Source organism: Micromonospora fulviviridis (genome assembly GCF_014648395.1).
Classification (GTDB): domain Bacteria; phylum Actinomycetota; class Actinomycetes; order Mycobacteriales; family Micromonosporaceae; genus Micromonospora; species Micromonospora fulviviridis.
The window spans coordinates 115014-170445 of the sequence record NZ_BMRA01000013.1 but is presented as its reverse complement, the minus strand read 5'-3'; the positions used below and the strand labels follow the sequence as shown (position 1 = coordinate 170445).

The 55432-nt window shown below is 73.3% G+C and carries 45 protein-coding genes and 1 pseudogene (1 of these 46 running past the window's edge); 27 read left to right on the top strand and 19 right to left on the bottom strand.

The genetic code is table 11. The features are described 5' to 3' along the window. On the top strand, window positions 1-382 hold a 382-nt coding region (locus IEY96_RS28640; RefSeq protein WP_189197910.1), incomplete at its 5' end, for a hypothetical protein. 51 nt (window positions 383-433) lie between these two features. Here IEY96_RS28640 and IEY96_RS28635 read toward each other — a convergent pair. Next, entirely contained in the window at window positions 434-1051 is a 618-nt protein-coding gene (locus IEY96_RS28635) for a DUF4126 domain-containing protein (protein WP_189197909.1), read from the bottom strand. A 71-nt stretch (window positions 1052-1122) separates the two neighbouring features. Here IEY96_RS28635 and nucS point away from each other — a divergent pair, with 71 nt between their 5' ends. Beyond that, on the top strand, window positions 1123-1782 hold the full coding sequence (gene nucS / locus IEY96_RS28630) for an endonuclease NucS (protein WP_189197908.1): 660 nt from the start codon (window positions 1123-1125) through the stop codon (window positions 1780-1782). An 18-nt stretch (window positions 1783-1800) separates the two neighbouring features. Here nucS and IEY96_RS28625 read toward each other — a convergent pair whose 3' ends face one another. Beyond that, window positions 1801-3303, bottom strand: a complete 1503-nt coding sequence (locus IEY96_RS28625; RefSeq protein WP_189197907.1) for an aldehyde dehydrogenase family protein — start codon at window positions 3301-3303, stop codon at window positions 1801-1803. 251 nt (window positions 3304-3554) lie between these two features. On the opposite strand from IEY96_RS28625, the gene IEY96_RS28620 reads away from it, so the two are divergent. The 7 genes from IEY96_RS28620 to IEY96_RS28590 all read left to right on the top strand — a co-directional run bounded on the left by IEY96_RS28620 (window position 3555) and on the right by IEY96_RS28590 (window position 9926). Continuing rightward, window positions 3555-4013, top strand: a complete 459-nt coding sequence (locus IEY96_RS28620; RefSeq protein ID WP_189197906.1) for an FHA domain-containing protein — start codon at window positions 3555-3557, stop codon at window positions 4011-4013. 86 nt (window positions 4014-4099) lie between these two features. Further along, complete coding sequence (locus IEY96_RS28615; protein WP_189197905.1) at window positions 4100-5164, top strand: alpha/beta hydrolase; 1065 nt, start codon at window positions 4100-4102, stop codon at window positions 5162-5164. A 120-nt stretch (window positions 5165-5284) separates the two neighbouring features. Further along, window positions 5285-7075, top strand: coding sequence for a 3-hydroxyacyl-CoA dehydrogenase family protein (locus IEY96_RS28610; RefSeq protein ID WP_189197904.1), 1791 nt, complete (start codon window positions 5285-5287; stop codon window positions 7073-7075). A 41-nt stretch (window positions 7076-7116) separates the two neighbouring features. Continuing rightward, on the top strand, window positions 7117-7611 hold the full coding sequence (locus tag IEY96_RS28605) for a SigE family RNA polymerase sigma factor (RefSeq protein ID WP_189197903.1): 495 nt from the start codon (window positions 7117-7119) through the stop codon (window positions 7609-7611). Continuing rightward, the gene (locus IEY96_RS28600) at window positions 7608-8657 is read left to right on the top strand and encodes a hypothetical protein (protein ID WP_189197902.1); all 1050 of its coding nucleotides are present in this window, start codon (window positions 7608-7610) and stop codon (window positions 8655-8657) included. Before IEY96_RS28605 ends, IEY96_RS28600 begins: the two co-directional genes overlap by 4 nt. Before the next feature lie 66 nt (window positions 8658-8723). Beyond that, window positions 8724-9050: an Rv1322 family protein gene (locus tag IEY96_RS28595; RefSeq protein WP_505838040.1), complete on the top strand. Its 327-nt coding sequence runs from the start codon at window positions 8724-8726 to the stop codon at window positions 9048-9050. A 66-nt stretch (window positions 9051-9116) separates the two neighbouring features. Continuing rightward, entirely contained in the window at window positions 9117-9926 is an 810-nt protein-coding gene (locus tag IEY96_RS28590; protein WP_189197901.1) for an alpha/beta hydrolase, read from the top strand. A 3-nt stretch (window positions 9927-9929) separates the two neighbouring features. Here IEY96_RS28590 and IEY96_RS28585 read toward each other — a convergent pair whose 3' ends face one another. The 5 genes from IEY96_RS28585 to mce all read right to left on the bottom strand — a co-directional run bounded on the left by IEY96_RS28585 (window position 9930) and on the right by mce (window position 17277). After that, a complete protein-coding gene (locus IEY96_RS28585; RefSeq protein ID WP_373293664.1) occupies window positions 9930-11261 on the bottom strand; it encodes an AI-2E family transporter in 1332 nt (443 codons plus the stop codon). Between the two features lie 232 nt (window positions 11262-11493). Next, on the bottom strand, window positions 11494-13482 hold the full coding sequence (locus IEY96_RS28580; RefSeq protein ID WP_189197900.1) for a coiled-coil domain-containing protein: 1989 nt from the start codon (window positions 13480-13482) through the stop codon (window positions 11494-11496). Window positions 13483-13654: 172 nt separating this feature from the next. Next, window positions 13655-14911, bottom strand: coding sequence for a DivIVA domain-containing protein (locus IEY96_RS28575; RefSeq protein WP_189197899.1), 1257 nt, complete (start codon window positions 14909-14911; stop codon window positions 13655-13657). A gap of 243 nt (window positions 14912-15154) precedes the next feature. Next, entirely contained in the window at window positions 15155-16510 is a 1356-nt protein-coding gene (gene ccrA / locus IEY96_RS28570; protein ID WP_189197898.1) for a crotonyl-CoA carboxylase/reductase, read from the bottom strand. A 290-nt stretch (window positions 16511-16800) separates the two neighbouring features. Beyond that, a complete protein-coding gene (mce, locus tag IEY96_RS28565) occupies window positions 16801-17277 on the bottom strand; it encodes a methylmalonyl-CoA epimerase (RefSeq protein ID WP_189197897.1) in 477 nt (158 codons plus the stop codon). Window positions 17278-17669: 392 nt separating this feature from the next. On the opposite strand from mce, the gene IEY96_RS28560 reads away from it, so the two are divergent. From IEY96_RS28560 to meaB, 4 genes are all read left to right on the top strand, one after another. Continuing rightward, window positions 17670-17990 (top strand): hypothetical protein, encoded by a 321-nt coding sequence (locus IEY96_RS28560; RefSeq protein ID WP_189197896.1) that lies wholly within the window; start codon window positions 17670-17672, stop codon window positions 17988-17990. A gap of 81 nt (window positions 17991-18071) precedes the next feature. Next, a complete protein-coding gene (locus IEY96_RS28555; RefSeq protein WP_189197895.1) occupies window positions 18072-18398 on the top strand; it encodes a hypothetical protein in 327 nt (108 codons plus the stop codon). 210 nt (window positions 18399-18608) lie between these two features. Further along, a complete protein-coding gene (locus IEY96_RS28550) occupies window positions 18609-19802 on the top strand; it encodes an acetyl-CoA C-acetyltransferase (protein WP_189197894.1) in 1194 nt (397 codons plus the stop codon). Window positions 19803-19804: 2 nt separating this feature from the next. Beyond that, the gene (meaB, locus tag IEY96_RS28545) at window positions 19805-20809 is read left to right on the top strand and encodes a methylmalonyl Co-A mutase-associated GTPase MeaB (RefSeq protein ID WP_189197893.1); all 1005 of its coding nucleotides are present in this window, start codon (window positions 19805-19807) and stop codon (window positions 20807-20809) included. Between the two features lie 67 nt (window positions 20810-20876). Here meaB and IEY96_RS28540 read toward each other — a convergent pair whose 3' ends face one another. After that, window positions 20877-21584: an SDR family NAD(P)-dependent oxidoreductase gene (locus IEY96_RS28540; protein ID WP_189197892.1), complete on the bottom strand. Its 708-nt coding sequence runs from the start codon at window positions 21582-21584 to the stop codon at window positions 20877-20879. 160 nt (window positions 21585-21744) lie between these two features. Here IEY96_RS28540 and IEY96_RS28535 point away from each other — a divergent pair, with 160 nt between their 5' ends. The 4 genes and pseudogenes from IEY96_RS28535 to IEY96_RS28520 form a co-directional block, all read left to right on the top strand. Continuing rightward, complete coding sequence (locus IEY96_RS28535) at window positions 21745-22155, top strand: Asp23/Gls24 family envelope stress response protein (RefSeq protein ID WP_189197891.1); 411 nt, start codon at window positions 21745-21747, stop codon at window positions 22153-22155. Between the two features lie 95 nt (window positions 22156-22250). After that, window positions 22251-23939 carry a coenzyme B12-dependent isobutyryl-CoA mutase large subunit gene (gene icmA, locus IEY96_RS28530; RefSeq protein WP_189197890.1) on the top strand — a complete coding sequence of 563 codons (1689 nt, stop codon included), beginning with the start codon at window positions 22251-22253 and terminating at the stop codon, window positions 23937-23939. Window positions 23940-24054: 115 nt separating this feature from the next. Next, window positions 24055-24975, top strand: a complete 921-nt coding sequence (locus IEY96_RS28525; RefSeq protein WP_189197889.1) for a tetratricopeptide repeat protein — start codon at window positions 24055-24057, stop codon at window positions 24973-24975. Between the two features lie 66 nt (window positions 24976-25041). Beyond that, window positions 25042-25986, top strand: a pseudogene (locus IEY96_RS28520) (arginase family protein); the annotation flags it as partial. 376 nt (window positions 25987-26362) lie between these two features. On the opposite strand, the gene IEY96_RS28515 reads toward IEY96_RS28520, so the two are convergent. Then, window positions 26363-28330 carry a penicillin-binding transpeptidase domain-containing protein gene (locus tag IEY96_RS28515; protein ID WP_189197888.1) on the bottom strand — a complete coding sequence of 656 codons (1968 nt, stop codon included), beginning with the start codon at window positions 28328-28330 and terminating at the stop codon, window positions 26363-26365. A 288-nt stretch (window positions 28331-28618) separates the two neighbouring features. Between IEY96_RS28515 and IEY96_RS28510 the strand changes: the two genes are divergently transcribed. Then, window positions 28619-33685 carry an NAD-glutamate dehydrogenase gene (locus tag IEY96_RS28510; protein WP_189197887.1) on the top strand — a complete coding sequence of 1689 codons (5067 nt, stop codon included), beginning with the start codon at window positions 28619-28621 and terminating at the stop codon, window positions 33683-33685. 99 nt (window positions 33686-33784) lie between these two features. Here the strand turns inward: IEY96_RS28510 and IEY96_RS28505 are convergent, their stop codons facing one another. Beyond that, window positions 33785-34546: a class F sortase gene (locus IEY96_RS28505; RefSeq protein WP_189197886.1), complete on the bottom strand. Its 762-nt coding sequence runs from the start codon at window positions 34544-34546 to the stop codon at window positions 33785-33787. Further along, the gene (locus IEY96_RS28500) at window positions 34533-35432 is read right to left on the bottom strand and encodes a hypothetical protein (protein ID WP_189197885.1); all 900 of its coding nucleotides are present in this window, start codon (window positions 35430-35432) and stop codon (window positions 34533-34535) included. The genes IEY96_RS28505 and IEY96_RS28500 overlap by 14 nt, the downstream gene beginning before the upstream one ends. A gap of 529 nt (window positions 35433-35961) precedes the next feature. On the opposite strand from IEY96_RS28500, the gene IEY96_RS28495 reads away from it, so the two are divergent. Continuing rightward, complete coding sequence (locus IEY96_RS28495) at window positions 35962-37740, top strand: glycoside hydrolase family 6 protein (protein ID WP_189197884.1); 1779 nt, start codon at window positions 35962-35964, stop codon at window positions 37738-37740. Between the two features lie 100 nt (window positions 37741-37840). Here IEY96_RS28495 and IEY96_RS28490 read toward each other — a convergent pair whose 3' ends face one another. From IEY96_RS28490 to IEY96_RS28470, 5 genes are all read right to left on the bottom strand, one after another. Then, the gene (locus tag IEY96_RS28490; RefSeq protein WP_189197883.1) at window positions 37841-38224 is read right to left on the bottom strand and encodes a hypothetical protein; all 384 of its coding nucleotides are present in this window, start codon (window positions 38222-38224) and stop codon (window positions 37841-37843) included. Between the two features lie 91 nt (window positions 38225-38315). After that, entirely contained in the window at window positions 38316-38639 is a 324-nt protein-coding gene (locus tag IEY96_RS28485) for a hypothetical protein (RefSeq protein WP_189197882.1), read from the bottom strand. 16 nt (window positions 38640-38655) lie between these two features. Then, window positions 38656-40311: a sodium:solute symporter family protein gene (locus IEY96_RS28480; RefSeq protein ID WP_189197881.1), complete on the bottom strand. Its 1656-nt coding sequence runs from the start codon at window positions 40309-40311 to the stop codon at window positions 38656-38658. A 126-nt stretch (window positions 40312-40437) separates the two neighbouring features. Further along, complete coding sequence (locus IEY96_RS28475; protein WP_189197880.1) at window positions 40438-41394, bottom strand: hypothetical protein; 957 nt, start codon at window positions 41392-41394, stop codon at window positions 40438-40440. A 13-nt stretch (window positions 41395-41407) separates the two neighbouring features. Then, window positions 41408-42001 (bottom strand): hypothetical protein, encoded by a 594-nt coding sequence (locus tag IEY96_RS28470; protein WP_189197879.1) that lies wholly within the window; start codon window positions 41999-42001, stop codon window positions 41408-41410. 486 nt (window positions 42002-42487) lie between these two features. Between IEY96_RS28470 and IEY96_RS28465 the strand changes: the two genes are divergently transcribed. The 7 genes from IEY96_RS28465 (at window position 42488) to IEY96_RS28435 (ending at window position 50975) form a co-directional block, all read left to right on the top strand. Beyond that, on the top strand, window positions 42488-44782 hold the full coding sequence (locus tag IEY96_RS28465) for a sensor histidine kinase (RefSeq protein ID WP_189197878.1): 2295 nt from the start codon (window positions 42488-42490) through the stop codon (window positions 44780-44782). Continuing rightward, a complete protein-coding gene (locus tag IEY96_RS28460; RefSeq protein WP_189197877.1) occupies window positions 44782-45198 on the top strand; it encodes a roadblock/LC7 domain-containing protein in 417 nt (138 codons plus the stop codon). Before IEY96_RS28465 ends, IEY96_RS28460 begins: the two co-directional genes overlap by 1 nt. After that, entirely contained in the window at window positions 45188-45577 is a 390-nt protein-coding gene (locus IEY96_RS28455; RefSeq protein ID WP_189197876.1) for a DUF742 domain-containing protein, read from the top strand. The genes IEY96_RS28460 and IEY96_RS28455 overlap by 11 nt, the downstream gene beginning before the upstream one ends. Beyond that, window positions 45558-46160 carry a GTP-binding protein gene (locus tag IEY96_RS28450; RefSeq protein WP_189197875.1) on the top strand — a complete coding sequence of 201 codons (603 nt, stop codon included), beginning with the start codon at window positions 45558-45560 and terminating at the stop codon, window positions 46158-46160. The genes IEY96_RS28455 and IEY96_RS28450 overlap by 20 nt, the downstream gene beginning before the upstream one ends. Window positions 46161-46310: 150 nt before the next feature. Beyond that, entirely contained in the window at window positions 46311-47345 is a 1035-nt protein-coding gene (locus IEY96_RS28445) for a lactonase family protein (protein ID WP_189197874.1), read from the top strand. A gap of 177 nt (window positions 47346-47522) precedes the next feature. Continuing rightward, entirely contained in the window at window positions 47523-49277 is a 1755-nt protein-coding gene (locus IEY96_RS28440) for a VWA domain-containing protein (protein WP_189197873.1), read from the top strand. Window positions 49278-49490: 213 nt separating this feature from the next. After that, window positions 49491-50975 (top strand): sugar transferase, encoded by a 1485-nt coding sequence (locus IEY96_RS28435; RefSeq protein WP_189197872.1) that lies wholly within the window; start codon window positions 49491-49493, stop codon window positions 50973-50975. A gap of 22 nt (window positions 50976-50997) precedes the next feature. Here the strand turns inward: IEY96_RS28435 and IEY96_RS28430 are convergent, their stop codons facing one another. Continuing rightward, a complete protein-coding gene (locus IEY96_RS28430) occupies window positions 50998-52128 on the bottom strand; it encodes a PP2C family protein-serine/threonine phosphatase (RefSeq protein WP_189197871.1) in 1131 nt (376 codons plus the stop codon). 95 nt (window positions 52129-52223) lie between these two features. Between IEY96_RS28430 and IEY96_RS28425 the strand changes: the two genes are divergently transcribed. Next, window positions 52224-52748 (top strand): MarR family winged helix-turn-helix transcriptional regulator, encoded by a 525-nt coding sequence (locus IEY96_RS28425; RefSeq protein WP_189197870.1) that lies wholly within the window; start codon window positions 52224-52226, stop codon window positions 52746-52748. 10 nt (window positions 52749-52758) lie between these two features. Here IEY96_RS28425 and IEY96_RS28420 read toward each other — a convergent pair whose 3' ends face one another. Next, window positions 52759-54408, bottom strand: a complete 1650-nt coding sequence (locus tag IEY96_RS28420) for a PP2C family protein-serine/threonine phosphatase (RefSeq protein ID WP_189197869.1) — start codon at window positions 54406-54408, stop codon at window positions 52759-52761. 131 nt (window positions 54409-54539) lie between these two features. Next, window positions 54540-55432, bottom strand: the 3' portion of a protein-coding gene (locus IEY96_RS28415; RefSeq protein ID WP_189197868.1) for an ROK family transcriptional regulator. 367 nt of this gene lie beyond the right edge of the window; 893 of the gene's 1260 nt are visible here — the last part of the coding sequence; the start codon falls outside the window, past its right edge — the gene reads right to left on this strand; the stop codon is at window positions 54540-54542.

Sequence of the window (55432 nt, the reverse complement as noted above, 5' to 3'; positions counted from 1 at the left end):
CGAGCAGACCGCCAACGCGAAGGCGATCATCGCCGCGACGAAGAAGGCGGGTCTGCCGGAGCGGGCGGCGGTCATCTCGATCGCCACGTCGCTGCAGGAGTCGAAGCTGGAGAACCTGGGCCACCTCGGCGACAAGAATGACCACGACAGCCTGGGTCTGTTCCAGCAGCGCCCGTCCTCGGGTTGGGGCACGCCGGAGCAGATCACCGACCCTGAGTACTCGACCCTGGCGTTCCTGAAGGGTCTGAAGCAGGTTGATGGTTGGCAGGACATGCCGCTGACCGAGGCCGCCCAGACCGTGCAGGTGTCGGCCTACCCGGATGCGTACGCGCAGTGGGAGCAGCAGGCCGCCGACATCGTCGCCCACCACTGGAACAGCTGACCCGAACGCTGGCCGGCACCCCGAACCACGGGGCGCCGGCCAGCGGCGTCTCTAGACCCGGAACCCCGCAGCCCGAGCCGCCTGACGTTCGCGGCGCCGCTCACGACGCCGCCGCAGGAACCAGAAGAGGAACGCCACCAACCCGAGCAGGAACACCAGCACCAGCACCGGCAGCAGGATCGCCACCACCGACATGACCGCGCTGGTCGCGTCCTCGGCGGTGCTGGCCACCGGGGCGCCGAACCCCGCGGTGGTCGCGTTGATGACCGGCCGCGCCGCCGACTTGAGCAGGTGCACGCCGAGCGCGATGAGCACGCCGACCACGACGGGCACCCACTGGTGCGAGGAGAAGAAGGTGTCCGGGTCGCTGACCGTGACCGTCTCCGCGCTGGAGCCGGCACCGAAGGCCAGCCCGCCGGCGGTGGGCCGGACCACGGTCTGCACCACGTCGTTGACGTGGTCGACCACCGGCACCTTGTCGGCCACCACCTCGACGGCGAGCAGCACGGCGAGGATCAGCAGGACCCAGCCGTTGCCCAGCCACTGCCAGCCGCTCGGCAGCTCCATGAGGTCGGTGTAGCGCGCGAGCAGACCCATCAGCAGGAGAGGGATGTAGGCGTTCAGGCCCGCCGAGGCGGCGAGGCCGGAACCGGTGAGGACTTCGAGCACGATCTCAATATCGCACCGGTACGCCAGTGGCGCTCGTCGGCGACGGCCCGGTGCTCCGCTACCCTCGTCGGGTGCGGTTGGTGATTGCGAAGTGCTCGGTGGACTACGTCGGACGGCTCTCGGCACACCTGCCGCCGGCCACGCGGCTGCTCATGGTGAAGGCGGACGGGTCGGTGTCGATCCATGCCGACGACCGGGCGTACAAGCCGTTGAACTGGATGAGCCCGCCGTGCCGGCTGGAGGAGGCCCCCGGCGTGTGGCGGGTGGTCAACAAGGCCGGCGAGGAGCTGCGCATCACCCTGGAGGAGATCTTCCAGGACACCTCGTACGAGCTGGGCGTCGACCCGGGCCTGCGCAAGGACGGCGTCGAGGCGCACCTGCAGGAGCTGCTGGCCGCGAACCCGGAGACCCTCGGCGAGGGCTTCACGCTGGTGCGGCGGGAGTACATGACGGCGATCGGCCCGGTCGATCTGCTCTGCCGGGACGCCGACCAGGGCGCCGTGGCGGTCGAGGTGAAGCGGCGCGGCGAGATCGACGGCGTCGAGCAGCTCACCCGCTACCTGGAACTGATGAACCGCGATCCGCTGCTCGCCCCGGTCACCGGGGTGTTCGTCGCGCAGGAGATCAAGCCGCAGGCCCGGGTGCTCGCCACGGACCGTGGCATCCGCTGCGTGGTGGTCGACTACGACCGGCTGCGCGGCATCGAGCGCGACGAGCTGACCCTGTTCTGAGCCGGCGGGCCGGGGTCGTCAGCGGCCCCGGCCGTACATGAGCTTGGCGGCCTTGACGAGGCGGGCGACGTCGGCCGGGGTGCGCTCGAAGGTCATCGAGGGCAGCAGCGACCGGGCCCGGCGGCGGGTGATCGACTTGGCCCGGCCGAACTCGCGCAGCCCGTCCTCGCCGTGGATGCGGCCGAAGCCGGAGTCGCCGACCCCGCCGAACGGCAGCGTGGACATGCCGGCGAAGGTCAGCGCCGAGTTGACCGAGGCCATCCCGGAGCGCAGCCGCCGCGCGACCGCCACGGCCCGCTTGCGGCCGAAGACCGAACCCCCGAGACCGTACGACAGGGCGTTGGCCCGCTCGACGGCCTCGTCGACGTCGCGGACCCGGTTGACGGTCAGCGTCGGCCCGAAGGTCTCCTCGCGCACGGCGGTCGAGTCCTCCGGCACGTCGACCAGCACGGTCGGGTGCACGTACGGCGGCTGGACCGCCTCGGGGCCGCCGAGCACCGGCCGGCCGCCGCGCGCCACCGCGTCGTCGATGTGCCGGCGGATGACGTCGACCTGGGACGGCATGGTGATCGGGCCGATGTCGGCGCCGTCGGGGCCGACGGTGAGCCGGCCGGCCTTCGCCACCACCTTGTCGACGAAGGCGTCGAAGACCTGGTCGACGGCGTAGACCCGCTCGATGCCGATGCAGGTCTGGCCGGCGTTGGTCAGCGCGCCCCAGACGCACGCCTCGGCGGCGGCGTCCAGGTCGGCGTCGCTGTCCACGATCATGGCGTCCTTGCCGCCCGCCTCCAGCAGCACCGGGGTGAGCGTCTCGGCGCAGGCGGCCATCACCTTCTTGGCGGTGGCGGTCGAGCCGGTGAAGGCCAGCTTCGCCACCCCGGAGCGGCACAGCGCCGCACCCACGTCGCCGAGCCCGTGCACCGCCTGGAAGACGGGCTGCTCCGGCACCACCTCGGCGAACCGGTCCACCAGCCACTGCCCGACGGCCGGGGTGTACTCGCTGGGCTTGAACACCACCGCGTTCCCGGCGGCCAGGGCGTACGCGGCGGAGCCGATCGGGGTGAAGACGGGGTAGTTCCAGGGGCCGATCACACCGACCACCCCGTACGGCTGGTATTCCAGGTGGCCGGTGAACTCGGCGAGGATCAGCCGGGAGCGGACCCGGCGCGGCCCGAGCACCCGGCGGGCGTTGCGGGCGGCCCAGTCGATGTGCTCCAGCGCGGTGAGGATCTCCACCACGGCGTCGCCGACCGGCTTGCCGCCCTCGGTGTGCACCAGGTCGGCCAGCTCCTCCATCCGGCGGGCGAGCACGCCGCGCCAGCGCAGCAGCCGGTCCCGCCGGCCGGCGAAGCCCAGCCCGGCCCACCAGTCGCCGGCGGCGCGGGCCCGCTCCACCGCGGCCCGTACGTCCGCCTCGGTCGCCACCGGGAGCCGCCCGGCCTCCGCGCCGGTCGCAGGGCTCGTCGACACCAGTCGACCGTCCTCGATGAGCGGGGTTCCCGGGACATGCACAGCCGTCATGGCCGAAGTCTAGACCCGAGCGTTACTCACCGGTAGGTCCCGCGCGGCCCGTACTCTGCCCAGGTCGGCCGTCTCGCGGGCCCGGCGGGATCGACGGGCGTGCCGCGGATTGAACCGGCGACGCCCGCCGAAACGGCGAACAACAGATGGCCGGCCGGGGTCACGGGGGTGACCGCGCGGTGGTGGGAGCGATTACCGTGAGGTGGCAGGCTGACGCCGCGGAGCGACGGTGGGGTGGAGGTCGACTGTCCATGGAGGAGCATCCGGAACTGATGCCGCTTTTGACGGTGTCGGGCGGGGCGATGCGGGGGCTGAGCTTCCGGGTCGGTCGGGATCCACAGCTGGTCGGCCGGGCGCCGAGCGCCGACATCGTGCTGGCCGACCCGCACCTGAGCCGTCGGCACGCCACGGTCCAGGCCACCCCCGACGGCGTGGTGCTCACCGATCTCGGCTCGACCAACGGCACCTGGCTCAACGACCAGCGGATCGTCGGCAGCGTGTCGCTCGCCGACGGCGACGTCATCCGGCTCGGCCGCACCGACCTGCGCTTCTTCGACCCGGGCGTGGCCCGGACCGATCCGGTCGGGATGAGCTTCGGGCAGCCGCGCCGCGACCAGCGGCCCACCCTGCCTCTGCCGGTCCCGCCGGCGCCGCGCCCGCCGGTCGAGGCGCGTGGCACGCTGCCCCTGGCGGTCGAGGCGCACCGCTGACCCGGAGTTCCGCCACACCCTCCCGCGACGCCGGATGGCGGCCGCCCACATGGACCGGCCGCGGACGGCCGTGCCAGCATGCGCGGATGCGGAGCGAGCGACACACCGTCCATGCCAACAGCATCACCCAGGCGGTCCGGGTGGCCGGCCCGCCGGACGGCGTGCCGGTGCTGCTGGTGCACGGCAACGTGTCGTCCGCCGCGTTCTGGGAGCCACTGCTGCCCCGGCTGCCGGAGACGCTCCGGGTGGTCGCCCCCGACCTGCGCGGATACGGCGAGACCGACACCGCCCCGGTCGACGCCACCCGGGGTCTCGGCGACTTCGCCGACGACGTGGCCGCGCTGCTCGACGCCCCCGGACTGTTCGCCCCCGGCGCCCGGCCGGTGGTCGTGGGGCACTCGCTCGGCGGCGGGGTGGCGATGCGGCTGCTGGTCGACCACCCGGACCGGGTGGCCGGGCTGCTGCTGGAGGCGCCGGTCTCCCCGTACGGCTTCGGCGGGACGCGGGACCTCGACGGCACCCCCACCACGCCCGACTTCGCCGGCACCGGCGCGGGCACCGCGAACCCCGACTTCGTGGCCCGGCTGGCCGCGCGGGACCGGGGCGCCGACGGCCCGACCAGCCCGCGCAACGTGCTGCGCTCGGCGTACGTGGCCGACCCGGCGTCGCTGGGCGCGGACGAGGAGCTGCTGCTGGAGAGCATGCTGACCACCGCCACGGGGGACGACAACTACCCCGGCACGGCGGTCGCCTCGGCGCACTGGCCGGGCACCGCGGCGGGGGAGCGCGGCGTGCTCAACGCTCTGGCGCCGGCCCACTTCCGGCTCGCCGACGAGCTGATCGCCGTCGCGGCCAAGCCGCCGGTGACCTGGGTACGCGGTGACGCCGACGTGATCGTCTCGGACACCTCGCTGTTCGACCTGGCGTACCTGGGGTCGCTCGGTGTGGTGCCCGGCTGGCCCGGGGCGGAGGACTGCCCGCCGCAGCCGATGGTCGGCCAGACCCGGGCGGTCCTCGACGGGTACGCGGCGGCCGGCGGGACGTACCGGGAGGTGGTGCTGCCCGGCTGCGGGCACAGCCCCCACCTGGAGCGGCCGGCCGAGTTCGTCGCCGAGCTGCTGGCGCTCGCGGGGGTGCCGACGGGGGTCTGACCGGCGCGGTGCGTGAAATATCCCACGGCGTCTCGACAACTCAGCGTCACGTGGCAGACTCCGGCGCATAACCTTAGCCGCCGTTCAATGCCGGCGGAGTCGACCAAGGGGAGGCCGGTCGTGGCGCGCGAGTTCACCAGTGTGGGCGTGGTGGGGCTGGGCACCATGGGTGCCGGCATCGTCGAGGTGTTCGCCCGCAACGGCATCGACGTGGTGGCCGTCGAGATCTCCGCGAACGCCCTGGAGCGCGGCCGGACCACCCTCACCGGCTCGACCGACCGGGCGGTGGCCAAGGGCAAGCTCGCCGAGGCCGACCGGGACGCGCTGCTGGCCCGGGTGGACTGGCAGGTCGGGCTGGACGCCCTGCACTCGGTGGACCTGGTGATCGAGGCGGTGCCCGAGCACCTGGACCTGAAGCAGCGGATCTTCGCCGAGCTGGACCGGGTCTGCAAGCCCGAGGCGATCCTGGCCACCAACACCTCCTCGCTGAGCGTCACCGAGATCTCCGTCGCCACCACCCGGCCGAACCAGGTCATCGGCATCCACTTCTTCAACCCGGCGCCGGTCATGAAGCTCGTCGAGGTGGTCCGCACCGTGGTCACCTCCGCCGACGTGGTGGCCGACGTGGAGGCGCTCTGCGAGCGGCTCGGCAAGGTCGACGTCACCATCAGCGACCGGGCCGGCTTCATCGCCAACGCCCTGCTCTTCGGCTACCTGAACCACGCGGTCAGCATGTTCGAGTCCCGGTACGCCACCCGCGAGGACATCGACGCCGCCATGAAGCTCGGCTGCGGCCTGCCGATGGGCCCGCTCGCGCTGATGGACCTGATCGGCCTCGACACCGCGTACGAGATCCTGGACACCATGTACCGGCGCGGCGGCCGCGACCGCCGGCACGCCCCGGTGCCGCTGATCAAGCAGATGGTCACGGCCGGCCTGCTCGGCCGGAAGTCCGGCCGCGGCTTCTACACCTACGAGCGGCCGGGCTCCCCGGTGGTCGTACCCGACGAGCACACCCCGGTGAGCACGGGCGCGGCGCTGGCCGACGGTGCCCGGGCGATCGCCAAGGTCGGCATCGTCGGCTCCGGGACCATGGCCACCGGCATCATCGAGGTCTTCGCCAAGGCCGGCTACGAGGTCATCTCGGTGACCCGGGGCGCGGAGAAGTCCGCCAAGGTCTGCGAGGCGGTCAAGACCTCGCTGAACAAGGGCGTGGTGCGGGGCAAGCTCAGCGAGACCGACCGGGACGCCGCGCTCGGCCGGGTCACCTGGTCGGCCACCCTGGACCACCTGGCCGACGTCGACCTGGTGGTCGAGGCGGTGGTCGAGGAGCTGAGCGTCAAGAAGGCCCTCTTCGCTAGCCTCGACGAGATCTGCAAGCCGGGCGTCGTGCTGGCCACCACCACCTCGTCGCTGCCGGTGATCGACGTGGCGATGGCCACCCAGCGGCCGGCCGACGTGATCGGCCTGCACTTCTTCAACCCGGCGCCGATCATGCCGCTGGTGGAGATCGTGCAGACCATCCGCACCTCGGCGGAGACCAGCGCCACCGCCCGGGCGGTCTGCGCGGCGCTGGGCAAGACCGGCGTGGTCTGCGGCGACCGGTCCGGCTTCATCGTCAACGCGCTGCTCTTCCCGTACCTGAACGACGCGGTGAAGATGCTGGAGGCCAGCTACTCGACGGCCGACGACATCGACTACGCCATGAAGCTCGGCTGCGGTTACCCGATGGGCCCGTTCGAGCTGCTCGACGTGGTCGGCCTGGACGTCTCGCTGGCCATCCAGCGGGAGCTCTACCTGGAGCTGCGCGAGCCGGGCTTCGCCCCCGCGCCGCTGCTGGAGCACCTGGTCACCGCCGGCTACCTGGGCCGCAAGAGCGGCCGCGGTTTCCGCGACCACACGAAGCGCTGATCCGGGTCAACAACGGGCGCCGGTGACGGCGTCTTCAGGGCGTGACCTTCGAGGAGTACGTCGGCAGCCGCGGCCCGGCCCTGTTGCGCCTGGCCCGGCTGCTGACCGGCGACGCGCACCGCGCCGAGGACCTGACCCAGGACGTCCTGGCCCGCGCGTACGTGCACTGGCGGAAGATCGCCCGGGCCGACCGGCCCGACGTGTACGTGCGGCGGATGCTGGTCAACGCGAACACGTCGTGGTGGCGCCGGCGGTCCAGCCGGGAGCTGGCCGTCGACACCATCGCCGAGCGACCCCAGCGCGGTGACCTCGGCGGCGAGGCGGCCGACCGGGACGAGATGTGGCGGCTGATCCGCGCCCTCCCCGACCGCCAGCGCGCCGTGGTGGTGCTGCGCTACTACGAGGACCTGGACGACGCGACCATCGCCCAGATCCTCGACTGCTCGCCGGTCACCGTCCGCACCCACGCGATGCGGGCGCTCGCCCAGCTCCGGGAACGCTGCGGCGTCCCGACGACGAAGGGGAGCCGGCCGTGACCGACCTCGACCAGCGAATCACCTCGGTGCTGCGGGAGCACGCCGAGGGGGAGACCGACACCCACCGCCTGCTCCGGGAGTCCCGCGCCCGGGGCCGCCGCCGACAGCTCCGTCGCCGGACCGCCACCGGTACGACGCTGGCCCTGGTCGGGGTGCTCGGCTTCGTCGGGGTGAGCGGCGCGGACCTGGGCGGGCTGTCCGGGCGCCTGCCCTGGGCCGCGGCCACGCCGACCGTCGCCCCGCCGGTGCCGCCCCGCGCCGACGGGGTGCCCGGCGCGGTCGCCGCCCCGGCGCGCGTGGCCACCGACGCGCAGGTGCTGCACTTCGGTGTCGACCCCGCTCGCGCCCGCTACCTCGGCTGGGGGGTCCGGCAGAACGAGGTCGAATCCGTCCGGTTCGCCGTCGGCGACGGGCGACCCGTCCTCGTCGAGGTGAGCCGCTCCGTCGAGTTACTGAGTCGGGGGGGCGTGGAGGGGTTCACCTTCGACGCCGTGGCGGAGCCGCTGCCGTTCGACGGCACCGTCCGGGAGGTGCCCGGCCAGACGGGTGGAGTGATCCTTTCGTGGCGTCCGGTGAACGGCCTGTACGCCCGAGCGAGCACCGCCGGCAGGGACCAGACGGCGCTCCGGCGGGCGGTCGACGCGCTGCGGTGGAACCAGGCGAGTCGGTGCGCCGGCCCGTTGCGGCTCACTACGCTGCCGCCCGGGGCGACGGTGGTGAACTGCGACGTGGACGTCTCGGCCTTCCCGGGCGGGCTGAACGCGCGGTTCGTCCTCGGGCGCGGGGAAGACGCGACGATGCGGGTGAGCTTCGATCACGCCAGCCAGCTCGTGGGCGTCCGGACCGAGGGCAACCGGACCGTCGGCGGCCGGTCGGCCTACCTCTACCCCGATGGCACCAGGCTGGAGTTGCTCGGGATCCCGAAGGCGCACCTGATCGCCACCTTCGGCGGATTGGACAAGGGCTTCACCGAGGCCGACGCGACGGTCCTGCTGGCCGGGGCGCACGTGGCGAAGGATCTGACCGACCCGGAGACCTGGGACTGAGCATGTCCGCCGGCCGGGCCGCCCGACCCGGGCCGGTCCGACCGGCGGATCGTACGCTTGGTGACCGTGAGCCCCCGTCGCAACCGTCCCCGCCGGGACGACACCGCACACCTGGACGCCGAGCGGGCACGCCAGGGCGTGCCGACCGTGCAGCAGTGGCGCGACGGCGACTGGCAGGTTCGCGGGATCACCGGCGGGGCGTCGGTCAAGACGTACCGGTGCCCCGGCTGTGACCAGGAGATCCGTCCCGGGGTGGCGCACGTGGTGGCGTGGCCGGCCGACGACCGGGGTGACCTGACCGACCGCCGGCACTGGCACAGCGGCTGCTGGCGGGCCCGGGACCGGCGCGGGCCGAACCTCCAGCGCGGCCGCGGCGCCCCCCGCCACGGCTGAGCGACCTGGATCACGCTGTTTCCGCCCCGGCGGGCGGCGCCGGCCGTGGCGCGGGAGACTGGGACCGTGAGCACACGGATCCGTGCGTCGTCGATCCTGCCCGGCCGCCGGGAGGACATCGAGCTGCACACCGCCGACGGGCTGACGCTGGTCGGCGAGCTGGCCCGACCGCTGGACCGGGAGCCGGTCGGCACCCTGGTCTGCCTGCACCCGCTGCCCACCCACGGCGGGATGATGGACAGCCACGTGTTCCGCAAAGCGGCCTGGCGGCTGCCCGCGCTGGCCGACCTGGCCGTGCTCCGCTTCAACACCCGGGGCACCAGCAGCGTCCGCGGCACCAGTGAGGGGGCCTTCGACGCGGCGGTCGGCGAGCGCTTCGACGTGGCCGCCGCCATCGAGTACGCCGAGTTCCACGAGCTGCCGAACATCTGGCTGGTCGGCTGGTCGTTCGGCACCGACCTGGTGCTGAAGTACGGCTGCGATCCGGCGGTGGCCGGGGCCATCCTGCTGTCCCCGCCGCTGCGCTTCTCCCAGCCCGAGGACCTGACCGTCTGGGCCGAGTCCGGCCGGCCGCTCACCGCCCTGGTGCCCGAGTTCGACGACTACCTGCGCCCCGAGGAGGCCCGGCAGCGCTTCGCCGCGGTGCCGCAGGCCGAGGTGGTCGGGGTGTCCGGTGCCAAGCACCTGTGGGTCGGCGACGCGGAGACCGTGCTCAACGAGATCGTCAGCCGGGTGAACCCGGCCGTGCCGGTCCCGCTCCCGACCACCTGGGACGGCCCCATGGAGACCGGCGACGCCAGCGCGTACGCCGACCGGACCGTGGCCGCCTTCGCCGACACCCCGGTGGCCGGGCCGGAGCAGCGCCGCGCCGGCTGACGGTCAGCGGGACTCCTGCCGGGGCAGCACCACCTCGCGCAGGATGAGCTGGAGCGCGGCCACCGTGGGGATGGCGATCAGCGCGCCGACAACGCCCAGCAGCGACACCCCGAGCAGGGCGGCGAGCAGGGCCGCCACCTCGTTGACCGAGACCGCCCGGCGCATGATCTTCGGGTAGATCAGGTAGTTCTCCACCTGCTGGTAGACCAGGAAGAAGGCCAGGCAGGCGATGCCGACCGGCAGGTCGGTGGCGAGGCCGACCAGGGTCACCACCACGGCGCCCAGGGTCGCCCCGATCTGCGGGATCAGGTCGGTCACCGCGACCACCACGGCCAGGGCGAAGGGGTACGGCAGCCCGACCACCAGGGCGAACACGAAGGTGCTCGCCCCGGCCAGCACCGCGATGGTCAGCGCCCCGACCATGTACGCGCCGACCCGGGTCAGGATCTCGTCGCCGATCAGGCGTACGCGCTGCCGGCGGGACCGGGGCACCAGCGCGTACCCGAGGTCGCGCAGCTTGTCGAAGTAGGCCAGGAAGTAGATCGTCAGCACCAGCACGGTCAGCGCCCGGAAGATGGTGCCGAAGATGAGCTGCGCGCCGCCCAGCACGCCGCCGAGGGCCCGGCCGATGGTGTCCGCGTTCGCCGCCGACTGGACGCGCTGCATCACGTCGTAGCGCTCGATGAGGTCGTTGACCGTGGGGTTGCGGCGCAGGTCGTCGACGTAGCCGGGAAGATGCTCGATGAACTGCCCCGACTGGGTCACCACCGGCGGCACCAAGGCGAGCAGCCCCCCGACGATCAGCAGCAGCACGGTCAGCGTCACCACGGCCACGGCGAGGCCGTGCGGCAGCCCCCAGCGGCGCAACCGGCCCACCGCCGGGTGCAGGCCGACGGCGAGGAAGAGCGCGATCACCACCAGCACCAGGATGCCGACCGAGTTCCGCACGCCCAGGAACACCGCGTACGCCAGCAGCACGCCGAGCGCCCCGGTGAAGCCGATCAGGAAGCTGCTGCGGCGTAGCGGCCGGCCCGGCACGCCGAAGCGCCCGCTCGGCTCGAACTCGGCCGGCTCGGTCTCCGTGGCGACCTCGGCCAGCACGGGCCTGCCGGCCGGTCCTGGGTCGCCCTCCGCCCCCGGGCTGCCCGTCGCTGTCGGGCCGTCGGCCGGTCCGGGGCCGGCGGTCGCTGCCGGGCTGTCGGCCGGTCCCGGGCCGCCGGTCGGTTCGTCGTCGGCGGCGTGGCGGGGTCTGCCGCTCGGGTCGGCGGGATCGGGCTCGGGGTGCAGGGCGTCGAGCGGGTCGTCGTCCGGGGCGGCGGATCCCTCCTGCGACACCCGTGCCTCCCCGGCTCCCGCTCCGGCCCGGCGGAGCGCCCCTGCGGCGGACCGTGCGCACCGGACAGGTCCTCGGCGGCGCAGCCCTTCTGCCCCCGCAGGTTAGCGGTCGGCGTCCGCCCCGACCATCCCCTCCACGACTTCCGCCGCCCCGGGTCGCCCTCGCCGGCCGCCGGAGCTGGCCCGCGTCCCTCGGGACCCGCCGGGTGCCGGCGGGGCGGGCGCTGTCGGGTCAGTCCTTGTCGACGGTGACGGTGCTCGGCTTGGCGCTGCGCTCGTCGGTGGTCGGCTTGGTCGGGCGCTTGCCGTTCTCGCCGGTGCTGGTGATCTTCGTGGGGGTGGCGCCCCGGCCGCCCTCGCCCGGCACGGCGGCCACGGTCGGCTCGCCGTCCACCCCGGCGCTGGCGCCGGCGCCGTCCACGGTGGTCACCGGCTCGGCGACCGGCCGCGCCTTCGCGGCGTCCGCCGCCGGCTCCGCGGCCTCGGTGGCCGGCGCGGAGGCGTCGCCGCTGGGGGAGACCGTCGCGGTGCCCTTGGCGGTGACGGGCGTCGGGGTCCGGTCACCCGCTGGCGCGGCACCCGGGTCGCCGCCGGGTGCGGTGGCCAGCTCGGCCGGGTCGACGGGGGTGGCGGCGAGGCCGGCCGGCCCGGCCTCGGTGCGCAGCTCGGCGAGCCGGCGCTGGAGGTCGTCGGACTCCTGCCGGGACTTCCAGGTCTCGGTGCGCAGGTCGGCGAGTTCCTGCTGGGCGGTGGCGATCTCCAGCATCACCTGGGCGAGCTGCTGCCGGCCGGCGGCCACCTCCTGCTGGGTGGCGGCGAGGTGCTGCTGGGTAGTGGCCAGGTGCTGCTGGGTGGTGGCCGCATACTCCTCGAACTGCCGCCGCGAGGCGGCCACGTGCTCGTCGGCCTTGCGGCGCTTGTCGCCGGCCTCCGCCTCGGCCCGGCGGAGCAGCTCGGCGGCCTCCTCCTCGGCCCGCCGGCGCATGGTGAGCGCGTCCTGCTCGGCCGCCTGCCGGAGCTCCGCCGCGCCCTGCTCGATCTCCGCGCGCCGGGCCGCGTACGCCTTCTCCAGCTCGTCCTTCCGCTTGGTGTGCTGCTTGTCCAGCTCGTCGCGGCGCTTGGCGAACTCCTGCTCGGCGGTGGCCCGGCGCTGGGCCAGCTCCTTGTCCGCCGTCTCCCGCCGGGCGTTGACCTCCTTCTCCACGCCGGCCCGCCAGGCGCCCAGCTCCTGCTGGGTCTGGGCGCGGGCCTGCTGGACGTACGCCTCGGTCTCGCTCCGCATCCGCTGCACGTGCGCCTCGACCTCGGCGCGGTTGCGCTTGCCCGCCTCGGCGGCCTCGGTGGTGAGCCGGTTGGCCTCGGTCCGGGCCCGGCCGCGGGTGACCTTCGCCGCCTCTTCGGCGTCGTCGACGATCTTCTTGGCCTCGGCCAGCGCCTTGGCGTGGGTGGCCCGGCCGGCCTCGGCGGCGGAGTCGGTGAGCCGCTTCGCCTCCTGCTGGGCCTTGGCGTGCACCTCCTTGGCCGCGTCGCGCAGCTGGGTGGCCTCCTGCTGGGCCTTGGCCAGCGCCTCCTTGGCCGTCTCGCGCAGCCGGCTGGACTCCTGCTGGGCGCGGGCGTGGATCTCCTTGGCGGTGTCCCGGAGTTGGGTGGCCTCCTGCTGCGCCTTCGCCAGCGCGTCCTGGGCGTTCTTCCGCAGCTTCTCGGACTCGTCCCGGGCGGCCTTGAGGGTGGATTCCGCCTCGGCCTTGCGGGCGGCCGTGTGCCGCTCCTCCTCGGCCCGGCGGGCGGCGAGGGCGATCTCGAAGTCCTTGAGGGCCTGGGCGGCCCGCTCGCGGGCCTCTTCGATGATGTGTTCGGCGGCCGCCCGTCGGGCTTCGATCTCCTCGTTGGCGGCGGCCAGGATCTCGTCGGCCTGCTCCTCGGCCATGGCGAGGATCTGCTCGACCCGGGGACCGAGGTGCCGGAACGAGGCCCGGTCCACCACGCCCACCTGCTTGCGCACCTGGGCGAGGTCGCGTTGCAGCACCTCGACCTGGCCGGCCAGCTTGTGGATCTGGGTGTACGCCTGTTCCCGCTCGGTTGTCAGCGCCGAGATCTCGTGCTCCGCACGAGCGACGTAGCGGTCGACCTGTCGTTTGTCGTACCCCCGCAGAGCGGACTCGAAGCTGGGCTCCGTGGTCACGTCCCCGCCGAGGGCGAACAGTTCCTCGCCGTGCGACATGCCCCCATCCTCACACGCATCCGGCCCTGCTGGGGCGATACGGACGCCCCTGTTGGGAGGTGCACTTCACTGAACAGGCGAAACGGTCGGGAAAGCGTGACGGCGCGGGGCGACACCGGTCACCCGGTGTCACCCCGCGCCGTGGCTCATGCCCCGTCCGCGGGTGGTTCGTTCAGCCGGCCGACTCGGCCGTGACCTTCTGCTCGGAGCTGGCGGGCTTGGCCGCCTCCGGCTTGTTGGCGCCCGCCGCCGGCACGCCCGGCACGATGCCGGCGAGACCGGAGAGCATCTGCCCGAGCTGCGAGGTGACCGCGTCCTTCTGCCGGGTGAGGTCCTCGACCTCGCGGCGGGCCGCCTGGGTGGTCAGCTCGGCCTCGGTGCGGGCCTCGCTGAGCAGGCGCTGGGCCTCGGCCCGGGCCTCGGACACCGTCTTCTCGGCCAGTGCCTTGGCCTTCTCCACCGTGTCGGTGGCGGTGCGCTCGGACTCGACCCGGCGGGCCTCGGCCCGCTGCTCGATCTCCTTGGCCCGCTCCTGGGCGGCCCGGGCGCGCTGCTCGGCCTCGCTGACCAGCTTCTGGGTCTGGGCGACCTGGGCGGCGTGCCGCTCGGACTCCTCGCGCTCGGCCTTCTCGCGCCGCTCGGCGAGCTGGAGCTCCAGGGCCTGGAGGTCCTTGTCGCGCTTGTCGCGCGCGTCGGTGAGCAGCTTGGTGGCCTCGGCCCGCTTCTCCTCGGCCTCCCGGGCGGCCTTCGCCCGCTGCTGGGTGATCTCCCGCTCGGCGGTGGCGCGCAGGGTGGCGACCTCGCGCTCGACCGTCGACTTCAGCTCGGCCACCTCGTGGGCGGTGACCGTGCGCAGCTGCTTGGTCTCCCGGTCGGCGTCGGCGCGCAGGGTGTCCGCCTCGCGGCGGGCCTGCACGCGGACCTCGGCGGCCTCCCGCTCGGCGGCGGTGCGGACGCTGCCGGCCTCGCGCTCGGCGGTGGCCTTCATGGCGGCCGCCTCGGCGCGCGCCTTGTCGGTGATCTCCCGCGCCTCGAGGCGGGCGGCGGAGAGGATGCCCTCCGACTCGCGCTTGGCCTCGTTGCGGTGGTCGTTGGCCTGCTCCTCGGCCAGCCGGAGGATCTGCTCGACGCGGGTGCCCAGGCCGGAGAGGGTCGGCCGGCTGTTCTCCTCGAGCTGCTTGTTGGTCTCGGTGAGCTTCTGCTCGAGCGCGCCCTGGCGCTGCTCGGCCTGGCGCAGCCGGCGCTGCGCGTCGTTCATGCGCTGCTCGGCCTCGGCGCGGGCCTGCTCGGACTGGCTCAGGGCGGCGGTCAGCCGGCCGATGAAGTCGTCGACCTGGTTGGTGTTGTAACCACGCAGGCCAACGGTGAAATCGGGCTGTGAGTTCGCGTTATCGAAGAACGCAAGAGGGGAGGACTGCTGCTGGGGCATTGGGACATACTCGCAGACGCCCCAGGGTGCTTCGCAAGAGCGGTGCGGACCTTTCGTGTCCTGTTTACATGGTCAACTTCGCCCCGCGGAGAGACCGGACCAACCGGCGATCTTGGCAGGTCCCGGGCGGGTCGGGCGACCCGGAGTGGAGGCCGCGAAAAGGGCCGCGGGCGGGTGCCCGCGGCCCTTTGTCGGACAGCAATCGAATGGTGTTCCGGCTTACCGGAAAGGCAATGCCGGCGGTCAGTGCCCGCGGAACCGGTTGATCGCGGTTTCGTGCCGGGCGCGCAGCGCAGTGTCTCGGACGCCGAGACCGTCGGTGGGCGCCAGGCAGCGCACGCCGACCTTGCCCTGGTGCGCGTTGCGGTGCACCTCGTACGCGGCCTGGCCGGTCTGCTCCAGCGGGTAGGTCCTCGACACGGTCGGGTGCACCTTGCCGAGCGCCACGAGCCGGTTGGCCTGCCACGCCTCGTGGTAGTTGGCGAAGTGGCTGCCGACGATCCGCTTCAGGTGCATCCACAGGTAGCGGTTGTCGTACTGGTGCAGGTAGCCGCTCGTGGAGGCGCAGGTGACGATGGTGCCGCCCTTCTTGGCGACGTAGACGCTGGCGCCGAAGGTCTCCCGGCCGGGGTGCTCGAAGACGATGTCCGGGTCCTCGCCGCCGGTCAGCTCGCGGATCCGTTCCCCGAACCGGCGCCACTCGTCCTGGTCCTGGGTCTCCTCGTCCTTCCAGAACCGGAAGCCCTCGGCGGTGCGGTCGATGACCAGCTCGGCGCCCATCTTCCGGCACAGCTCGGCCTTCTCCGGAGAGGAGACCACGCAGACCGGGATGGCCCCGCCGTTGAGCGCCATCTGGGTGGCGTAGCCGCCCAGGCCGCCGGAGGCGCCCCAGATCAGCACCACGTCGCCCTGCTTCATGTTCGCCCCGTGGTGGGACACGAGCTGCCGGTACGCGGTGGAGTTGACCAGCCCCGGGCTGGCCGCCTCCTCCCAGCTCAGGTGGCGCGGCTTCGGCATGAGCTGGTTGGCCTTGACCACGGCCAGCTCGGCCAGGCCGCCGAAGTTGGTCTCGAAGCCCCAGATCCGCTGCTGCGGGTCGAGCATGGTGTCGTCGTGGCCGGCGGCGTCCTCCAGCTCCACCGAGAGGCAGTGCGCGACCACCTCGTCGCCCGCCTTCCACCGGGTCACGCCCGGCCCGGTCCGCAGCACCACGCCGGCCGCGTCCGACCCGACCACGTGGTACGGCAGGTCGTGCCGGCGGGTCAGCTCGGAGAGCCGGCCGTAGCGCTGGAGGAACTTGAAGGTGGGCAGCGGCTCGAAGATGCTGGTCCACACGGTGTTGTAGTTGATCGCGCTCGCCATCACGGCGACCAGCGCCTCGCCGGGGCCCAGCTCGGGGGTGGGCACCTCCTGGACGTGCAGCGCCTTGCGCGGGTCCTTGTCCCGGGTGGCCATGCCCTCGAACATCCGGGTGTCCTCGGCGCGGACCACCACGCCCCGGTAGCTCTCCGGTACCGGCAGGCCGGCGAGGCCGGCGAGTTCCCGCTCCGGCTGCGCGGAGCCCTCCGCCGCCATGATCGCTTCAAGGATGTCCTGCACGGTGACCTCCCGTTCGTTGCGCACCCGCACCGGGCGGGCAGGGGTGCTGCCATCGTCGGCGCCGGTGCGACGGGACCGCCATGTCGGCAATCGACACATCCGGCACCGGTCGCACTCCTGTGGGGCGGGACGTTACTGAACGGTAGCTAGGGCCGGAAGTCCTCTGTGAAAAACTGCATCCGCCGATGCGTGGAGGTGTCCGTGGGAACGTGAAACCGCGCAGTGCCGCGCTGGGTCCCAGGAAGCAGGAAGGGCCCCGGCGCCACGGCCGGGACCCTCCGCGCTGCTGCTCAGTGGCCGGTGGCGGCCGGCTCGACCAGCTCGACCAGGACGCCGCCGGCGTCCTTCGGGTGGACGAAGTTGATCCGCGAGTCTGCGGTGCCCCGCTTCGGCTTCTCGTAGAGCAGCCGGACGCCGCGCTCGCGCAGCGCCGCGCAGGCCGCGTCGATGTCGGTCACCGTGTACGCGACCTGCTGCACGCCCGGCCCGTTGCGGTCCAGGAACTTGGCGATCGTCGAGGACGGCGACAACGGCGCGAGCAGTTGCAGGCAGCCGCCCTCGGTGGTCGGGCCGACGGCCAGCATCGCCTCGCGTACGCCCTGCTCCTCGTTGGTCTCGGTGTGCACGCAGCGCATGCCGAAGGTGCGCTGGTAGAAGTCGATCGCGGCGTCCAGGTCGGCCACGGCGATCCCGACGTGGTCGATGCGGCGCAGGCCGATGTCGGTGGCGAGGTCGGCAGCGGGCTCGACGGGGGAGTTCTCAACCATGGCGCCAGTCTGGCCGAACAATCGTTAAGGCGTACAGGTCGGCAATCTCACGCCGCCGGATCGGACGACGTACGAACGTCTCCGCCCCGAGCCTCAGCCGAACGGGCTACCCCGAACGAGGTCACCGGGCCCACATCCGCCGTACGCCCGAGCCGGCGGCCGGCCGCGCTCCGATCGTCCTGCTGGACGGACGATGCCCGCTGAGCAGGTTGCGAGCACGATTCGAACAGGCGCGCCCACCACCAATGATCGCCCCCCGGCCGGCGCTCGCGGCCCGGGCACGGGGGCCTTGATCGGACTCGGGAGGTCCGAGCCGTGCGCACGGTACTGAGAAAGCGCGGCAACGCACCGGACACCACAGCATCCGGCGTCCTGGCTCGGGGGCGGTCGGCATGACGCTGGAGCAGTGGGCGGCAGGAAGTGTCGTGCTGGGCGCGATCCTCAGCGCGCTGACCCTGGTCGTGATGGTGAGCCGGCCGTTGCGCCGCCTGGCCCGGCAGAACGAGGAGTTCCGGCAGGACTGGTACGGGGTGCCGGCCAGGCCGGGTCACGACGCCGTCCCGGGGGTGCCGGAGCGGCTACGGCGAATCGAGACGGAGCTGCACCCGAACGGGGGCGGGACGCTGCGGGATGCGGTCAACGACGCGGAGAGCCGTCTCAAGGGGGTGGAGAGCCGCCTCGACGACCACCTCCGATCGCCGCACGACGGTTAGCCCAGGTCATCGATCGTTCGGCATATGCGAACCCGGACGGCGCAAGGTTGATCTGCAACTTGCACACGGTGAAGAGTACGGATGGTGAGTCCGCTGTCACGGCCCGTTGCTGCTATCTGGATCCCGTCCCACGTCGACCCGATCGAACCCCACCTCATGGTCTGCCTGGACCACGCCCGACGATGCCGCTACAACCTCCTTGGGATCATCACCACCGCACCGTGGGACGAGGTCAGGCACCTGATGATCGACGGGAAGGTCGACGTGGTGGTGGTCGCCGAGCGGGAGCACCTCCCGCCGGACCGGACCCCGCGGATCGAGGTGGCCGCCCGGGGAAACCACCCGTCGCCGGCGTCGTCGCCCAGGGGCCCGGTGCCGCCCCGCCAGCGCCGCCCGGGCCAAAGCTGAACGCGTGGCCGGGCGACGGCGTGCTGCGGGAATCCGTGTCGGGCAGGTTCGGATGCCGGACGCCGCGGCGTGGCGACCATCCATCGACCATCATGGCTGGAGCGCATTGCAGACGTGCTCGGGGTCACCGTACTGTCGCTGTCCCCGGCAGATATGGTGCGTCCTAACAATCGTTAAGGCGTACAGGTCGGCACCCCCTCGGAGGCAGGCATGGCTTCGGTGATCGTCAGCGGCGCGCGGACCCCGATGGGGCGCCTGCTGGGCAACCTCAAGGACCTTCCCGCGACGAAGCTCGGCGGCGTCGCGATCAAGGCGGCGCTGGAGCGCGCCGGCGTGGCCCCGGACCAGGTCCAGTACGTGATCATGGGGCAGGTGCTCCAGGCCGGCGCGGGCCAGATCCCGGCCCGCCAGGCCGCCGTCGAGGCGGGCATCCCCATGTCCACCCCGGCGCTGACCATCAACAAGGTCTGCCTCTCCGGCCTGGACGCGATCGCACTGGCCGACCAGCTCATCCGGGCCGGCGAGTTCGACATCGTGGTGGCCGGCGGCATGGAGTCCATGACCAACGCGCCGCACCTGATGCTCGGCCAGCGCGCCGGCTACAAGTACGGCGACGTGACGATCAAGGACCACATGGCCCTGGACGGCCTCACCGACGCCTGGGACTGCTGCTCGATGGGCGAGTCCACCGAGCGGCACGGGGCGAAGCACGGCATCACCCGCGAGGAGCAGGACGCGTTCGCCGCGGCCAGCCACCAGCGCGCCGCCGCCGCCCAGAAGAACGGCCACTTCGCCGACGAGATCACCCCGGTGATCATCCCGCAGCGCAAGGGCGACCCGCTGGTGATCAGCGAGGACGAGGGCATCCGCCCGGACACCACGGCGGAGTCGCTGGGCAAGCTCCGCCCCGCGTTCACCAAGGACGGCACCATCACGGCCGGCAGCTCCTCGCCGATCTCCGACGGCGCCGCCGCGGTGGTCGTGATGAGCAAGGCCAAGGCCAAGGAGCTGGGGCTCACCTGGCTGGCCGAGATCGGCGCGCACGGCAACGTGGCGGGCCCGGACAACTCGCTGCACTCGCAGCCGTCCAACGCCATCAACCAAGCGCTCAAGAAGGCCGGCCTGGCCGTCTCCGACCTCGACCTCATCGAGATCAACGAGGCGTTCGCCCAGGTCGGTATCCAGTCCGCGCGGGACCTCGGGATCAGCACGGACAAGGTGAACGTCAACGGCGGCGCCATCGCGCTCGGCCACCCGATCGGCATGTCCGGCGCCCGGCTGGTGCTCACCCTGGCGCTGGAGCTCAAGCGGCGGGGCGGGGGCACCGGCGCGGCCGCGCTCTGCGGCGGCGGCGGCCAGGGCGACGCGCTGATCATCCACGTCCCGAACGGCGCCGAGAGCTGACCGTGACCGACAGTGTCCAGAACGTCCCGGCGGCGGCCGCCGGCTCGGTGCGCCGCAGCCGGGACGTACCCCTGCTGGTCGAGCGGGCCCGCGCGGGCGACCCCCGCGCGGTGGCCCGGCTGATCACCCTGGTCGAGTCCGGCGACGAGGTGCTGCCGCAGGTCGCGGCGGCGCTGGCCCCCTACGCCGGGCACGCCCAGGTGGTCGGCCTGACCGGCTCGCCGGGCGTGGGAAAGTCGACCACCACGAACGAGCTGGTCCGGGCGCTGCGGGCGCGCGGCCACCGGGTGGGCGTGCTGGCCATCGACCCGTCCAGCCCGTTCACCGGCGGGGCGATCCTCGGTGACCGGGTCCGGATGCAGGACCACGCCACCGACCCCGGCGTCTACATCCGTTCGATGTCCAGCCGGGGCCACCTCGGCGGGCTCTCCGCGGCCACGCCGCAGGCGGTCCGGGTGCTGGAGGGCGCCGGCTGCGACGTGGTGCTGGTGGAGACCGTCGGCGTCGGCCAGGCCGAGGTCGAAGTGGCCTCGCTCGCCGACACCACGCTGGTGCTGCTCGCCCCGGGCATGGGCGACGCCATCCAGGCGGTCAAGGCCGGCATCCTGGAGATCGCCGACGTCTTCGTGGTCAACAAGGCCGACCGGGACGGCGCCGACGCCACCGTGCGCGACATCCAGGGCATGATCGCCCTGGGTGAGCGAGGGCCGGGCGAGTGGCGACCGCAGGTGGTCCGCTCGATCGCCGCGCGCGGCGAGGGCATCGACGACATCGCCGCCGCCATCGACAAGCACCGCGACTGGCTGGAGCGCCACGGCGAGCTGCGCCGCCGCCGGGAGGCACGGGCCGCCGCCGAGATCGAGGCCATCGCGCTGGGCACCCTGCGGGACCGGATCGGCTCGCTGCGCGACGGTACGCAGCTGCCGACGCTCGCGGCCAAGGTGGCCGAGGGGGCGCTCGACCCGTACGCCGCGGCGGACGAGTTGCTGGCCCAGCTCGGCTCCTGAGCGTCGCGAGGAACCACCCGGTCGGACCCGGGACCCGGCTGCGGTCCCGGCGTCCGGTCCGCGCCCGCTACCAGGGCAGCGAACCCTCGCGGTCGAAGTAGCCGCCGGTCGGGCCGTCGGGCCCCACCTGGGCCATCCTCACGATGACCTCGGCGCCCTGCTCGACGGTCTGGAAGCCGGTGCGCATGTTCAGGTCGGTGGCCGTGTAGCCGGGCTCGACGGCGTTGACGCGCATGTTCGGGAAGGCCTTCGCGTACTGCACGGTGATCATGTTGACCGCGACCTTCGACGCCGGATAGGCCATCCCGGGGTAGGCGTACGACGGGTTTCCCGGTTCGGTGACCCGGGCCAGGGACGCCAGGCCGCTGCTGAGGTTCACCACCACCGGGGCGGCGGACCGCTGGAGCAGCGGCAGGAACGCGTGGGTCACGCGGACCATGCCGAAGACGTTCGTCTCGAACACCTCGCGCATCATGTCCGCGGTCACCTCCGCCGCGCCGATCACCCCGCCGTCCGGCCGCCGTCCCTCGATGCCGGCGTTGTTGATGAGTACGTCCAGCCCGCCGGCGGCCGCCACGGACTCGGCCGCCGCCGCGACGGAGGCGTCGTCGGTCACGTCGATGAGGAGCAGCCGCGCCCCGATCTGCTCGGCGGCGGCCCGACCGCGTTCGGCGTCCCGGCTGCCCAGGTAGACGGTGTGGCCCGCCTCGACGAGTCGGCGGGCGGTCTCGAACCCGAGCCCCTTGTTCGCTCCGGTGATCAGTGTTGTGGTCATGTGGCCAAGCTACGAGCAGGTCGGCTGGGCAGGGGCCGGTCCGGTTTTCCTGGGACTGCCGGTACCAGCCCGCACCGGGAGACCGACTCCGCCCCGTCCACCTAGTACGCTCGCACCGCCGCACGGCGCGCGTGGGGCCGGACCAACCCGGTGGGAGAGCATGGCTGACGAGACCCAGGAGCTGTCGGTGCTGCCGAACGCGGTGGCGGGCGGTGCGACGCACGTCTCCGACGAGGTGGTGGAGAAGATCGCGGTGGCCGCCGCGAAGTCGGTGCCCGGGGTGGCCGAGCTCGGCGGCGACGTGGCCCGCTTCTTCAACGCCGTGCTGGACCGGGTCGGGTTGGACCAGGTCGGCGACGCCCGGCGCGGCTGCTCGGCGCACGTCACCGACGGCGCGGCCGTGGTCAACCTGGTCCTCGTGATCGGTGGCGGCCGGCCGGTGCCCGAGGTGACCGACGCGGTCCGGGTCGCGGTGACCTCGGCGGTCGAGGCGTACGGGCTGCGGGTCGACGAGATCAACATCCGGGTGGACGACGTGGCGCTGGGCGGACCGGCGGTGCCCTCCGCCTGACCCCGGTTACCGGCCGGTACGTACTTCCTTAGCGATCGTTCAGGCTGGCGTTCTACACTCGGTCTGATCCCTGGACTCGAGGAGGAGCTCCGCGCATGGACGCCGACGAGATCGCCGCCGGTCGGGCCCGCTGGCAGGCCCGCTACGACGCCGCCCGCAAGCGCGACGCGGACTTCACCACGCTCTCCGGGATGACCGTGGACCCGGTGTACGGCCCGCCGGAGGGGGTGCCGTACCCGGGCTTCGAGCGGATCGGCTGGCCGGGCGAGTTCCCGTACACCCGGGGGCTGTACCCGACCGGTTACCGCGGGCGGACCTGGACCATCCGGCAGTTCGCCGGGTTCGGCAACGCCCAGCAGACCAACGAGCGCTACAAGATGATCCTCGGGGCCGGCGGCGGCGGTCTCTCCGTCGCCTTCGACATGCCGACCCTGATGGGGCGCGACTCCGACGACCCGCAGTCGCTCGGCGAGGTCGGCCACTGCGGCGTGGCGGTGGACTCGGCCGCCGACATGGAGGTGCTCTTCGACGGCATCGACCTGGCCGGCGTGACCACCTCGATGACCATCTCCGGCCCGGCCGTGCCGGTCTTCTGCATGTACCTGGTCGCCGCCGAGCGGCAGGGCGCCGACCTGTCCACCCTGGACGGCACGCTCCAGACGGACATCTTCAAGGAGTACATCGCGCAGAAGGAGTGGCTCTTCGACCCGGAGCCGCACCTGCGCCTCATCGGCGACCTCATGGAGTACTGCGCCCGGGAGATCCCGCGGTACAAGCCGCTGTCGGTCTCCGGCTACCACATCCGCGAGGCGGGCTCGACCGCCGCGCAGGAGCTGGCGTACACCCTGGCCGACGGGTTCGGCTACGTCGAGCTGGGGCTCTCCCGCGGGCTGGACGTCAACGTCTTCGCCCCGGGCCTCAGCTTCTTCTTCGACTCCCACGTGGACTTCTTCGAGGAGATCGCCAAGTTCCGGGCCGCCCGCCGGATCTGGGCCCGCTGGCTGCGCGACGTCTACGGCGCCACCAGCGAGAAGGCGCAGTGGCTGCGGTTCCACACCCAGACCGCCGGGGTGTCGCTCACCGCCCAGCAGCCGGTCAACAACGTGGTGCGGACCGCCGTGGAGGCCCTGGCGGCCGTGCTCGGCGGCACGAACTCGCTGCACACCAACGCCCTCGACGAGACCCTGGCCCTGCCCACCGACGAGTCGGCCGAGATCGCCCTGCGCACCCAGCAGGTGCTGATGGAGGAGACCGGTGTCGTCAACGTCGCCGACCCGCTCGGCGGCTCCTGGTACGTCGAGGCGCTGACCGACAAGATCGAGGCCGAGGCGGAGGAGATCTTCGCCCGGATCCGGCAGCTCGGCGGCGAGGGGCCGCACCAGATCGGCCCGATGACCTCGGGCATCCTGCGCGGCATCGAGGACGGCTGGTTCACCGGCCACATCGCCGAGTCGGCCTTCGTCTACCAGCAGGCGCTGGAGAAGGGCGACAAGCGGATCGTCGGGGTCAACTGCCACACCGGCACCGTCGCCAAGGACCTGGAGATCCTGCGCATCTCGCACGAGGTCGAGCTGGAGCAGCGCCGGGTGCTCGCCGAGCGCAAGGCGGGCCGCGACGACGCCGTGGTCAAGGCCGCCGTGCAGCGGATGGTCGAGGTCAGCAGGACCGGCGAGAACATGATCCCGGCCATGCTGGACGCGGTCCGGGCCGAGGCCACCCTGGGCGAGATCTGCGACGCGCTGCGTGCCGAGTGGGGCGTCTACCGCGAGCCCGCCCGGTTCTGATCCGTCGCGCGGGTGCCGGTCGTCCCGGCACCCGCGCCGACCAGGCGTGAGAGTTGCAACTGTCGCCGTCGCGGTTGATCTGAGTTCCGCGGGACACGTGCGAGACTAGATAACCATGAGCGACCCACGGATCACCTCGTCGATCTTCACCCGCGGCGCGGTCGACCTCAGCGCGTTGCGCGGCACCCCGGAACCCTCCCGTCCCACCACCCCGAGCCAGGCCGGCCCCCCGGCCGGCGTACCCGGCGGCCCGCCGGCGGGTGGCGGCGTGGCCGTCATCGACGTGACCGAGGCGACCTTCCAGTCCGAGGTGTTGGAGCGGTCGCTGACCACGCCGGTGGTCGTGGACTTCTGGGCCGAGTGGTGCGAGCCCTGCAAGCAGCTCTCGCCGGTGCTGGAGCGGCTGGCCGCCGAGGGCGAGGGCGCCTGGGTGCTCGCCCGGGTCGACGTCGACGCCAACCCGCGGCTCGCCCAGATGTTCCGGGTCCAGGGCATCCCCATGGTCTACGCGGTGGTCGGCGGCCAGCCCATCGACGCCTTCTCCGGCGTGGTGCCGGAGGCGCAGCTCCGCCAGTGGATCCAGGCCATCCTCAAGGCCGGTGGCGTCACCGTCGCCGAGCCGGAGGACCCGCGGCTGACCGAGGCCGACGACGCGCTGATGTCCGGCGACCTGGAGGCGGCCGAGGCGGCGTACCGGAAGATCCTGGCCGAGAGCCCGGCGGACGCCGCGGCGGAGGCCGGCCTGGCCCAGGTCGGGGTTGCCCGGCGGGTGGCCGGGGCCGACCCGCGCGCCGCGCTCGCCGCCGCCGAGCAGGCCCCCGACGACGTCGAGGCGCAGCTCCTCGCCGCCGACATCGAGGTGCTCAGCGGCTTGGCCGAGCAGGCGTACGCCCGGCTCGTCGGCCTGGTCCGCCGGACCGCCGGCGACGACCGGGAGAAGGTCCGCCAGCACCTGGTGTCGCTGTTCAGCATCGCCGGCCCGGACGACCCCGCCGTGGCGTCCGCCCGACGTGCCCTGGCCAGCGCCCTGTTCTGAGTTCACCGCACGCCAGCGCGGGCCGGCGTTCCGGCCGGCCCGCCCGACCACCGAGGACGGGAGCCCATGATGCGCCGGATCGCCGTCCTCGACGCGCCGACGAACCTCGGCCTGCGCCCACCCACGTCCACCTCCGTTCCCGGCTGCGCCAAGGCGCCCGGCGCGCTGCGCGACCACGGCCTGCTCGCCCGGCTGCGGGCCCGCGACGCCGGCTGCCTCACTCCGCCCCGGTACGACCCCGGTGACTGGCGCCCCGGCGACGGGGTCTGCCACGCCCGGGAGATCTCCGGCTACTCGGTGGCGCTGGCCGACCGGATCGGCTCGATCATCGACCGCGGCGAGTTCCCGCTGGTGCTCGGCGGGGACTGCTCGGTGCTGCTCGGCTCGGCGCTGGCCATGCACCGGCTCGGCGAGGCGGTCGGCGGGCGGATCGGCCTGGTCTTCGTCGACGGCCACTCCGACTTCCGGCACCCCGGCAACGCCTCGTACGTGGGCGCGGCGGCGGGGGAGGACCTGGCCCTGGTCACCGGCCGGGGGCAGGCCGACCTGGCCGCCATCGAGGGGCGGCGCCCCTACTTCCGGGATGTCGACGTGGTGGTGCTCGGCATCCGGGCGCAGGACGAGTACCGGCTCGACCTCCAGGCCGCCGGCATCACCACCCGCCCCGTGCCGGCGCTGCGCGCCGAGGGGGCGGCCCGCACCGCCCAGTGGGCGCACGAGCAGCTGGCCGACTGCGCCGGCTACTGGGTGCACATCGACGTGGACGTGCTCGACCCGGCGGTGATGCCCGCGGTGGACGCGCCGGACCCGGGCGGGATCGCCTTCGCCGAGCTGGAGATCCTGCTCGCCGGCCTCGTGGACACCCCGCACTGCCTCGGCGTCGAGCTGACCGTCTTCGACCCCGACTACGACCCCGACGGGTCGTACGCCGCCGAGATCGTCAACACCGTGGTGGCCGGGCTCGCCCCGGTCGCCGCGCCCGGCGCCATGCCGCCCCGGCTGCTGCCGGCCGGCCCGGTCGCACCGGCGCCCCGCCCCGGCAACGGTCGGCCGCCGGCCCGCGACGTGCTGCTCGGCCCGGCGGCCGTCCCCGCGCCGGCCGTGGCCGTGGAGCCGATCGGCCCGGCCCCGACCGAGGCGGTCGGGGACGATCCCGACGGCGTCGACAGCGACGGCGACCGTCCGGCAGCCGAGCCCGCACCCGCCGACCAGTCCCGTCCCGGCTCGCTGCGCCGAGCGGTGGAACCGGACGGCCCGGACGAACCCGAGCCGGTCGGGCCGCTGGCGTCGGCCGGACCGGGGCTGCTGCGGCGCGTGCCCGGCGGGGAGGGTGAGCCCGACACCCCGGAGGCGTCCCGGCCGGGCGTGGACATCGCCTGAACCGGCGTCAGCGGGCGGCGAGCCCGCGGAGGAATCGCTCGGCGATCGGGACGGCGCTGGTGGTGCTCGACCCGCCCTGCTCGACGAAGACCGCGAACGCCACGTCGCCCTGCCAGCCGACGAACCAGGCGTGGGTGTGCGCCGGGTTGTTGTCGTACTCGGCGGTGCCGGTCTTGCCGTACACCGGCTCGCCGGGGACGTCCGCCAGCGCGGCGCCCGTGCCGCTGGTGACCACCGCACGCATCATCGTCTTCACCGCCGTCACCGACTCCGCTTTGAGAGCCGGGCCGGCCGGGGCGGGCTTCGCCGCGGCGGGGTCGAGCAGCAGCTTGGGCTGCTCCCAGTGGCCGCGGGCCACGGCGGCGGTGGCGCTGGCCATGGCGAGCGGGCTGACCACGGTGGTGCCCTGACCGATCGCGGCGGCGGCCTGCTCGGTGGCCGAGCTGTTGGCGGAGACCTTGCCGGTGAAGACATCGGTGCCGAGGTCCCAGGGCGCCTCCAGGCCGAGCGTGCGGCCGGCCTGGGCCAGCCCGTCCGGGCCGAGCTTCGGCGCCAGCGAGGTGAAGGCGGTGTTGCAGGACTTCGCGAAGTCGGTGGTGAACGGGACGTCGCCCAGCTCGAAGTTGTCGGAGTTCTTGAAGGAGCGGCCGTCGACCTCGAACGTCTTCGGGCAGCGCACCGTCGCCTCCGGGGTCACCGCCCCCTTGTCGAGCAGGGCGAGCGCGCTGACCATCTTGAACGTCGAGCCGGGCGGCACCTGGGCGGTGAAGGCGAGGTTCTCGCCGGCGGCGCCGGGGCCGTTGGCGGCGGCCAGCACCGCGCCGTCGCTGATCCGGACGGCCACCAGGGCGGAGCGGCGGGCCTGGCCGCGCAGCGCCGCGTCGGCGGCGTTCTGGGTGGCCGCGTCGAGGGTGGTCTTCAGCGGCTGGCCGGCCTTCGGCTCGCCGCGGAACAGCTCGACCCCGCTGGGTGCGGTGGTGCCGTCCGGCGCCGGACGCTGGGTGAACACGGTGATCCCCGGGGTGCCGCGCAGCCGGTCGTCGTAGCGGCCCTGGAGGCCGCCGTGGCCGACCAGGTCGCCCCGGACGTACTTGTCGGGGTGCGCCTTGAGGTCGTCGGCCTGGGCCGGGTCGACCGAGCCGAGCAGGGCCCGGGCGAACTCCCGGGTCGGGGCCAGGAAGAGCTGGTCGGACTCGAAGCGGGTGCCGGGCAGGTCGTAGATCCGGGGCTTGATCTGCCGGTACGCCTCTTCGCGCAGGGTCACCACCTCGACGAGCGCGCCCCGGTCCGCCTCCTTCAGCCGTTGCGGCAGGTCGGAGAGGTCGACCGGTGGGGTGAGCGCGGGCCGGATCGCCTTGAACGCGGCGTCGAGCTTCCGGACCAGGGCCTTCACGTCGGTGACCTCGCCGGGGGTGACCTGCACCCGGACCACCGGGCGGGGCGCGACGACCGGGGTGCCCGCGGAGTCCAGCACGCCGGCCCGGGGCGCGGCCTCCCGGCGCAGCGCGAGCCGGTCGCCCGCCTCCAGCTTCTCGTGCACGACGGTCGGTTCCCAGATGACCTGCCACTGGTCGTCGGCGCCGTGCCGGAGGCGTACCGGATTCTCGTAGGTCCAGGTGGTGGCGCCCGGCAGCGTCCAGGTCAGCTTGACCCGCGCGGTGCCGATGTCGCCCTCGACCTTCACGTCGCCGGTGCGCTTGAGCTGTGGCGGGCTGTCGGCCAGCTCGCCGGCGAGCGACCGGAGTTCCTTGGTCACGTCGGCCGCGGCCACCTTGGCGCCGTTCGGGTCGATGAAGCCGACCGCCTGGAGGTCGCCGGAGCGCCAGCCCTTCAGGAAGGCGTCGACGCTCTGTTCCGGCCCGTCCTCGCCCGAGCATCCGGCCAGCGCGCCCGCCGCCAGCACGGTGGCGGCCAGCGCCGCAAGGACCCGGCGGGGAGGGGAGAGGTGGCGGCGGTCGGGGTACGACAGGAGCATGAAGGAGTTCCTCCGGTTCGAGACTGCCCTGCACGCTAGTACGGCGCGCGGCTCCCCACGGCCCCGGCACGGCCCTTGCGCAGGCAAAGAGTGGCCTGTGGCAGTGTGATGAACATCGCCAGTCCGGGTACTCCGCGACCGGCCGACCACGTACCCGCAACGGGTGAAAGGACAGAGTCCCGATCCGGACGTCCGGCCGGTGGTCCGCCGACAAAGGGGCACAGCGGCAGGGCCTAGGCTGGGCGGCAGAGTGACCCACAACGCGGTGGGTCGAGGGGAGTGGCACCGATGGACCGGCGTCCGGCGATCAAACCGGGACCCGACCTCCGGCAGGCTGACACCAGCCGGGACGATGACAGCTTCGATTCGGCGACCGACGGGGACGGTTTCAGCCGTCTCGACACAGGAGTGACCGGGATGACCGGTTCCAGCATCGACACCCTCTACGACCTGGGCCTGCCCGCGCAGGCACTGGGCGACGAATCCGAGGACGCCGAGCTGGACGAGCCGGTACCCAACGCGGAGCGCCTGGTCGCCCAGGCGGTCGCGCTGGCCGGGGACGACCACGACGCGGCCACCCTGGTGGGCCGCTTCTGGCGGTTCGCGCCGGACGAGGAGCTGATCGGCTTCACCGCCGAGGAGATGCTCGACGCGGCCCGGGCCCACCGGGACCTCGCCCAGCAGCGGGTACCGGGCGAGCTGAAGCTGCGCATCCACGAGCCGGACGCCGAGCAGCACCACACCGTGATCGAGATCGTCACCGACGACATGCCGTTCCTGGTCGACTCGGTGACCGCGCTGCTGAACTCGCACCACCTCGACGTGCACCTGCTGGTGCACCCGCTGGTCGTGGTGCGGCGCGAGCCGCTGGGCCGGCTGACCGAGGTCTCCGCGGACGTGGAGCCGGACGACGCGATCGCCGGCGACCTGGTCGAGAGCTGGATGCGGATCGAGATCGACCCGGTCCGTGACGCGGCCGAGCGGGAGAAGCTGCGCCGGGAGCTGCAGCGGGTCCTCACCGACGTGCGGGAGGCCGTCGAGGACTGGCCCAAGATGCGGCAGCGTGCGCTGGCCCTGGCCGACGAGCTGGCCTCGGCGCGTACCTCGGACAACCGTCCGCCGGTGCCGGAGAAGGACATCACCGACTCGGTGGAGCTGCTGCGCTGGCTGGCGCACGACCACTTCACCTTCCTCGGCTACCGCGAGTACCGGCTGGTCGACACCGACGGCGCGAACGGCGGCCAGGCCCTGGAGGCCGTCCTCGGCACCGGGCTGGGCATCCTGCGTTCCGACTCGCCCGAGGCCCGGTCGCTGAACTCGATGACCCCCGAGGCGCACGAGAAGGTGCTGGAGAAGCGCCTGCTCATCATCACCAAGGCCAACTCGCGGGCCACCGTGCACCGGTCGGCCTACCTCGACTACATCGGCTTCAAGATCTTCAACGACTCGGGCGAGGTGGTCGGGGAGCGGCGCTTCCTGGGCCTGTTCTCGACGGCGGCGTACCGGACCAGCGTGCAGGAGCTGCCGGTGGTCCGACGCAAGGTCGCCGAGGTGCTGGACCGCTCGGGCCTGAGCCTGCGCAGCCACTCCGGCAAGGACCTGCTCCAGATCCTGGAGACCTACCCCCGCGACGAGCTGTTCCAGATCAAGACCGACGACCTCTACCACGCGGTGATCGGCGTGCTCCGCATGGCCGGCCGCCGGCAGCTGCGGGTCTTCCTGCGCCGGGACGCGTACGGGCGGTTCATCTCCTGCCTGATCTACCTGCCCCGGGACCGGTTCACCACCCAGAACCGGCTGCGGATGCAGGACATCCTGCTCCGCGAGCTGAACGGCGTCGGGGTGGACTACACCACCCGGGTGACCGAGTCGATGCTGGCCCGGGTGCACTTCATCGTCCGGACCGACCCGAACAACCCGCCCGGGGACATCGACGCCGACCTGCTCGCCGAGGAGCTGGCCGACGCCACCCGGCTCTGGGACGACGACTACCGGCTGGTGCTGGAGCGCAAGCTCGGCGACGAGCAGGCCAAGCACCTGTTCGCCCGGTACGCCGACGCCTTCCCGGAGGGCTACAAGGACGGGCACACGCCGTACGAGGCGATGAAGGACCTGGCCAAGCTCGAGCTGCTGGAGGAGTCCGGCCAGCTGGAGATGCACCTGTTCCGCAAGCAGCTCGCCGGGCGCACCAACGGCGCCGGCCGGGCCGTCGAGGTCGACGAGACCATGGACGTCCGGTTCAAGGTCTACCGGTACGGCGAGCCCATGATGCTCTCCGCCGTGCTGCCGGTGCTGCACTCGCTCGGCGTCCGGGTGGTCGACGAGCACCCGTACGAGGTGGAGCGCGTCGACGGCCGGATCTGGCTCTACGACTTCGGGCTGAAGCTGCCCGAGGCGCACCAGGAGCTGGCCGAGGTCCGCCCGCACGTGGAGAACGCCTTCGCCGCCGCCTGGCGCGGCGAGGCCGAGGTGGACGGCTTCAACGAGCTGGTGCTCCGGGCCGGGCTCACCTGGCGGCAGGTGGTGGTGCTGCGGGCGTACGCGAAGTACCTGCGGCAGGCCGGCACCGTGTTCTCGCAGGAGTACATGGAGCAGACCTTCATCGCGTACCCGCGGATCGCCTCGCTGCTGGTGGAGCTCTTCGAGACCCGGTTCCGGCCGGGCGCGTCCACCCTGGACGAGCGGCGGCAGCGCAGCGGCGAGCTGGTCTCCGCGATCGGCGAGGCGCTGGACGACGTGGCCAGCCTCGACCAGGACCGGATCCTGCGCTCCTACCTGACGTTGATCCAGGCCACCCTGCGCACCAGCTTCTACCAGAAGCCGGTTGGTGGGCGGCCCAAGTCGTACGTCGCCTTCAAGCTGGACCCGCAGGCGATCCCGGAACTGCCGGCGCCGCGTCCCAAGTTCGAGATCTTCGTCTACTCGCCCCGCTTCGAGGGCGTGCACCTGCGGTTCGGGCCGGTGGCCCGGGGCGGCCTGCGCTGGTCCGACCGGCGCGAGGACTTCCGCACCGAGGTGCTCGGCCTGGTCAAGGCGCAGATGGTGAAGAACGCCGTCATCGTGCCGGTGGGCGCCAAGGGCGGCTTCGTGCTCAAGCAGAAGCCGGGCGACCGGGACGAGGCGGTGGCCTGCTACAAGGAGTTCGTCGGCGCGCTGCTCGACGTCACCGACAACATCGCCAGCGGCGAGATCGTGCCGCCGGAGGACGTGGTCCGGCACGACGCCGACGACCCGTACCTGGTGGTGGCGGCGGACAAGGGCACCGCGACCTTCTCCGACATCGCCAACGAGATCTCCGCCGCGCACAACTTCTGGCTGGGCGACGCCTTCGCCTCCGGCGGTTCGGCCGGCTACGACCACAAGAAGATGGGCATCACGGCCCGGGGCGCCTGGGAGTCGGTGAAGCGGCACTTCCGGGAGCTGGGGCACGACACCCAGACCCAGGACTTCACCGTGGTCGGCGTCGGCGACATGTCCGGCGACGTGTTCGGCAACGGGATGCTGCTGTCGAAGCACATCCGGCTGGTGGCCGCCTTCGACCACCGGCACATCTTCCTCGACCCGGACCCGGACGCGGCCACCTCGTGGGACGAGCGGAAGCGGTTGTTCGACCTGCCCCGTTCCTCCTGGGAGGACTACAACCCCGAGCTGATCTCGGCCGGCGGCGGGGTGTACCCGCGTACCGCCAAGTCGGTGCCGGTCTCGCCGCAGGTGCGCGCGGTGCTCGGCCTCGACGACGACGTCACGCAGCTCAGCCCGCAGGAGCTGATGAAGTCGATCCTCATGGCGCCGGTGGACCTGTTCTGGAACGGCGGCATCGGCACCTACGTGAAGGCGTCGACGCAGACCAACGCCGAGGTCGGGGACAAGTCCAACGACGCCATCCGGGTGGACGGCAAGGGCTTGCGCTGCCGGGTGGTCGGCGAGGGCGGCAACCTGGGCTTCACCCAGCACGGCCGGATCGAGTACGCGTCGACCGGCGGCCGGATCTACACCGACTTCATCGACAACGCGGCCGGGGTGGACTGCTCCGACCACGAGGTGAACATCAAGATCCTGCTGAACACGGCGGTCGCCGACGGCGCGCTGGACATGCCGGACCGCGACGAGCTGCTGGCCCAGATGACCGACGAGGTCGCCGAGCTGGTGCTGCGGGACAACTACGACCAGGCCCGGGCGCTGAACAACGCCCAGGCCCAGGCCGCCTCGCTGCTCCCGGTGCACCGCCGGATGATCAGCGAGCTGGAGCGGGCGGGTCAGCTCGACCGCGCGCTGGAGGCGCTGCCCTCGGACGAGGAACTGGCGGTGCGCGGCGAGACCGGGCTGACCGCGCCGGAGTTCGCGGTGCTGCTGGCGTACGTGAAGATCGTGCTGGAGCGGGAGATCGTCAGCGAGGGGCTGGCGGACGAGGAGTGGACGACCGACGTCCTGGTCAACTACTTCCCGACCCCGCTGCGGGAGCGGTTCGCCGACCGGATGGGCCGGCACCGGCTGCGCCGCGACATCGTCACCACGGTCCTGGTCAACGAGGCGATCAACCGGGGCGGCATCACGTTCGTCTTCCGGGTGGTCGAGGAGACGGCCGCCTCGGCGGCGGACGTGCTGCGGGCGTACGTGGTGGTCCGCGAGGTGTTCCGGCTGCGCGAGCTGTGGGACGCGGTCGAGGCGCTGGACAACAAGGTCTCGCCCGAGTTGCAGACCAGCGTCTACCTGGACACCCGCCGGCTGCTCGACCGCGCGGTGCGCTGGCTGGTCACCAACCGGCGCTCGCCGATCGACGTGCCGGGGGAGATCGCCCGGCTGCGGGACGGGGTGGCCCGGCTCCTGCCGGAGCTGGAGGACCTCTTCTACGGCACCGAGCGGGAGGCGATCGCCGCCCACATCGACTCGCTGACCGGCAAGGGGCTGCCCCGCGACCTGGCCGAGCAGGCGACCCGGCTGATGTACAGCTTCGGCCTGCTCGACGTGGTGGAGACCGCCCAGTCGACCGGCCGGGACGTGAGCGAGGTGGCCTCGGTCTACTTCGTCCTCTCCGACCGGTTCCGGGTGGACGCTCTGCTGTCGAAGATCTCCCTGCTGCCGCGGGAGGACCGCTGGCAGACCCTGGCCCGGATGGCGCTGCGCTATGACCTGTACGCCGCGCTGGCCGCGCTCACCGCGGAGGTCCTCGGCTCCACGCCGGACAGCCTCCCGCCGGTCGAGCGGGTGCAGGAGTGGGAGCAGGCGAACGCCACCTCGATCCACCGGGCGCACCGCGCCATGGGGGAGTTCGACGAGTCCCGCGCCGACCTGTCCGCCCTGTCCGTGCTGCTGCGGCAGATCCGTACCCTGGTGCGGACCTCGGCGGCGGCCTGACCGAGTACGCACGCCGGCGCGGCCCGGTGGTCGGTCATCCGACCACCGGGCCGCGCCCGTTCGCGGCGCCCACCCGGCCAACCCCCGGGCCGCGCCGCTTCACGCCATGCTGGCGAAGGCGATGACGTTGTCCGCGTAGCTGTGGCTGCTCTCGTCGAACGCCCCACCGCAGGTGACCACCCGCAGGCCGGGCTCGTCGGAGGGGCCGTAGACCAGCTCGGTGGGGAAGGCCGTCTTCGGGTACGACTTCACCTCGGTCACCGTGAACGTGGCGGCCGAGCCGTCCTCCCGGGCGATCGAGATGGTGTCGCCCGCCTGGAGCGCGCCCAGGTTGAAGAAGACGGCCGGCCCGAGCTTGGCCGAGTCGACGTGGCCGACGATGACGGAGTTGCCGGCCTCGCCGGGACTGGGCCCCGGGGAGTACCAGCCCGCCTTCATGGCCTGCTCCAGCGGGGGCACCTGGACCGTGCCGTCCGCGTTCATGCCGAGGGTCATGATCTCGGCGTGTACGCCGATCCGGGGGATCGAGATGGTCGTCGGGGTCGAGCGGGGGAGTCCGGCGGCGGCGAGGTCCGGCTGAGGCGTGATCGTGGAACCGTCGTCGACGGACGCCTGGTCGGCGGTCTCCGCGCCGGTGACGCCGCCGGGGCCCGGGATGGCGGTCGGCGACGGGGACAGGTCGGCGGGCCCGGCCTGGGCGAGCGGCTGGGGCGGGCGGGGCGGCGGCACGGTCCGCACGGACGCCCCGATCATGCCGGCGCCCACCATGGCGAGCAGGACGACGACAGCGGCGCCGGCGGCGCGCCACGGTTTCCCGTGACGGCCGCCGGCCCGTGTCGCCGTCCGGTCAGACGAGGTCATCGCCCCGCCGCCGGCGCAGCAGGATCATGCCGCCCAGGGCGGCGGCGCCGATGACGCCCACCCCGCTGGCGGCCATGCTGCGGTCCAGGCTGGTGGTGGTCATGCCACCGTCACCGCCGTCGACGTGGCCACGCGGCATGCAGTCCCGGTCACGGTCCTTGCCGTCGTGGTCCTTCTGGTCGTCGTTCCGGCCGTCCCAGTCCTTGCGGTCCTCGTCCTTGCGGTCGTGGTCCTTCTTGTCCTCGTCCCGGCTGTCCCAGCTCCGGTTGTCCCAGTCCTTCCGGTCCTCGTCCTTGCGGTCGTGGTCCTTCCGGTCCTCGTCGTTCCGGTCCCGGTCCTTGGCGTCGTGCTCCTTGTTGTCCCGGTCGTTGCGCTCTTCGTCCTTGCGGTTCTCGTCCTTGCGGTCCTTCTCGTCGCCCGGCTGGTCGGCGACCACGCCGCCGCCCTGGCCGTCGGCGCCCGGCTGCCAGGAGTCGCTGCCCTGCCAGTCGTTGTGCTCCTCGCCCTTGCCGTCGTCGTGCTTGCCGCCCTGGTCCTTGCCGTCGTCGTGCTTGCCGTCGTCGTGCTTGCCGTCGTCGTGCTTGCCGTCGTGGTCCTTGCGGTCCTCGTCCTTGCGGTCCCGGTCCTTGCCGTCGTGGTCCTTGCGGTCCTCGTCCTTGCGGTCCTCGTCCTTGCGGTCCTCGTAGCTGCGGTCCCAGTCCTTGCGGTCCCAGTTCTTGTGGTCCCAGTCCTCGTGGTCCCCCGAGCAGGTACCGGGAAGACTGACCTGCGGCTTGGCGACCGCGTTCGCGCTGGCCGCGTTCGCCGCCGCGGGCGAGAACAGCAGTAGGGACGCGCCACCCAGAGCGGCACCCGCAACGAGCTTCCCGAGCATCTTCTTAGCCATGACCTGCGTCACTCCATCCCTGTTTGTCCTGAGCCCGACGTCCCTCGAGCTACGACCGACGTTAGACCCTTTCGCGAGTTATCCGGGGAAAGATTCGTGTTTAGCAGTTTGCAGGCGGTAAGAGCATTTGGAGTGCTAAGCGGCTTTTGGGGTTGACGCGGCTGTCCAGACCCCGCCGTGCCGCCTCGGGCGGTGCCGCTCGGGCTGCACCGCCCGGACCACCCCGTACGGTTTCGACCGTTCGCGGCCGGTTGCATCGAGGCATTGCCATGGAAGCGCTCCCATGCAAGAATCGCTGCACGCGGTTCGGGGAGCCACACCGCGAGCTCAGACGTCGAGGGCAGCCGGGTCACCGGACGGCGTCCGACTCCCCGACCGGTCCCGCGGGCCGGTCGTCCACCACCACCATCACGCCCGGCCGGGTCGGGCACCCCCGAAGAAACCCGTGGCGCCGGCCGTCCCGACGGACGCCGAGTGCCCTTCTGCCGGGCCGTACGCGGATCCGGTCTCGCCCAAGGAGATCAGTGGCATGAATCTGTGGAGAAGGCTGTCCGGCCGCAGCCGGGCGCTCGCGCTGACCGGCGCGGGCGTCCTGGTCGCCGGTGGACTGGTGACCCTCCCGGTCACCGCGGCGCAGGCCGCGACCCAGTGCAGCGTGGACTACACCACCAGCGACTGGCCCGGTGGCTTCACCGCCACGGTGACCATCCGGAACCTCGGTGACCCGCTCAGCTCGTGGAACCTCGGCTTCACCTTCCCGAACAGCAGCCAGAAGGTGCAGCAGGGCTGGTCGGCGAAGTGGTCGCAGAGCGGCCAGAACGTCACCGCGCAGAACGAGTCCTACAACGGGTCGCTGGGCACCGGCGCCAGCACCAGCATCGGGTTCAACGGCGCCTGGAGCGGCAGCAACCCGAAGCCGACCCAGTTCACCCTGAACGGCACGGTCTGCAACGGCGGCACGCCGCCCACCTCGACCCCGCCGACCACGACCCCGCCCCCGACGACCCCGCCGCCCACCACCCCGCCGCCGACCACCCCTCCGCCGGGGCAGAAGGTCGACAACCCGTACGCCGGGGTGAAGGGGTACGTGAACCCGGAGTGGAAGGCCAAGGCCGAGTCGGTGTCCGGCGGCAGCCGGGTGTCGAACAACCCGACCGCGGTCTGGATCGACCGGATCGCCGCCATCAACGGCACCCCGAACAGCAGCTCCAACGGCGCGATGGGGGTCCGTGACCACCTGGACGCCGCGCTCGCCCAGGGCGCCGGCTACATCCAGTTCGTCATCTACAACCTGCCCGGCCGGGACTGCTCCGCGCTCGCCTCGAACGGCGAGCTGGGCCCCGACGAGCTGCCCCGCTACAAGGCCGAGTACATCGACCCGATCGCCGCGATCCAGGGCGACGCGAAGTACAAGAACCTGCGCATCGTCAACATCATCGAGATCGACTCGCTGCCCAACCTGGTGACCAACACCTCGGGCAACGCGGGCGGCACCGCGATGTGCGACACGGTCAAGGCCAACGGCGCGTACGTCAACGGCGTCGGCTACGCCCTGGCCAAGCTGGGCGCGATCGGCAACGTCTACAACTACATCGACGCCGCGCACCACGGCTGGATCGGCTGGGACAGCAACTTCGGCCCGGTCGCCGACCAGCTCAAGGCCGCCGCCGTCGCGTCCGGCAGCACGGTGCGCAACGTGCACGGCTTCATCGTCAACACCGCGAACTACTCCGCGCTGAAGGAGCCGTACGTGAAGGTCACCGACTCGGTGAACGGCCAGACCGTGCGGCAGTCCAAGTGGATCGACTGGAACCAGTACGTCGACGAGCTCTCGTTCGCCCAGGCGTTCCGGCAGAAGCTGGTCTCCATCGGCTTCGACAGCGGTATCGGCATGCTGATCGACACCTCCCGCAACGGCTGGGGCGGGTCCGCCCGGCCCACCGGTCCGGGCCCGCTGACCAGCGTCGACGCTTACGTCGACGGGGGCCGGGTCGACCGGCGCTACCACACCGGCAACTGGTGCAACCAGGCCGGCGCGGGACTCGGCGAGCGGCCGCGGGCCAACCCGGAGCCGGGCATCGACGCGTACGTCTGGGTGAAGCCCCCGGGTGAGTCGGACGGCTCCAGCACGGCCATCCCGAACGACGAGGGCAAGGGCTTCGACCGGATGTGCGACCCGACCTACACCGGCAACGCCCGCAACGGCAACAACCTGTCCGGTGCCCTGCCGAACGCGCCGATCTCCGGTGCGTGGTTCGCGGCCCAGTTCCAGCAGCTGATGCAGAACGCGTACCCGCCGCTCTCCTGATCCGGCGGCCGGCCCACCCGCGGCGACGGGAGTGAGGCACCGCCGCGCGGGTTCCCCCGGGCCCCTGGTCGACCCCACGTCGACCAGGGGCCCCCGGGCGTCAGGGGACCGTCTTCTCGATCGCCGCCCGGCCCAGCTCGGCCAGGTCGCGGCGGGCCTGCTCCAGGTTCTCCGGGGTGAGGTCCTGGCCCCGGGCCATCACCAGGTCCTCGGGATCCCACGGCTGCTCCGCGCCGGTCCGGATGTTGTCCCCGCCCGCCCCGGTGCCGGTGCCGGTCGCCCCGGTCCCGGCCGCGTACGGGTCACCGAGGATGTCCGGCGAACCGGTGTCGGGCACCGCGCCGTCCGGCTCGGTGAAGACGGGATTGTCCGGGTCGGTGCCACCGGTGCGCAGCTGCGGCACCGTGCTGTCGTCGTCCACCGCGGCGGCCACCTCGGGGGTCTCCTCCAGCGGCCGCTCGCCACCGCGGTCACGATCCGTCATGCTGCTGCCCTCCTGTCCCGTTCCCTGATCCCCACGGCGTACCCCGTGCGGGCCGGGCCATGCCGCCCGGTGCGGCGTCCCGGCCGGCCGGTCAGCGCTCGTCGGCGGTGTGCGGCTCCGGCGGCTCGGTGGGGCGCAGCCGCTGCCAGAGCAGCATCAGCAACCCGAAGACGAGCATCGCCAGGCCGGCCCAGAGGTTGATCCGGACGCCCTGCGCCTTGTCGATCTCCGCGGACGAGTCGAAGAGCCCCATGAGGCCCACGATCAGCCCGTACACCACGAACAGCCCGCCGATCACCCGGCGGATGTCGAACAGGCGGGCCGCCGCGGAGCGCGCCTCCCGCGCGTCCTCGGTCTCGTCGACCAGCGGGTCGTGGGCCTCGCCGTGCTGGTACCGGTCGGCGTCGTCTGCCATGGCGTGCGTCCCTTCCTCAGAAGACCGGGATGTAGAAGAGGGCGGCGAGGACCACGGCGATCACGCCGAGCAGGACCGGGGAGCGGTACCAGGCGGCGTCGCCGGCCAGCGAGTCGTCCTTGAGCGTGGTGTCGGACAGGCCGTAGACCAGCCCGGTCAGCTCGTCGGCCCCCTTCGGCCGGGTCAGCGGCGTCACGATCGCGGCGACCACCGCCACGGTGACGAAGGCGAGGCCCGCCCCCCAGAAGCTCTCCTCCAGGTCGGAGTTGAAATCGATCACGCCGGCCCGGTAGAGCAGGTAGGTCCCGAGCGCCACCACGGTGCCCGACAGCAGCGACCAGAAGCCGGCCAGCGCGCTCATCCGCTTCCAGAACATGCCGATGATGAAGGTGCCGAAGAGCGGGGCGTTGAACACCGAGAAGAGCGCCTGGATGTAGTTCATGATGTTGCTGAACCCGGCCGCGATGAAGGCCGTGCCGATGCCGATGAGCACCGCGACCACGGTGGCGATCCGGCCCACCCGCACGTAGTACTCGTCCGAGCGGTCCCGCTTGAAGTACGCCTGCCAGATGTCGTACGTGAACACCGTGTTGAAGCCGCTGACGTTGGCGGCCATGCCGGCCATGAACGAGGCCACCAGACCGGTCACCGCGATACCGAGCACCCCGTTGGGCAGCAGGTCGCGCATGAGCAGCGGGATGGCGTTGTTGTAGACCAGGTCGCCGCTCTCGGCGCCGAGACCCTTGACGGTGATCAGGGCGATGAGGCCCGGGATCACGGTCACCACGGGGATGAGCAGCTTCGGGTACGCCGCGATGATCGGCGTACGCCGGGCCGCGCTCATGTTCCGCGCGGACAGCGCGCGCTGCACCTCGGCGAAGTTGGTGGTCCAGTAGCCGAACGAGAGCACGAAGCCGAGGCCGAACACGATGCCCAGCCAGTGCGCGCCGAGCGGGTTGTCCGTGCTGCCGGTGCCCTGCCAGGCGTGCAGCCCGGCCTCGCCCAGCTTCGAGCCGCGGACCGCGTCCATGAGGCCGCTGACGCCGCCGACCTTCACCAGGCCGAGCACGGTGATCGGCACCAGACCCGCGATGATCACGAAGAACTGGAGCACCTCGTTGTAGATCGCGCCGGAGAGGCCGCCGATGGTGATGTACACGAGCACGATGAACGCGCCGATCACGATCGCCACCCAGAGCGGCCAGCCCAGCAGCAGCTGCATGATGAGGGCCAGCGCGTACAGGTTCACGCCAGCGATGAGCACCTGGGCGACCGCGAAGCTGATCGCGTTCAGCAGGTGGGTCGGGCGGTTGAAGCGCAGCCGCAGGTACTCGGGGACGCTGCGGACCTTCGAGCCGTAGTAGAAGGGCATCATCACGATGCCCAGGAAGACCATGGCCGGCACGGCGCCGATCCAGTAGTAGTGGACCGTCATGATGCCGTACTGGGCGCCGTTGGCGGCCATTCCGATGATCTCCAGGGCGCCCAGGTTCGCCGAGACGAACGCCAGGCCGGTGACCCACGCGGGCAGCGACCGCCCGGAGAGGAAGAAGTCGACACTGGTGCGGATCGCCCGCCGCGCGGCGAAACCGACGCCGAGCACCGTGACGAAGTAGAGCGCCAGGATCAGGTAGTCCAGGGCGTTCATGTTCAACCGCAGACCGTCACCCATCCCGCGCTCCCTCCGTGGCGACTGCGCCCGCAGGTACCCACTTCGCGAAATTTCATGCACGGAGGGCGATCCGTGGACGCGACGGAGCCCCGGCCGTCCACCGGCCGGGGCTCCGTACGGCGTGGGTCAGCGGCGCAGTACCCGGTCCAGGAAGTCCCGGTAGCCACGTACGGCGACCCGGAGCTGCTCGGTGTCGGCCGAGCCGGACTCCTGCCAGCCGCCGAGCTTCGCCTTCTGCTCGCGCAGCGCCGCGGAGAGCGCCTCGATCGCCTCCTCGACCAACGACTGCGCCTCGCCGACCGCGGCCCGCGGGTCGTCCACGAAGCGGAGCTGGACGTCACGCCAGCGGTCCCGGAAGTCCTGGGCGGTCTCGGCGGCGAAGAGCGTGGCGGCGTCGGTCGGCACCGCGCCCGGGGTGGGCCGGGCCGCGCCGGCGAGCGCCGCCCCGGCCGCACCCGCGCCGGCCGCCGCCGTGCTGGTGTCCGGGTCGACCATCGCCGGCTCGGCGCTGCCGTAGCCGGCCCCGCCGGCCGCCGCCTCGTCGCCCGCCACGCCGGAGTGGGCGGCCTCCCAGCGGTCCGGGTCGTGGAGCCGGTCGCCCGCCGTCGGGTCGGCCCGCTCGTCGTCGAACGCGTCGGTCCGGCCCGGGGCGCCGTCGCCCGGTGCGACGGTGTCCTCGCCGCGCGGGTCCCGCTCGTCCTCGGGTCGCCCGCTGGCCATCGCCGACGCGGCCACCGCGTCGCCCACCGAGGTCGCCCCGAAGGTCGTCGGCAGCGGCGCCGGGTCGTGGTACACCGGCCGGTCCTCGGCGTCGGCGGCCTCCGCGTCGCGGAGGTCCCGGGCGTCGTACGCCCGGGTCTCGTCGAGCTCCGCCTCCCGGCGATCGGCACGCTCGCCGGCCACCGCCGGGTCGTCGAAGGTGCCCCGGTCGTCCAGCGCGTCCTCGGGCACCTCGGCCCGGGCGGCGGGATCGGCCCCGGACCCGTCGCCTTCGCCCCGGTCGCCCGGGGGCGGGACCGGCACCGGCGCCGACCGGACGGACTCGGGGTGGTCCTGCGTGACCTGCTGCTCTTCCTGACGCATGGCGGCGGCCTCCTCAGCGGCTCGTGGCGTCGTGCTCGTGGTCGGGGTGGCGCTGCTCCGGCGGCCGGTGACCGACCGGGTCCTCGCCGAGCAGGTCGGCGAAGAGGGCCCGGTAGTGCACCAGCGCCTGCCGGAGTTCCTCGGTGCCGGCCTCGCCGCGCTCGTTGCGCAGCCGGATGTCGTGGGCGTCCCGGTAGTGGGTCAGGGTGCGGGCGTGCTCGACGGAGAGGTGGGCGATCTGGTCGGAGAAGTCCCCGGTGGGGTACCCCCGCTCGGCGATCAGCCGGCTGACCAGTTCGTCGGCGTCGCCGACGGTTTCGGCCGGGGAGTCGACGAAGCGGACCTGGAGTTCCTCCCAGGCGGCGGCGTAGCGGGCCCGGGACTCCGGGTTGAGCGGAGTCAGCTCCAGCTCGGCGTGGCGGCGTTCCCGCTCCCGCAGCTCCCGCTCGGCGGCGCCGCGGCTGTCCTGCTCGGCGACGGCCCGGTCGTACTCGGGGCCGAAGCGCTGTTTGAGCGCCCGGCGGCGGCTCGCCACCACGGCGACCGCGGCCAGCGCGGCGAGCACCACAACGACGATGACTATGACGACTACCTGCGTGGGCGACATGGCTCCTCCTTCGCCCGCTGGTATTCCCTCCCGCGCGTGATCGCCAATCCCGTTCGGCGGCACTTTCCTGCGCGATCGCGCCCGGGTGAACTGCCCACGGCACGGCGGGGCACACATCGTCCGGCGCGGCGAGAATCTGAGTCGTTCCAGGAGGAGCCGCTGGGTGGGATGAGAACCGGGTGGCCCACGTGGAGCGCGAGGCGCACGGGACCTCCGGTGCGGAGGTGCACCCGGGATCGCCGGATCCGCGCGTCGACTCCGAGCCGTCCTAGGTGGTCGGTCCACCGGTCCCATCCGGCGGGGCGTTCCCGTCCAACGGTGTCCACAGCGAACATTCCGGACCGTAGTGACGGGCGAGACGGCCGGTAGTGCATCCGCTGGGGATTACGTATCCTGCCCAAGGCGCCCGGGCCGGGGCCCGGCGTCGCGGCCCCTCCGGCCGGTGCCGGCGCCACCCCTGCGACACCTTCCCCCGGGCGAGGTCTGATGAACACCCGAGACTGGCCGATCCGCGCCAAGCTGACCGCGCTGGTCATCGGTCCGGTGACCGGGCTGCTGGCACTCTGGATCTTCGCCACCACGCTGACCTTCGGGCCGGCCCTCGACCTGCTCGCCGCGCGTACCCTCCTCTACGACCTGGGCCGCCCCGGCGAGAGCGTGGTCGCCGAGCTGCAACGGGAACGCCGGCTCTCGGTCGTCCAGCTCGCCGGCGACACCGCCCTGCCGGTGCTGGCCGAGCAGCGCGCCCGCACCGACCGGGCCATCGCCGAGCTGCGGCGCCGGGTCAACGGGGAGAAGCTGCGCGACGCCGCCGACGACCTGCTCGACGCCCGGCTCGACCAGCTGGTCTCCGCGCTCGACGCGCTGCCCGCCGGCCGGGGCTTCATCGACAGCCGGAAGGTGGACCGGGCCGGTGCCGTCGGGCTCTACAGCGGGATGATCGGCTCCGCCTTCCAGGCGTTCTCCGGCATGGCCACGCTGCCCGACGCCCAGCTCAACCGGGAGGCGCTGGCGCTCACGGCGCTGGGCCGGTCCCGGGAGCTGCTCGGCCAGGCCGACGCGCTGCTGGCCGGCGCGGTCACCGCCGGCCGGTACGCCGAGGGTGAGCACGAGCAGCTGGTCCGCACCATCGAGAACCAGCGCTTCCTGGCCGAGAACGCGGTGGCCGACCTGCCGCCCGCCGAACGCGCCGAATACCAGCGGCTCACCGAGGGGGACGGGTTCGTCCGGCTGCGCGCCCTCCAGGACACCCTGGTCCGCGCCCGCGACCTGCCGGCCGGGCTGGACGTACGGGCCTGGGAGGCCGGCTACGCCGCGGTCTCGCAGGGCCTGCGGGACTTCGAGCTGCGTGGCGCCGACACCCTCGCCGAGCGGTCCGTGCCGATGGCGGTACGCATCCTGGTCCGGCTCGCCGCCGCCGGGGTGCTCGGCCTGCTCGCCATCGTGGCCTGCGTGCTGGTGGCGCTGCGGGTCGGCCGGTCGCTGGACCGGCGGCTCACCGGGGTGCGCACCGCCGCGCTGGAGATGGCCGAGCACCGGCTGCCCGACGTGGTGGCCCGGCTGCGTCGCGGCGAGGAGGTCGACGTCGCCCGCGAGGCGCCCGAGCTGGACCACGGCGGCGACGAGATCGGCCAGGTGGGCCGGGCCTTCAACGAGGTGCGCCGGACCGCCGTCCAGGCCGCCGTCGACGAGGTCACCCTGCGTCGCGGCCTCAACGAGGTGTTCCTCAACATCGCCCGCCGCAGCCAGGGGCTGGTGCACCGGCAGCTGGCGCTGCTGGACCGGCTGGAGCGGCGTACCGAGGACCCGGACGAGCTGGCCGGGCTGTTCCAGGTCGACCACCTCGCCACCCGGCTCCGGCGGCACGCCGAGGACCTGGTCATCCTGGCCGGCGCGGCCCCCGGGCGGGGCTGGCGCAACCCGGTCGCCGCGGTCGACGTGGTACGCGGCGCGATCTCCGAGGTCGAGTCGTACGACCGGGTCGACGTGGGCGAGGTGCAGCCGGCCGGGGTGCTCGGCCGCGCCGTCGGCGACGTGATCCACCTGCTCGCCGAGCTGATCGAGAACGCCACCGTCTTCTCCCCGCCGGGCACCCGGGTGGACGTCACCGGCCGGACCGTGCCGGGCGGCTACACCATCGAGATCACCGACCGGGGGCTCGGCATGTCGCCGCCGGCCCTGGCCGACGCGAACCGCAAGCTCTCCCGCGCCCCGGAGTTCGACCCGACCGACAGCGCCCGGCTGGGCCACTTCGTGGTCGCCCGGCTGGCCGCCCGGCACGGCGTCCGGGTCGAGCTGCGGCCGGCCGCCCCCGGGGGGATCACCGCCGTGGTGTTCGTCCCGTCGGACCTGGTCACCGACGAGCCGGCGCTCGGCACGACCGCCCCGGACGGAGCCGCCGGGCTCGACGACCGGCGGAGGGCCAAGGTGACCCGGCTGGCCACGGTCCCCCGGACGCGGGCCGCCCGGCCCGGCCGGGAGCGGCCCGAGTCGGCGGTGCTGCCGCTGCCCGCCGGGCGTACCTCGGGAGTGGAGACGCCGGCGGACGGCGACGGCCTGCCCCGCCGGGTCCGCCGGCGCGGGCCGGTGGCCCGCCCCCGGCCGGTCGTCGTCGACAACCCGGTCCACCGCACGCCCGAGGAGGCCCGCCGGGCCATGTCCGCGCTCCAGGCCGGCACCGCCCGCGGCCGCCGGGACGGCGCCCGCGGCGCCGCCGAGCCCTCCCCGCCGGAGCCGCCCGCGGCTCCGGACCAACGAACCGCGACTGAGAGGGACGCCTAGTGGTGCACACGACGCGGCAGAACGCCGATCTCGACTGGTTGCTCGACGACCTGGTGGAGCGGGTGCCGGCCGCCCGCCAGGCGGTGGTGCTGTCGGCGGACGGCCTCCTGCTCGGCGCCTCCGCCGACCTGGACCGCACCGACGCCGAACACCTCTGCGCCCTGGCCTCCGGCTTCTCCAGCCTCGCCAAGGGGGCCACCCGGCACGTGGGTGGCGGCGCGGTCCGGCAGACCGTGGTGGAGATGGAGTCGGCGTACCTGTTCGTCACGGCCGCGGGGCAGGGCGCCTGCCTGGCGGTGGTGAGCGACGCCGACGCCGACATCGGCCTGGTGGCGTACGAGATGGCGATGCTGGTCATCCGCGTCGGCGAGAACCTCAGTGCACCGGCCCGCACGGCGGCGACCGATGCGGGCTGAGTCGCCGGGCCCGCAGCACGAGTGGCTGGACGCCGCCGCCGGCCCGGTGGTCCGCCCGTACACCCTCACCGGCGGCCGGGTGCGCCCGCCGGTCGACGGCTTCGACCTGGTGGCGTTCGTGCTGACGGTTCCGGGGGCCGACCCGACCGGCGTGCCCGGTCTCCAGCCGGAGCACCGGCGCCTCGTCGACCTGGCCCGGCGGCCGGTGGCCGTGGCCGACCTCGCCGCCGACCTCGATCTCGCCGTCGGCGTGGTCCGGGTGCTGCTCGGCGACCTCCTCGCCCGTGGGCTCGTCACGGTGCGCCGGCCGCCGGCCGCCGCCCACCTGCCCGACGACAACATCCTCAAGGCGGTGGTCAGTGGACTCCGTGCGCTTTGACCGGGAGCCGGCCGCGCCGCGGGTGCCGCTGGCTCTGAAGATCCTCATCGCCGGCGGCTTCGGCGCCGGCAAGACGACGCTGGTGAGCGCGTTGAGTGAGGTCCGGCCGTTGCAGACCGAGGAGGTGCTGACCGGCGCCGGCATCGGCACCGACGACGTCTCCGGGGTCGAGCAGAAGTCGACCACCACGGTGGCCATGGACTTCGGCCGGATCACCATCAACGACGACCTCCAGGTCTACCTGTTCGGCACCCCCGGACAGGACCGGTTCTGGTTCCTCTGGGACGAGCTGGCGTTCGGGGCGCTCGGCGCGGTGGTGCTCGCCGACACCCGCCGGCTGGCCGACTGCTTCCCCTCGATCGACTACTTCGAGCAGCGGGGCATCCCGTTCGTGGTCGGGGTGAACTGCTTCGACGGGTCCCGCAAGTTCAGCCTGGAGGCGGTACGCGACGCCCTGGACCTGGATCCGGACGTGCCGCTGGTGCTCTGCGACGCCCGGGACCGGCAGTCCGGGAAACTGGTGCTGATCTCGCTGGTCGAGCACGTCGCGCGGCAGCGGGGCGAGCCGGTGCCGGTGGGCTGACCCGGTCCGCCCACCGGCGCGACCCGGCCCGCCCGGAACCGCGCCGCCCGGCCCGCCCGGAAAACCGGTGCCCCGGATGACGCCTAACCGGGCGGCTCCCCGGGAAGCCTCTGGTTTGATCGACGGTGGAGACGGCGGAAGGTGGGAGCGGTGACCGGGCAGGACGTGATCGTCCACATCGGGGGCTACACGGCGGAGTCGGACGGGCGGGCCGAGGGCATCGTCGCCGCCCGGCGCGACCCGGCGACCGGCGCGCTGACGCCGCTCGGCACGGTGGCGGTCACCCCGTCGCCGTCCTTCCTCGTCCGGCATCCGGCGCTGCCGGTGCTCTACGCGGTCAACGAGCTGGCCGAGGGGCAGGTGAGCGCCTTCCGGGTCGGCCCGGGCGGCGACCTCGACCCGCTGGGCGTACGCCCGACCGGAGGGGCGGAGCCCTGCCACCTGGCGGTCGCCCCGGACGGGCGGCACCTGTTCGTGGCGAACTACGGCGGCGGCAGCGTCGCGGTGTTCCCGCTGGACGCCGACGGGACGCCGGGGGAGCGCAGCGACCTGGTCCGGCACGAGGGGCACGGCGCCGACCCGGAGCGGCAGGAGCAGGCGCACTGCCACATGGTCTCGCCCGACCCGGGCGGCGGGCCGCTGCTCGCCGTCGACCTGGGCACCGACTCCGTCTACCGGTACGACCTCGATGCCGCCTCCGGACGGCTGGTGCCCCGCGCCCCCCGGCTGCGGACGCCAGCCGGCGCCGGACCGCGGCACCTGGCCCGGCACCCGGACGGGCGGCGCTGCTGGCTGGTCGGCGAGCTGGACGGGACGGTCACCGCGTACGACCTGACCCCGGACGGGTTGCACCAGCGGGTCCGGGTGGACGCCAGCGGCCGGGTCGGGCACGTGCAGCCCTCCGAGGTCGCCGTCGGGCCGGACGGCCGCTTCCTGTACGTCGGCAACCGGGGCGTGGGCACGGTCGCGGTCTTCGCGCTGGACGGCGCGGCGCCCGAGCTGGTGGCCGAGGTGGACACCGGGGGCGAGTGGCCGCGGCACTTCGTCCTGACCGGCGAGCACCTCTACGTGGCCGACGAGCGGGCCGGCATGATCAGGATCTTCCAGGTGGATCCGGGCACCGGGGTGCCCGAGCCGGTGGGCGAGCCGGTGCCGGTGGCGAGCCCCACCTGCATCCGTCCGTGACCGACCGGTCACCGAACCACCGTCCGCAGTGGACTTTGATCACCTGGGATGACTGACCACTCACTCAAAGTGATGATTTGGCGATCAACTGTTTCTCCTGCGTAACTTTCGTCCGAACGGTTGTGGCAGTAACCCCACGAGATACGCAAGATGGTCACCGTGTCTGGCCGCCATCGCATGCGTTCTAAGCTCCACGGGGCAGGTGCCGTCGCCGCGGCGACCGCGCTCGCTGTCGTCGTAGCCGGCTCCTGGTTCGGTTACCGGCAGCTGGCCGGCCCGAGCTGCTCGGGGCGAATCGAGCTGTCCGTCTCGGCGGCCCCGGAGATCGCCCCCGCCGTACGCGCGGCGGCCGACCAGTGGGTCACCGACGGCGCGGCCGTCGGCGACACCTGCATCGCCGTGAACGTCTCCTCCGCCGAGCCGGTCGACGTGGCCGCCGCGGTGGCGAGCAAGCACGGCGCCACCCTGGCCGGGGTCGGGCAGGCCAGCGGCACCGCGGTCACCCCGGACGTCTGGGTGCCGGACTCCTCCACCTGGCTGGTCCGGCTCAAGAGCGGTGGCGCCACCGCCTTCGCGCCGGCCAACGGCGCCTCGATCGCTCGCAGCCCGGTCGTGGTCGCCCTGCCCGAGCCGGTGGCCTCCCGGATCGGCTGGCCCGAGAAGGAGATCCGCTGGACCGACCTGCTGGGCCAGGTCACCAGCAGCAAGCCGCTGCGCGCCGGGATCGTCGAGCCCACCCAGGACGCGGCCGGCCTGTCCGGGTTGCTCTCGCTGACCGCCGCCGCCAGCGCCACCGGCAAGGCCGGCTCGCCGCAGGCGCAGGAGGCGATGGTCGGGGCGCTGCGGGCGCTGGCCACCAACCGCTCCTCGCTGCGGCAGGACCTCCTCGCCCGCTTCCCGCGCTCCACCGACCCGACGGCCATCGCCAACGGGCTCGGCGCGGCGGCGCTGTCGGAAGAGGACGTGATCGCCTACAACAACACCAAGCCGCCGATCCCGCTGGCCGCGCTCTACATGAAGCCGGACCCGATCGCGCTGGACTACCCGTTCGCGGTGCTGCCCGGCATCGAGCCGACCAAGGCGTCGGCGGCCCGGGTGCTCTTCGAGGTGCTGCGGACGCCGAGCTTCAAGGACCGGCTGGCGGCGCAGGCGCTGCGGGCCCCCGACGGCAACTGGGGCGACGGGTTCAAGGCGCCGCAGGGCGCGCCGAGCCCGGCGAACGGCGGCGCGAGCGCCGTCCCGCCGTCCGGCCAGGGCGGCGCGGCCGACCTCGACCCGAAGGCCATCCAGACGGCGACCACCACCTGGTCGGTGGCCACCCAGTCCGGTCGCATGCTCTGCGTCATCGACGTCTCCGGCTCCATGAAGAAGCCGGTGGCGACCGCCAACGGCGCCAGCCGGGAGCAGGTCACCGTCGCCGCCGCCAGCCAGGGCCTGGGGCTCTTCGACGACTCCTGGTCGATCGGCCTGTGGACCTTCTCCACCAACCTGAGCGGCTCGCAGGACTACCGCGAGGTGATCGGGATCAAGCCGCTGTCGAGCAACCGGGGCGCGCTCCAGCAGGGCCTCGCCTCGATCCGGCCCTCGGACGGCGACACCGGTCTCTACGACACCATGCTCGCGGCGTACAAGAAGGTCCAGCAGGACTGGGAGCCGGGCAAGGTCAACTCGATCGTGCTGTTCACCGACGGCAAGAACGACGACGCCAACGGCATCTCGCAGAAGGCGCTGCTCGACCAGCTCAAGAAGCTGCGGGACGAGGAGCAGCCGGTGCAGGTGATCATCATCGGCATCGGCAACGAGGTCAGCCGCGCCGAGCTCAAGTCGATCACGGACGTGACCGGCGGTGGCTCCTTCGTCACCACCGACCCGAGCAAGATCGGCGAGATTTTCCTGCAGGCGATCGCGCTGCGCCCGCCCGCGCCGCGCTGATCCGACACTCAGCGCACATGTTCCGCCGTACCGGCAGATCCGGTACGGCGGAACGCTTCCCGGCCCCGGGGGCCGGGTGAAAACTGACGGCAATGCGTCCGAAGCAATCGGTAACCATAATTGTCGAGGCAAGATGACCGGGTGCTCCGAACCGCGGCTCTCCCACCGGGAACGCGCGGCGCGGGGTCGTCCTGAGCGAAGTGGGGAGGGCCGGTGACCTCGGCGACGCTGTTGACCCCCGCCAGCACGTCGTCGCGACCGGGTGGCGACCGCCCCGGTCCGACGACCCGCGCCGCGGAGCGGGCCTACATCCGGCTCCTCGTGGTGCTGGACACCGCCGTGCTGGCCGTGGCCATCCTGATCGGCTACGTGGCCCGGTTCGGCGACGAGCAGCCGAGCGGCTCGGAGATCCCGTACGTGGTGGTCGCGCCCGCCCTGCTGCTGGTCTGGCTGGTCTCGCTCAAGGCGATGCGCTGCTACGACGACCAGGTGCTCGGCTACGGCGCCGACGAGTACCGGCGGGTCAACGCGGCGAGCCTGCGGCTGGCCGGCGGCATCGCCATCGCCGGCTACATCGCCGACGTCGGGGTCTCCCGGGGCTTCCTGGCCATCTCCTTCGCGGTCGGCACGGTCGGCCTGGAGGTGGCCCGGTTCGCCGCCCGCAAGCGGCTGCACCGCGCCCGCGACCGGGGCGCCGGCTGGTCCCGCAAGGTGCTGGTGGTCGGCGACACCGCGCACGTGCTGGAACTGGTGCACACCCTGCGCCGGGAGCCGTACGCCGGCTACCAGGTGGTCGGCGCCTGCATTCCCGACGCGCTGCTCGCACCGGTGCCGCAGCGGCTGGGCGACGTGCCGGTGGTCGGCTCGTTCCGGGGCATCCCCGAGGCGGCCACCGCGATCGGCGCGGACACCGTGGCGGTCACCGCCTCGGGTGAACTCACCGCGACCCGGCTGCGCCGGCTGGGCTGGCAGCTGGAGGGCACCGGGGTCGAGCTGGTGGTGGCCCCGGCGCTGACCGACGTCGCCGGCCCGCGCATCCACACCCGGCCGGTCGCCGGCCTGCCGCTGATCCACGTCGAGGCGCCCGAGTTCCGGGGCGCCCGCAAGCTGGTCAAGGGGCTGGTCGACCGCTCGATCTCGCTGATCGCCCTGCTCCTGCTGGCCCCCCTGCTGGCGGTGATCGCGCTCGCCATCAAGCTGGACAGCCGGGGCCCGGTGCTGTTCCGCCAGACCCGGGTCGGCCAGGGCGGCAAGGAGTTCGGCGTCTTCAAGTTCCGCACCATGGTGGTCAACGCCGACGCCCTGCTCGCCGAGCTGGCCGCGCGCAACGAGACCGACGGCCTGATGTTCAAGATGCGCGACGACCCCCGGGTGACCAGGGTCGGCCGGCTGCTGCGCAAGTGGTCCCTGGACGAGCTGCCCCAGCTGGCGAACGTGCTGCTCGGCCAGATGAGCCTGGTCGGCCCCCGCCCGCCGCTGCCCTCCGAGGTGGCCCGGTACGACGGCGACGTGGCCCGCCGGCTGCTGGTCAAGCCCGGCATGACCGGCCTGTGGCAGGTCAGCGGCCGGTCCGACCTGAGCTGGGAGGACGGCATCCGGCTCGACCTCTACTACGTGGAGAACTGGTCGCTCGCCGCCGACCTGACGATCCTCTGGAAGACCTTCGGCGCGGTGGTCAACAGCCGCGGCGCCTACTGAGCCGGCGGGCGGCCGGGGCGGGTCAGGGCTGCGGGCCGAGCCAGTCCAGGCAGACCACGACCGCGTCGTCGACCAGGTCGCCGGCCACGAAGGCGCGCAGGTCGCCGATCAGCGACCGGACCGCGTCCAGCGGCTCCATGGGGCCCGTCCGCCGCAGGAAGCGGTCGAGCGCGGTCTCGCCGTAGCGGACCCGCTCGGAGGTCGCGTCGATCACCCCGTCGCTGACCACGAAGAGCCGGTCGTCCCGGCGCAGCTGGAACTGCTGCTCCCGGTAGTCGGTGCCCTCGAACATGCCGAGCGGGAACTGCTTGTCCAGGACCTGCTCGGTCACCTCGCCGTCGCGCAGCCGCACCAGGCGCGGCGAGCCGGCGTCGACCACGGCCAGCGTCCCGCTGGCCAGGTCCAGCTCCAGCAGGAGCGCGGAGAGGTGCTGCTCGCCCCGGTGCAGCGCGTAGATCGCCTGGTCGGCCAGGGCGGCCTGGTCGGCCAATGCGAGTTTGGCGCGGCGGGCGTTGCGCAGCGCGTGGGTGGCCAGCGAGGTGAGCATGGCGGCGGCCACCCCCTCGCCCGAGCCGTTGACCACCGAGAGCCACAGCCGGTGGCCGTCGTCGGACCAGTCGAAGCCGTCGCCGCGCACCGCGTACGCCGGCTCCAGCTGGCCGGCCAGGCTGAACGAGGGGCGGATCCGGCTGCGGCCCGGCAGCAGCTCCCACTGCATCTCGGCGGCCAGGGTGAGCCGCCGGCTGCGCCGGGCGGTCAGGTAGATGTCGGTGGTGGCCGCCACGGCGGCCAGCTCGTGACCGAGCGCGGTGGCGACGGCGTCCAGCGCGCCCAGGGCGGCCGGGTCGGCCGGCACCGGCGAGAGCCGGAGCACCCCGCGCCGCTCGCCGCGCATACCGACCGGGAACCAGCCGGTGCCCTCGGAGACGATCGGCTCCTGGTGGTCGAAGCACCGCCACGCCGGGTGCCCGGGCGTGACGATCGGCTCACCGCCGGACAGCGGGAGCAGCGCGGCCAGCCGGTAGTCGACCTGGTACAGCTCGGTGCGGGTGATCCCGTACGACTGTTCCAACTCGGTGGCGAGCCGGTCGACGAGCTGGTCCGTCGGCGCCTCGGTGAGGCTCCGCCGTGCCCGATCCACCGGTCCGCTCATCTTTGCTCCTTTGCACAGGTCGCCGGCCTGATGAGCCGGGTAGTCTCGGGCACACCATGGCCGAAGAACGCGGTCCCAAGGGACCTGATGCGAGTATGGCCGCTGCCCTCGACGAGGCGGCGGGCACCCTGCTGGCTGTCTGGGAGGCGGCCCGCGAGCGGACCACGAGTCGGCTCTCCGGCCCACAGCTGCGGGCGGTCATGGTCGTCGAGCAGTACGACGGGATCAACCTCCGCCGCCTCGCCACCCTGACCGACATGCTGCTCTCCTCCGCGAGCCGGCTCTGCGACCGGCTGGTGGCGGCCGGGATGCTGGAGCGCGAGCCGGGCCGGTACGACCGGCGGGAGATCGCCCTGCACCTCACTCCGACGGCCACCCGGCTCCTCGCCGAGCTGCGCGCCGACCGGCGCTACCGGCTGGACCGGATCCTGGCCGGGATGAGCGCGGAGGGGCGGGCCGCGCTGGTCCGCGGGATGCGCGAGTTCGACGAGGTCGGCCGGCGCGGAGAGGCCGCCCCCGCGGAGGGCTGGCCGGTGCTCCAGCCCTCGGGGGAGCGGATCGGCGACCCGCTGGCCGAGCCGGAGTCACCGGGCGAGCCGCCGGTGGCCCGTACCGCCTGACCCGGCCGGGTCACCCCGCCGCCACGACCAGCATGGCGATGTCGTCGTGCACCTGGCCGTCGAGCCACTCGTCGACGAGTTGGAGCAGCCGGTCGATCAGCGCGGCCGGCGGCAGGCCGGCCCCGGCGGCGAGCGCCTGCCGCAGCCGGGCGTCGCCGAACATCTCCAGCCCGGTGGGGCCACCCCGGGCCTCGGTCACCCCGTCGGTGTGCGTCACCAGCAGGTCGCCCGGAGCGAGGCGTACCTCCGCCTCGACGAAGCGGGCCGTGGTCAGCGAGCCGACCGGCATGCCGCCCACCGGGACCGGCTCGACCCGGCCGTCGGTCCGGACCACGAGCGGGGCCGGGTGCCCGCCGCCGGCCACCCGGACCAGCAGCCCGCCGTCCGGCTCGCGGCTCAGGGCGCCCAGCAGGAGGGTGGTGAACTGGGCCCGGCGGGCCGCGTCGGGGGCGTCCAGCAGCGCGCGGTTGAGCAGCACCATCAGCTCCCGCGGGCGCTGCTCGACCAGCCGCAGGGTCTGCAACGACTGCCGTACCCGCCCGGTCAGCACGGCCGCGCCGACGCCCCGGCCACAGACGTCGCCGAGCGCGAAGAGGCCGCCGTCGGCGGTGGGGAAGAGGTCGTAGAAGTCGCCGCCGATGCGCAGGCCGTCCCCGGCGGAGCGGTAGCCGCCGGCCAGCGTCATGCCGCGCAGCGGCGGCAGGTCCGGGGGGAGCAGGCTGTTCTGGAGCACGCGGGCCAGATGGGCCTGCTCGCCGTAGAGCTCGGCGGCCGCCAGCGCCGCGCCCGCCCGGGCGGCGAACTCCCGGGCCAGCTCGGTCTCCCGCAGGTCGAAGGCGGTCCGCTCGGGCCGGCGGACCAGGATCAGGGCGCCGGCCGGGCCGCCGGCGCTGCGCATCGGGCTGATCAGCACGGTGCCGGGCCGGCCGAAGCCCGCGGGCAGCACCTCGGCCAGGTCGGCCAGCTCGGCGTCGAGCCAGGGGCTGGGCTCGGTGGTTTCGCCCGCGAGCGCCTCGATCAGCCCGGGCACCGACTCGGCGGCCCGCCACCCGGCGACACCCGTGGCCGGGCCCGGGTCGTCGGTGGCGTACCGGATCCAGTGCGGCTCGTCCTCGGCGGGCGGGGCCGGGCGGTGCACGACCACGGCGGCGTCGGCCAGGTAGGGCACCGGCAGGGTCACGGCGGCGTGCAGCGTCTGGTGCCGGTGCAGGGAGAGCCCGAGCCGGCTGCCGGCCCGGGCCAGGAACGCGGTCCGGGACCGTTCGGCCACCAGGGCCTCGGTGCGTTCCCGCTCCTCGGTGGCGTCCCGCACGTACCAGGCGCAGTGGCCGCCGGCCAGGCCGCGCCGGACGCCGCGCAGCAGCCGGCCGTGGTGCTCGGTGTCGAAGGTCCCGCCGCCGGCGCGGACCGCGCCGGCCAGCGCGGGCACGGGGCAGCCGGCCAGGTCGACGCCGGGGGCGAGTTCGGGGAGGAGTTCCGAGGCCATCGCGTTGACCAGGGTCACCACGCCGGCCTCGTCGGTGGTGACGACGGCCTCGGCGAGCCCGTCCAGCAGCTCGCGGGCGAGCCGCTCGTCGGCCGGCACCGCGGTCCCGGCCGGCCGCCGGCCCGGGGAGGTCTGCTCCTCGCCGGCGACCCCGCCCCGTCGGGCGGTCGTCACCGCCGGTGGCCGGGCGCTTCGGTCAGTCGACCTGTGCGCATGCTGTCGGTGCACTCCTCGGTTGCGGGTCCGTTGCCTGGGGGCAAGCGTACCGAGCGGGGCTGCCGAACGCCCATCGAGGAGCGCCCGGGTCAGCCGGAGCGGGCCAGCCAGCCGACCGGCCGCTCGACTATCCGGCGGATCACCGAGGCCGCCCCGCCGACCGCCGCGGAACGCGCCCCGAGCGCGGCCGGGCGCACCGTCACCGGCGACCAGGCGGCGGTGAGCACCCGCCGGGAGATCTCCGCGACCACCGGTGGGCGCAGCCAGGGGGCCAGTGGGGCGTATCCGCCGCCGAGCACCACGGTGTCCAGGTCCAGCAGGTTCACCACGCCCGACACGGCCACCCCGAGGGCGGTCCCGGCGTCGGCCAGCGCCGCCAGGGCGGCCGGGTCGCCCGCCCCGGCCAGGTCGGCCAGCCGGGTGGCGGCGGTGTCCGCCGGCAGGTCCGCCCCGGCCAGGCCGGCGGCGGCCAGGATCGCCTCCTGGCCCGCGTACCGCTCCAGGCAGCCCTGGCCGCCGCAGCGGCACGGCCGCCCCTGCGGCTGCACCGGGATGTGACCGATCTCGCCGCTCCAGCCGCGCGCGCCCCGGTAGAGCACCCCGTCGAGCACGATGCCGGCGCCGATGCCGATCTCGCCGGTGATGTGCAGGAAGCTGGCCGAGCCGGGCGGGCCGGCGTGCAGTTCGCCGAGCGCGGCCAGGTTGGCCTCGTTGTCGACCACCAGCGGGGGGATCCCGTCGACGGGCGCGGCGAGCGGATGCCCGGCGAGCAGGGCGGGCACGTCGACGTCGCGCCAGCCGAGGTTGGGCGCGAGCCGGACGAGGCCGCCCTCGCCGACCAGGCCTGGCACGGCGAGCGCCGCGCCGGCCACGGTCAGCCCGTCGAGAACGGCGGCGGCGCGGGCCTCGGCGGCCAGCGTCGCGAGCCGGTCGAGGGCGTCGGCGGGGGGCACCGGGCGCAGGTCGGCGCGGCGCACCAGGT

Excerpts from the sequence above, each read along its gene's own strand:
- IEY96_RS28625 (WP_189197907.1), bottom strand. The coding sequence starts at position 3,303 with ATGACGGCTGTGCATGTCCCGGGAACCCCGCTCATCGAGGACGGTCGA.
- IEY96_RS28620 (WP_189197906.1), top strand. The coding sequence starts at position 3,555 with ATGGAGGAGCATCCGGAACTGATGCCGCTTTTGACGGTGTCGGGCGGG.
- IEY96_RS28615 (WP_189197905.1), top strand. The coding sequence starts at position 4,100 with ATGCGGAGCGAGCGACACACCGTCCATGCCAACAGCATCACCCAGGCG.
- IEY96_RS28580 (WP_189197900.1), bottom strand. The coding sequence starts at position 13,482 with ATGTCGCACGGCGAGGAACTGTTCGCCCTCGGCGGGGACGTGACCACG.
- IEY96_RS28575 (WP_189197899.1), bottom strand. The coding sequence starts at position 14,911 with ATGCCCCAGCAGCAGTCCTCCCCTCTTGCGTTCTTCGATAACGCGAAC.
- mce (WP_189197897.1), bottom strand. The coding sequence starts at position 17,277 with ATGGTTGAGAACTCCCCCGTCGAGCCCGCTGCCGACCTCGCCACCGAC.
- IEY96_RS28560 (WP_189197896.1), top strand. The coding sequence starts at position 17,670 with ATGACGCTGGAGCAGTGGGCGGCAGGAAGTGTCGTGCTGGGCGCGATC.
- IEY96_RS28555 (WP_189197895.1), top strand. The coding sequence starts at position 18,072 with ATGGTGAGTCCGCTGTCACGGCCCGTTGCTGCTATCTGGATCCCGTCC.
- IEY96_RS28550 (WP_189197894.1), top strand. The coding sequence starts at position 18,609 with ATGGCTTCGGTGATCGTCAGCGGCGCGCGGACCCCGATGGGGCGCCTG.
- IEY96_RS28540 (WP_189197892.1), bottom strand. The coding sequence starts at position 21,584 with ATGACCACAACACTGATCACCGGAGCGAACAAGGGGCTCGGGTTCGAG.
- IEY96_RS28535 (WP_189197891.1), top strand. The coding sequence starts at position 21,745 with ATGGCTGACGAGACCCAGGAGCTGTCGGTGCTGCCGAACGCGGTGGCG.
- icmA (WP_189197890.1), top strand. The coding sequence starts at position 22,251 with ATGGACGCCGACGAGATCGCCGCCGGTCGGGCCCGCTGGCAGGCCCGC.
- IEY96_RS28525 (WP_189197889.1), top strand. The coding sequence starts at position 24,055 with ATGAGCGACCCACGGATCACCTCGTCGATCTTCACCCGCGGCGCGGTC.
- IEY96_RS28515 (WP_189197888.1), bottom strand. The coding sequence starts at position 28,330 with ATGCTCCTGTCGTACCCCGACCGCCGCCACCTCTCCCCTCCCCGCCGG.
- IEY96_RS28510 (WP_189197887.1), top strand. The coding sequence starts at position 28,619 with ATGGACCGGCGTCCGGCGATCAAACCGGGACCCGACCTCCGGCAGGCT.
- IEY96_RS28505 (WP_189197886.1), bottom strand. The coding sequence starts at position 34,546 with ATGACCTCGTCTGACCGGACGGCGACACGGGCCGGCGGCCGTCACGGG.
- IEY96_RS28500 (WP_189197885.1), bottom strand. The coding sequence starts at position 35,432 with ATGGCTAAGAAGATGCTCGGGAAGCTCGTTGCGGGTGCCGCTCTGGGT.
- IEY96_RS28495 (WP_189197884.1), top strand. The coding sequence starts at position 35,962 with ATGAATCTGTGGAGAAGGCTGTCCGGCCGCAGCCGGGCGCTCGCGCTG.
- IEY96_RS28490 (WP_189197883.1), bottom strand. The coding sequence starts at position 38,224 with ATGACGGATCGTGACCGCGGTGGCGAGCGGCCGCTGGAGGAGACCCCC.
- IEY96_RS28485 (WP_189197882.1), bottom strand. The coding sequence starts at position 38,639 with ATGGCAGACGACGCCGACCGGTACCAGCACGGCGAGGCCCACGACCCG.
- IEY96_RS28480 (WP_189197881.1), bottom strand. The coding sequence starts at position 40,311 with ATGGGTGACGGTCTGCGGTTGAACATGAACGCCCTGGACTACCTGATC.
- IEY96_RS28475 (WP_189197880.1), bottom strand. The coding sequence starts at position 41,394 with ATGCGTCAGGAAGAGCAGCAGGTCACGCAGGACCACCCCGAGTCCGTC.
- IEY96_RS28470 (WP_189197879.1), bottom strand. The coding sequence starts at position 42,001 with ATGTCGCCCACGCAGGTAGTCGTCATAGTCATCGTCGTTGTGGTGCTC.
- IEY96_RS28465 (WP_189197878.1), top strand. The coding sequence starts at position 42,488 with ATGAACACCCGAGACTGGCCGATCCGCGCCAAGCTGACCGCGCTGGTC.
- IEY96_RS28455 (WP_189197876.1), top strand. The coding sequence starts at position 45,188 with ATGCGGGCTGAGTCGCCGGGCCCGCAGCACGAGTGGCTGGACGCCGCC.
- IEY96_RS28440 (WP_189197873.1), top strand. The coding sequence starts at position 47,523 with ATGCGTTCTAAGCTCCACGGGGCAGGTGCCGTCGCCGCGGCGACCGCG.
- IEY96_RS28430 (WP_189197871.1), bottom strand. The coding sequence starts at position 52,128 with ATGAGCGGACCGGTGGATCGGGCACGGCGGAGCCTCACCGAGGCGCCG.
- IEY96_RS28425 (WP_189197870.1), top strand. The coding sequence starts at position 52,224 with ATGGCCGCTGCCCTCGACGAGGCGGCGGGCACCCTGCTGGCTGTCTGG.